This is a genomic window from Bacillus sp. 37MA, assembly GCF_000372765.1.
Lineage (GTDB): Bacteria > Bacillota > Bacilli > Bacillales > Domibacillaceae > Domibacillus > Domibacillus aminovorans.
The window spans coordinates 1,294,954-1,352,624 of record NZ_KB889752.1 but is presented as its reverse complement, the minus strand read 5'-3'; the positions used below and the strand labels follow the sequence as shown (position 1 = coordinate 1,352,624).

Genomic DNA, 57,671 nt, shown 5'->3' with positions numbered 1-57,671 from the left:
TTGAAGGCTTTTCGCTAAGGAAATGTGCCGAGCAATTGGGTGATGAGGTGACCCATGTAACCTTATTTTACTGGCGGCATAAGATTCTTTCCGCTCTGAAGCAAATTCCAACCGAATCGTTCCAAGGTATCGTCGAAATGGACGAGACCTATTTCTTGTACTCTGAGAAAGGGAAAAGAAACATCTCTGAACGCAAGTCCCGTAAACGCGGTGGCAAAGCTAAATATCGTGGCATCAGCAACGACCAAATATGCGTATTGGTCGCTCGTGACCGCCAGAAGATGACTTACTCTGGCGTTCTTGGTCGTGGGCGTATTCGGACTACGAAATTGGATGAAGCGATTGGCGGTAATTTATCTGATTCAAACGTGCTTTGTATCGATTCATGGCGAGCATTCAGTTCCTACGCCAATTCGAAAGGGTTAGACCACTACCGCTTCAAGTCCGACGGGAAACAGCGTGTGAAAGGAGTTTACCACATTCAGAACGTGAACAGCTACCATAGCCGACTGAAACGATGGATTGACCGCTTTAATGGTGTTGCAACGAAGTATCTGCAACATTATTTAGCTTGGTTCCGTTATCTTGATAGCAAGGAATATGAGAACACAACGTCGAATAAAAAAAATATGTTGGTCGCCTCGTGCCTGTTTACTGTAAACGAGACAAACAATAAGCTTCGACGAACGGCTTCTTCTTTCTGAACTAACGGACAGTTTAACGCAATGACGAGTTATTGTACGATTATACATATATCAAGGGTGGTCATTTTTGATGAGATTTATCCGCAAAAAGAAGGATGTTGGCATTTATGGCTTTACTGCCAAATGGTACGATAAAAACACTCGCAAGAGCAGACTTTCCGAAATGCATGGCTATGCGGATATTGTCTCAAATCATGTAGAAAATGGCGGTTCTGTTCTAGAAGTTGCACCTGGTCCAGGATACCTTTCTATTGAGTTATCAAAAAGAGGATATTCGGTAACAGGGGTCGAGATTAGTCAGGATTTTGTTGATATTGAAAAGAAAAATGCGATTGAATTTGGTGTAGATATTGATTTCAAACAGGGAAACGCATCCAAGCTTCCTTGCTTTGATGAAATGTTTGATTTCGTCATTTGCTCGGCTGCATTTAAGAACTTTAAGGAACCTGTAAAAGCGCTTTGCGAGATGCAGCGTGTTTTAAAACCTGGCGGCAAGGCACTAATTATAGATATGAATCGAGCATTGACCTCTGCTGATATAGAAAGGGAAATAATCAAATTGGGTATGAAAGGTTTTGACCGTTGGTTTGTAAAACTGGCATTCAAAACATTTCTTCGGCAAAGTGCATATACAATTGATGCCTTTGAAGGATTGATTGCACAGACAACGTTTAATCGTCATGAAATAAAAAAAGATGGCATCAGTTTATTTGTTTGGCTATACAAATAGAGGTCTAATATTGGTATATTCTCAGATATACGATTACGCTAACGGGACACGATAAGTTAAAACCGCCTTTTCTGAAGGGCGGTTTTCTTTTGGGGTAAAAACAACATTAAGATTTAACATAGCCAATAAAAAAGAAAAAATACAATACAACAAAAAGTTATTTGCTGTATTTATTGTTGGGTATACTGTGCGGATGGTTCATGGTCTTCGGCACTGAGAGCGAGGTCTTCTCACGTGTGTTCTTTTTAAACGTGTTAGGATCATTAACGTTTCTCGCGAGCCAAAAAATTAAGAGCAGAGTTGCTGTCTATACTCTTTCAGCTTTGCCAGTCTTATTAATTGGACTTTGTACTATATATATCAATGTTCAATACTATTGAACAAATGCAACATAAAGTGAATTATGTTGCATTGAAAAGGGGCTGTCTCGAAACCCAGTTTTTAAGGAGATTTGAGACAGCCCCTTTTGTGTTGAATTTAGGGTTTGTTATGTGCTTTTCTTAATATAGAGTTATTCTTATTAACTTAAGAGTTGCTGAACAGATTCTTCTTCAACTAACGGAGCAGGTTAGTTGAAGAAGTTATTTATGGACTTAATACACATTGAAATAACTGTATTGAGTCTAAAAAAGTATATAATGTTACAATATTGTATAGAAAGTGAGTGAATTAATATGATAGTCAGCTCTTTACCTAAATCTAACAAATTTGAGGTGCGGATGGTTTAATAATTCAATTAAAGTTCTTCCGCATATAATATCGGAGGAAATGAAATGTTTAGTTATTATGGTGCATTAAGTACGGAACTATATGATTTTACCAAGCCAGTGGGGTATTCAATTAACGGTGATATTGAATATTATCTGGAAAGATTAAAAGGGACTAGAGGGAAGATACTTGAAGCTGGTGTCGGGTCAGGACGATTCTTAATTCCTTTGCTTGAAAAGGGATTTATTGTTGATGGCATTGACTATTCACCTGAAATGTTAGATTCTTGTCGGAAAAGATGCAGAGAAAGAGGCTTAAATCCGAAGCTATATGAAGGTAACTTAAGTAGTTTTTCTTTGGAATCAAAATATGAAGCTATTGTTATACCTACAGGCTCCTTTTGTTTGATAGAGAATACAAAAGATGCTAAAGATGCTCTGAAATGCTTTTATAATCATCTTATACCAGGAGGACGCGTAATAGTTGATCTGGAGTTCCCAAATAATTGGCGTACAGGAGAAATTACTACATCAACCTTTCCTCTTTCTAACGAAGAAGGCATTTCATTAGAAAACAAATCAATTGAAATCAACTGGGTCGACCAATATACCTTATCTTATTTAAAATACGAGAAATGGAGAAAAGGTAAGCTAGTAGACACAGAATTACAGAAGTTTGCAATGAGATGGTACGGAATCGAAGAATTCAAACTTATATTAGAAAGCGTTGGTTTTTCTGATATTACTTGTTCTGCCGATTATACTTACAAAAAGCAACAATCAAAAGATAGCCAACTTATTACATTTGAAGCTGTACGAAAATAATATAATCGCACATTTATGAAACTGGATGTCTGCAAAAGAACTGAGCGTTATTTCTCGCTCAGTTCTTTTATTTATATAAAAAAGACTTTTAACTAAACCTGCTAATAGTTTGTGAAGAATTACACTTAAACTAACGAGGTGCTTTAGTTCAATAGCTAGAAAGATGTATCCATCTCATACGAGGTGGTCTTTTTTTATTCGCAAGGTGTCAAAACTTAAAAGAATTAAAACCGTTTTGCCGATTCAGTAATATCAATATATAAAATGGTTTCATATAAACGTAAATGATATTACGTCTAATTCAATTATCGAATGCAACATAAAACAAAATATGTTACATTAAAAACGCCCTGAATTTTAAAAATCCAGGGCGTTTTTACTTGCTGATAATCGCTATATCATCTTTGATAATTTTCATTTAATCTCATGGCGACTTAAGAGTCAGATCCTTCTGTATCTTCTGCTTTGATCACTTTATAACCATCATTAAGTGAATGTGCATCAATATGTACTTTCCATTCACCATCCAATAATACAAGGTCGACAGGCACTTGCTCAATTGTTCCATCCGCATACGTTAGTATGGTTTTAAAGCTATGTCTTCCCGCGGAATCAATCGTAGAGGTAGGGTCAATTTCATAGGTTATTAACTCCTCTTTATTTAAAAGCAGACTGTATTCTTTCTTTTGTCGTTCCACATCCTCATAGCGTTCGTCGATGACTAGATCTAATACGCCATCAACATTCTTTTCTTTTACTGCTTGAAGATAATTAGCGAGTGTACTGTTTACTTTTTCAGAAACTTGATGGCGAGCCTCTGCTTGCTTGGCTGCCTCTTTCATTTCTTCTTGAGTGTAAGTATAAACAAGCTCATTTTTCTCATTGTAAACCTGAGCAGAGGGACCCGTACTTGGTGTTTTTTCCTCAGTGAGAATAGGATTATTGAAAAAATGCGAGATGTATTCTTGTTCTTCAGCTTCGCTTTTCTTCGTTATCTTGTCGCCAGTGTAAACACCATTATTATAAAGACCCAAAAGGAACTCAACTTCTTTTGTTATATTGTCAAAGTTTCCTTCCAGCCACTTATTCAAGATACTTTCGTAGTCATATCCATCAGTCCTGGTGTTTCTAGAGATGTCAATAGAACCAAGACTTTGCTTTAAAAATGTTACATTCTCCTTGGTCATTTGAATACGGTTTATACTGTTCGGATCAATACCTTTAGGAGTAAATTGTTCATCGCCAATGTTAACCTTTTGCAAAGACATATGTTCCATTATCGAGCTTAAAGTATCCTCATCTTTTATATCCCCAATTTCTTTCGCAGATTTAGCAAGATCATCAGCACTAACTGTGTATTCAACTGCTTCTAGACTTGATTCTTTCGTTTCTTTTATTTCTGTCGCTGCTACTTTATCGTCATTATTTTTAAGAGCAAAGTAAGTTGCTAATGTTCCAGATGCTGCTATTGATAATCCAAGCACACCGTAAGCAATTTTCTTTTTCATAACAAGCTCCTTTAATTTATTATTATCAGTGTAATAAGGCTAATTTTGAAAACTATTCCTATTTTGTTAAATTAAGAATAACATATGTTTTACATTCATTCTATCCCACCTAATGTTTTGAGTAACTTAAGAACAACTTAAAATTACATACATGGATGTCTACTTGGCATTATCAATACTGAAAAATGAATGCAACATAATAACAATTATGTTGTATTGGGAAAACTCAGACCTTTAAAAACTGGGGCTTTTTTGTTTCGGTGTCATAACTCGTTATTTATGAAATGGTTTCTTATTCTATTAACGGAGCATTTAGCTCTTGGTTCCTGTTACACAAGCAAACCCCCTTCAGATACAGTTGAAGGGGGTTTTTAAATACTATTTTTTCTCGATGATAACGAATAAAACACCTGTGAGAATTAGGATAGAACCTATCCAAAACATTGTCCCTATGGTCTCTCCTAGAATAAGCCATCCAAGTAATGTTCCAACCACGGGCTGAAAGAAGAAAAATATCCCCCCACTTGAGGCGTTAAGCATTTGTAATCCACGATTCCAAAGTAGAAATCCACCTGCTGTTGAGACAATGCCCAAATACAAGAGCCCTCCCCAAATAGTCGGGTGAGTCAGCTCAGAGATATTAATTTCGTGTAACCGTGGCAAAACAAAAGGGGTCAACACGATTAGGGCTACCAAGATGGAATAGGTTGTCACAACAATTTGTGAATAATCGCTCGGCAAAAGCTTTACAAGTACAGACATGAGTGCCCATGTTAAAGCAGCAATAAGCAGTGCAATACCACCAAGCTTGCCGGACAAATCTACATCACCGATTCCAACAATGAGAAAAACCCCAATTGTCGCTAAACAAACAGAGAGTCCCTTTTTTAACGTCAACCGTTCTTTAAGGAGTAAGCGAGCAAAAATCACCATAAATGCTGGTGTTGAAGAAGTTATAATGGCTCCCATTTGTGCTGAAGATAGCATTGTACCAGCTTCCTGAGCAACAATTGAAATGGTGTTGCCAATGACCCCGATGGCTATAATTATTAGGAAATAACGTTTGTCGATTCGCCATTTTTGCCGTGTTATGAAGCCGATAATGAGAAGTGCGACAATAGCCACTATATATCGCATCCACACAAGTTCCAGTGGAGGTATGACCGATACTACAACTTTAACAACAACGTACATACCACCCCAAATACTGGATGCTAAAATTAAATATAAAGAACCTAATAAGGTGTTTTTCATTTTTTTGTACCCTCCGTCTTTTATTTAGGTCGAGAATGCCCCTAACGGAGAGATGTAGTCACCTTCACTCCATTAAGAGCAGAAGAGTGCTACTGGTACATCGTTTTCAAATAATGGAGTCCAATACATTTTGGTTCACCTCTAGTCTAGTATAAGTGCAATTATATATGTTCTATTGTAGCTTTTGAACAAGATTTCACATATACCTAAATGATATTACGTCTAATTCACTTATCAAATGCAACATAAATGTAATTATGTTGTATTGTATTCAAAAACCTTCGACATTTTAAAAAATCGAGGGTTTTTTTGATTAACTTAGATAGCTATTAAGACAAGGATTAATTATTAATTAACAAATTATGTTAGAGTTATAGAAAATAGGGGGTGCTAAAATGAGCGAAGATAAAGAAACTCCTGAAAGAACAAGAGAAAGACTAAGACAAGCAGAATTAAAAAGAAATCCAACTGGAAATATGAATGATGCATTTAATAAGGCTGGGACTGGAAACCTTGCTGATTTAGCAGGTAGTTTAGGTTGGAAAGGCATTGGCATTTTAATCCTTGTAATTTTAATAGGTTTTGTCTTAGCATCAATATTCTTTAAGTAAGAAGACCCCCTTAGTTGTTCCAGTTATTTCAAGACACCTTTTATATTTGAATGCAACATAAATGCAATTATGTTGCATTCGATAACCATAGAAAAAACAAGCGCCATCCCTTTCGTTTCAAGGGATGGCGCTTGATTTGGTTGGCGAGAAGGGAATCAAATACAATGTTTTGAATCATTCTGTTATATTGAATACAACATAATGTATCCATTTTACGGCTTAATGATTTCGAAAGGGGCAGCAAAACTTCCAAGAGTAGCTCGGTATTCACCAGGTGTCAGCTCATATTTTAATTCATTCGTTAAGAGACTCAGTGAAGTGGTTCCCCCAGAGCGAAGAACCAGCCCTTCTGCTGTAAACATCGTCGCCTTGTAAGGAAACTCATACCATGTGTCGTTCACCTTTTTTTGTAGAAAGATATGAACACCACTCGAAAAGTCCTTATTGCTGTCATTTTGAATCGTTAAGGTGATTTCATCCGTGGAGGTTGTATAGTGTTCCTTTTCTATTGTGACCATGATGCCTTCTGTTGCAATTGGAAGCGCTTGAACAGCTGCTTTTTCAGTGAGTTTTTTGTCTGCATCTTCCGTTGCTCGTTGCTCGTTTGACTGGCAGGCAACTAACAAAAGGGACAGTATCGTTAAGAAAGAAATGAGTATCGTGTGCTTTTTCATCAAAACCTCTCCTTTCCACGAGTATAAAGGAACGGTTTATACAATAAAATCATTTTTATATAAAATTAGGAAAACAGTAAAGGAGGGTTTTCATGGCAGCAAAACAAGGACAAAACAGTGTGGAACCGATCCGGGCCATGAAAGAATATCTGCTGCATCAGTCGTACCGGGATTACTTTCTTTTTACGTTCGGCATCAATTCGGGGCTGCGGATCAGTGATATCGTATCACTCCGGGTCATGGACGTCCGGAATACCGAACATCTGTGAATCAAAGAAAGAAAAACGGGGAAAATCCGGAAAATTCGCATGACGGGTGCATTGAAACAGGAAATTGAGAAATACACGCGCCAGATGGCTGATTCTGACCTTCTTTTTCCTTCTCGTAAAGGGAAAAGGTGCAATTGGCCGTGAAACGGCGTGGCGGATCATTAACGGGGCTGCACGGGCGTGTAGGATTGAAGGTGCGATCGGCACGCATACGATGCGGAAAACGTTTGGTTATCACTTTTATCAGCAGACAAAGGACGTGGCCATGTTGCAGCAGATCTTCGGACATTCAGCGCCATCTGTTACCCTTCGGTATATTGGCATTAATGATGACATGGTGGACCAGGTACTAGAAACTTTTTCTTTGTAAGAAGTGCCCCTACCCTCGATTGGTAAAAGGATGGTATTACGAAGGAGACAAACGGGTTTTAGAGCTAAGTATTTACGATTTTGTAGCGCCTGGCAGGAGGAAAGCTATCCTTATGAATCAAATTGCTAGTAATAACAAAAGTAAAAAAATAGCTATCTACTAGCAAGCAAATAGCGAGTATACAGGGGCTTTTATTGGGACGCAGACATCATTGATTCTTTGGATAACGTAAAACATGGATAATTAAATATTGATTCAAGGAAAATGAAAATAAGGAGTTGAGAATGAAATGAGTGACCGTAATTTTTTTAGTGAAAAAGAAATTGATGATTTATTGATAAGGGAATCCAGTGTTATAAGAAAAGCAACGAAAAAGGATAGGATTTTATTAAAAAATGAGTTGAATAAGAAACTAAAAGAATGTAAAAAAACAAGCAAATTTGACATGGTAGAAACATTTGAAAATCTGTTAGAAGGAATAGAAACAATAGACTTTTTCGTACAATCTGAAAATAAAGAATGCATTATTTACTCCTATGAGTTAGTGAAAAGTGAAGATGGTTATACATTTAATGATAGTGGATTTCTTACTGTAAAGTATTAATACGATCTTCATCAAAAAAGATATATTTTATAATAAATATAAAATATGTCTTTTGAGTTTGTTTTTTTAAAAATAGAGATTTATTATGGTCCATCCCAAGTTACAGACGCTGGTGTCGGTGTAGCTATAGCTGAACCATCCCGTACTATATATTCAGCAACGAATTTAGCTTTCTTTTTGTAATGAGCAATATTACAATCTCTTATGTTTGTGACCCCAATATTCACTGAAGTTTCGTTGAAAGGAGAATTAAGGGTTATTGTATAGCTTGTCTTATTTGGCAAAATTGCATAGCCATATAATCTTCCACCGATTTGATCAATCTTATCAATACCAACATTTACAGCTTGTAAAGTAGCTCTAAAATTTGTACTTGTATGACTTACGTTACGAAATCTTACAGAACCGGCATTAGGAAGAGAAGCTTTTGCAGCGAAGGGTTCTTTTAACTGGTTTTCCAATTCTTCTTCAGATATTACTTCTATATTTTCTAAATTTAACTCATCAAGAACTGTTTCTATATTTTCATATACTGCTTCTGGATTTTCTTCATAGTAAGTTTCTAGAGGAAGGGGATTACACCTAAATGACTAAAGTTATTACAACTGTTACTGACGCTATGAAATTGTACGGAAATGAAATAACAAAAGCGTGGGAAAATGGATCAATCGCTGACGCTGACAAAAAGAAAAAGTAAAAGCTTATCTTTAGGAAATAACAAAACAGGTCAACAAATCGAAAGGAGATTATCCAAATGACTAAAGTTATGACAACGATCACAGAAGCTATGAAAATATACGGTAAAGAATTGACGAAAGCATGGGAAAACGGCACAATCGTTGACAAAAAATAAAAAGGGCTTTAGAAAACACGAATCTTACAAAAAATAAAAGGGTAGGACGGATATAAATGATTTTAACTAACCAACATTATCAAAGTGACCCACCCACCGATTCTCAATCATAAAAAAAGAGAATCGGTTTATTTATGTCAACGTGCTCCTTTTATGAGGGTGTCCATTATAAAGAGAGCCCTAATAAGCGTTTTTTCTTCGACATACATCTTAAAAACTCTACAAAAGATACTTGCTCTTAACACCTCATTATTTTTAGTAATCCCCTTAATTTACAAAAACTCTGTATTGTTGGTTATATATCTTATAGATTAAGAAAAAATCAATCACTGGGCTGCAAAAGAGCGCAAATTGCTTCCTTATCGCCGTTATTGGAGATGTGAGAATGTCATCAAACTTAAATATTTGCCAAGTATAAAAGACTATGAAATATGTTGTGGTCTTTTATTTCTATACTCTTTAAACGATCCATTTTTTTTGTACTTTAGCACAGTATTCTCACTCATAACATACAAAGAACGGACGTAAAAAACGCCACTTTTGCTTTCACGGACGGCTACGTTAACACGTTCTTCCTTTCCTTCACCGTAAAACAGCTTAATATACTCAATAGATCCTTGGCGTGGATGTAGGGAAATATAATCGGGTGAAAAGATTATCTCTCTTAAATGATCTCCGTATTTCTCAAAATCTTCTGGGTGGACTTCCTTCATATTTGTAAGGTTGGTTTCCCCTGAAAAAATGGGCGTGTTCGGTTGTATAGGCAAATTTAATGTATCGATTACAATTTCATTAATTGAACCGATTTTTTCTTGTCGTCTCATTCTGCGGTTCCTCCTTATATCATCTTTGCCAGACGTTTACTTAAATAATTGGGTCTCCTAAAAAGGATATAAACGCTCGATCAATACGTCTTATAACAATTGGCCAATATTGTGCAGTATCATCTCGGTTACGGGCCATTCGATTAGGGTTTTACCATTACAACTCCACACGAAAGCAGTGGAATTTAAAAAAGATGACTTCGGTATTGCGCCGGAGTCATCTGATTGCAGCGTAAGCTGCAGGTCTTCTTTTATTAAACTGTCCATTAAAGGGGGTTCAGTTCAAGATGGGAAAGCTCATGGTTTCTTTAACAAAGCTTTGAAAAAGAGAATGCATGTAAGTATTCTCTTTCAGGCCTTGAATGAGTACTTAACACCGGCTTTTTTCTCCACCTTTACGTCCAGCTTCTTCACGACTCATATTATTACATTTGTGTAAGTTCAGAGGCAAACTCTGCAGATTAATGCTAATTTGAACGACCCGATCGCTGTGTAATTACAGGTGGAAAGTCGGCAGAGTAATGCTGATTTGAACGACCCGACCGCTGTGTAATTACAGGTGGAAAGTCGGCAGAGTAATGCTGATTTGAACGATGCGATTGCTGTGTAATTACATATCCATTGTTAGTAGCCATTAAAAAGTTCCTCCTCAGTAAATTTGGATTTTGCTTACGGTATTTGGTTACCTGGTTGTCTTGTTATCAAACAAATTTAGGTAATTCTCTTCCTCTTTGGTATGTCTTTATTATCGTCCCTATAGGCTCTTTTTACAAAGTCAGTGAAAACGGAAACATTCCCCATGTAAACGTAAACATGGGGAATGGAAACGAAATCATCTCTGTCTTTCATCGTTTTTCATGATTTTTCTCTTGTTTTCTTGGTTTTTCATTTTTTACAAATATTCACCTAATCCATTTCAAGCTGCTCGGATTGATTTTTATCGGGGAAGGAGAAGGAACAGAAGATTTCATTTCGCTTGAACAGATTCGTATACCTGAAGAATTTTTACATTCACGACCGAATGCTGAAAAAACGCAGCAAGTTATAGACTATGTCAAAAGGACAGGCCACTTAGATGAGCCAATCATGATTAATCGGGAGACAAAGATCCTCACAGACGGTTACAGACGCTATGTCGTGGCTAAAAAAGTGAAAATGGATGTTGTCCCTGTGGCGTATGAGAAAATAAGCGTAGAAAGCATATAGAAAAGCATGTAAAATCTCGATGCGACCGATCATCAGAAAAAGGGGGCGAGTTAACTGAAAATTAATAATTCTATAAAAAAATAGAATTGACAATTATTTTTCATTTTAATATTATTGTAATTGATAATTTCCATCAATTATAAAAAAAGGGGGTGAATATACCTGCAATAAAAAATGGGATTGTTTCATAGCATTTTAAGTTAAATTTTTTGATTATTTGAAATTGGAGGAATTATTTTTATTATGAATACCGGAATAACTCAGAAAAAATTAATCGCGGAATTTATTGGTACTTACTTTTTAGTATTCGCCGGTACTGGAGCTATTATCAGTAACACATTGACAGAAAGTTTAACACATATAGGCATTGCCCTAACATTCGGCTTAGTCGTTATAGCGTTAATTTATACGTTTGGTCACATTTCTGGCGCTCATTTTAATCCTGCTGTAACGATTGGATTTCTAGTTAGTCGAGATATTTCTATAAAAGAAGCTATTCAATATATTATTGTTCAGATCATTGCAGCTATTGCAGCAAGTTCAACTTTATTGGCGATGTTCGGTAATGTAGCTAATTTAGGAGCGAATATGCCTAGATATTCATGGCAGCAATCATTTGTATTGGAATTTATTCTTACCTTTTTATTAATGATGGTCATATTTGGATCAGCTGTTCATGGAAAAGCAGTGAAATCTTTTGCAGGTATTGCTATAGGTTCAACAATAGGTTTAGAATTAATGTTTGCTGGACCTATAAGTGGGGCATCAATGAATCCTGCTCGTGATATAGGTCCAGCGCTTATGTCTGGACAATTAGAATATTTATGGATTTATATTGTAGCAACAACATTAGGAGCTATTGTAGCTGCCATCATTTATAAATTGCTCCATGAATAGATTACTAAAGATATAAGTGAAAAAGCAGCGTTTGCTGCTTTTTTTATTGCACAAAAAAGGCTGCTCAACTTTCAGCACCCTCACATCAAATCATTTTCAACCAGATAAGCATACATGATTTTATTAACCAATTCGCTTTTGTTGCCGTTGTTTTATGATAATAAAGTTGTTTAATTACAATAAAGTCGATTAAAAAATAATAAAGTCGTTTAAAAATGCAAGTCATGCTATTCAACAATCGGGCCATATTGTTGAATAAAAACCGATATCTATCAGAGAGGTGTAACATGAAATTATTTATAGGCTTACTTTTTATTTTAACACTAACAGGATGTATTGGAGAAGATTACGATGTGGGTGTTCCAACTGCCCATTTATACATTGAGACTGTAGATATACAATTAACAGAAGCGAATATCAGTTGGGATACAGAAAGTGAGGATGTACACGAGACAATAAAGGATGTTCAAGAATTTGGATTATCTCAGGATGAAATAAAAGTTTCTGCAAACCAAGAAGTCACTTTAGATTTCAAAGAAAATGAAAAAAATGGTGGAGATATTTGGACAGATCCTGAGATAACAGCTGTTCTATTAAATGATGAGGACCAAATTGAAATTAAAATGAATGATCTTAGAGAGTTTAGATTTCCATCTGACAAAGGAAATTATGTGTTAAAAGTTGAATTTAAAAGTCTTGCAGGTAGTGCGCAATACGTAGGAAATATTTTGATTCAGTAATCTTAAACAAACGGTCGCGATTGTGGAACAACCCATCAATTTAAACGACTTTATTGTTACATCTATGAGGTGTTATTCGGCAATTGCACCAAAAATTAAACTACTTTATTTTTACACCGTCCAAATTTGCGGACGGTGTAAAAATATTTTCGGATTCAAAATTAAACAACTTTATTGTCATTACACAGTTTTTCTCTAATAAAAAGTCGGTGCCATAAAGGAATGTAACCTTCCCATCATTTTGCAAAGTAACCGCGACTTCATTATCCTTTGTGGTATATTGATCTTTTTTTAGCTTGATTGTAATTCCCTCTTTGGAAGACGGAAGGTCCCCCTGAATCTTAGCTTCGGAACGTTTTGGTTCTAGTTGACAGGCGACTAGCAAAAGGGACACTATCATTAAGAAAGAAATGAGTATCGTATGCTTTTTCATCAAAATCTCTCCTTACCATGATTAACACAATAATCATCACCGAAATGATTAAACTTTTTTATAAAAATTAATGAATTAAGCAAACGAAAATACCCCATTTTGATCAATCTTTTTTCAAAATGGAGTATTTTTATTGGTTGTTATAAACAGATTTTTTGGAGTGTTTTTAATCAAACTTTATTTTAAAGCTACACTAGGACAGTGTGGCTTTAATTTTTTCTTCACGTATTTCAATTTCTTCATCGCTCAAATTGAATTCTCTGTATAAGGCATATCTTTCTTCTTCAAAATCATCCTTCGGCAAGTCTATTGTTTCTACTTCTGGCTAATTGAACCAGGAGGGAAGGGCTTCTCGACCACTTTTAATTTCTATTATAAGGATATTTTCACCTTTTTCATATTGGTCAAAGGCTTTGTTTACAAATTAAAAAAGGGTATGAGATTAAACTGAAAAAAGAAGATCCTGTGGGGTTTCCTTTTTTAATACAAGTAGTACAATATGCAAAATTCAAAAATAATAATATATTAAACTGATAAAAAGATACCAAAATGAGCGAAGAAATGATTAATTTTTGTCCTAAATATGGAGCGAGTGTAGAAGAGGATGAACTTGAAGAATATGAGTATTTTGATTGCTATGAATGTAATGAGAGGGTAAAAAAATGAATTACATAAGGGCATCACTAGTCCCATTATGGGCTTTATACATCCAACATCGAAAAAAGGGAGGGCTTCAATTATGAATGCCGCTATTAAAAATGAAAACTTTGTCCGTAAATTTTCGGAGGAAGATGAACATAATTAATGTAGAAGTAGTAAACACAGGGGACGGTTGTCTCATAACAACAATAGAAGTATCGTCAACTGCAACAAACATCCAAGGATTAAAGATAATCGGTATTAATGAAGAGGGCATTGGAGGATACAGTAGTGCAGAAGTTACTGGAAACCTTGACGATGTCCTATTCGTAGCTGAAACCTATCCAAACATAAGAGCTTCTGGGTTAATATCATAATTTGATTTTAAGGCATTCTCGATCTTCAATTCTACACGGCCAAAACCAGTGGCTTTAACTCGAATGCCTTTATCAACCAGCTTTAATAAATGTGGTAGTCCTTCTTCAGATAACCCTAAATGGTCGATTGATATGGCTGGTAATTTTTCAATAGTTGATGCAATTTCGGGCAATTCTTTTGCATCAATATAAAGCTCGCTGTGCCATCCTGCTAAATCATAAACTCGTCTAGCAAAGTAATCGAGCTTTGATAAATCTTCTGAACCCCCACGTTTTATATTAAAACATAGTGCTTTTACCCCTTTTTCATTTAGATGTAAAATTTCTTCGTCCGTCACAGTAAAGGGTAATTGGGTTACTCCACAAAATGTTGAACTCATTTGTTTAAGTGCCTTTAATAAATATCCTTGATCAAATCCTTGAAATGACCCAGATACAATAGCCCCACCTAATACATTTAAATCAGTGATTTCAATTTGATAATCTCTTACAACATAACTGGGAGGCATATATCCCTTGTCTAGCAAAATACCAGCAACAAGATTGACAAACTTATCATAAAAAAAATTCTTGTTGTTTTTCGTCGAATTATGATTTACAATACAATAGTAATTGATAATGATAATTATTATCAATTAATTTAATTATTGTAAAAGAGGTGAAATCTTGAATAAGCAGGATATCAACGGAATAGGGATGGGTAACATTTATTATGCGATTATTTTTCTTTTAATAGGCTTAATACTATTATCGGCTGTTTATTCTGTATCAATTGGACAAGTGAATATTCCTTTCAAGCAATCTATGGACGTATTATTGCATGCATTAACAAATGGAAGATTTGGATCACTAGATAATGTCCAAAGTGAATCATACTTGAATATTATTTTGCAGGTGAGGATGCCTCGAGTTATTTTTGCATTGTTGATTGGCATAGGACTTTCGCTATGTGGGACTGTTATGCAAGCAGTTGTGCAAAATCCACTAGCTGATCCTTATATTCTTGGTATTTCATCAGGGGCTTCATTAGGTGCAACATTCGCCATTTTAGTTGGATTTGGAAGCAGTGCACTTTTGTCTCAGTTTGGTGTGGCATTTGGGGCCTTTTTGGGTGCAATGATAACATCAATGGCAGTACTTATTTTATCGAGTATCGGCGGTAAGGCAACATCTGTGAAACTCGTTTTATCAGGGGTTGTGATTGGTGCGTTGTGTAGCTCCTTCTCTAGCTTAATTATTTATTTTGCTAATAATGCAGAAGGAATTAAAACCGTTACTTTTTGGTCAATGGGAAGCCTAGCCTCATCAAGTTGGGATAAAACACCTATTATGACCATTGTTGTTCTGCTTGGAGCAACTCTGTTTCTTTTCCAACATCGCGTGTTAAACACAATGCTGCTAGGTGACGAATCTGCTATTACACTAGGCATTAATTTAAGTGCATACCGAAAATTTTATATGATCATCACTGCTCTTATTACAGGAACAATGGTGGCATATGCAGGAATGATCGGCTTTGTTGGTTTAATTATCCCACATATCACAAGAGGGATTTTTGGAGCCGATCATAAGCGATTAATGCTCGGAACACTGCTTTTAGGAGGTCTTTTCATGATATGGGCAGACATTTTGTCAAGAACATTAATACATAATGTTGAATTGCCTATTGGAATCATTACCTCTGTTATTGGATCGCCATTATTTATCTACATGATTGTGAAAAAAGGCTACAACTTCGGAGGGTAGAAAATGGAATTGATTGCGAAGGAAATGGAAATAAGGATTGGGAAAAAAGAGATTGTTAAAAATATTTCAATCCTCGTAAAAAAACAACAATTTGTAGGTCTTATCGGACCAAATGGATGTGGAAAATCAACGCTATTAAAGAGTATTTATAAAAGCTTAGTTCCTCAAAAGGGGCTGGTTTTTTTAGATGATTTGGATGTACTAAAAACTTCAGAGAAAAAGATTTCACAGCGATTAGGTGTAGTGGGGCAGTTTAATGAAATGAATTTTGATTTGACCGTACAGCAAATGGTTATGTTAGGCAGAACACCACATAAAAAAATGCTAGAGTCAGATAAACAAGAAGATTTTGTGATTGTGGAGGAAGCTTTGACACGAACAAATTTACTCGATTACAAAAATCGAGGTTTCTTATCATTGTCTGGTGGAGAAAAGCAAAGGGTTATTTTGGCGAGAACCATTGCGCAACAACCGAAATTTATGATTTTAGATGAACCAACGAACCACTTAGATATTCGCTATCAGATTGAAATTTTATCATGTGTAAAAAGTTTAAACATTGGTGTACTAGCAGCTCTCCATGATTTAGAGATGGCAGCACATTACTGCGACTATCTTTATGCAATAAAAGATGGAGAAGTCTATGCACATGGGACACCAGAAGAGGTTCTAACACCAGCTACAATTGAAGCATTATACCAAATAAAATGTCAAACATATATTAATCCTGTTACGAATGGATTAGGTTTTGCATATGGCATATAGGAGGATTACAATGAAAAAGAAATTATTACTTAGTATCGGTTTAGCGGCACTGCTAACATTAACGGCTTGTGGAGGTTCAAGTAAAAATACCTCAGAAGAGTCCGACACGAAAGAGCATTACCCGCTAACGATTCAAAATTATACGAAAGCTGAAGGCGGAACAACTTGGGAAAAGAAAGATCAAGTTTTTGATAAAGCACCTGAAAGAATAATGGCTAATACTCGTCCAGCAGCAGAATTATTATTGCATTTAGGCTTAGGCGATAAAATCGTTGGAGTAGGGGCAAACTTTGGAGCACCTGATCAATCAGTGGAGGAAGAGTATTCTAAATTAAATATATTAAGTGACGAGTATGTTGGAAAAGAAGTAACTTTAGGAACTAACCCGGATTTAGTCTTTGGACGAGGCGGTTTATTCGATAATGCAGACTGGGGTGTAGGTACAGTAGATACACTTAATGATATGGACATTAAAACGTACGTATTAGAGTCATCTGTTACAGGGGGAACGTACGATTCTATTTATAAAGATATTGAAAACATCGGTGAAATTTTTAGTGTCCAAGATAAAGCAGATAGCTTTATAAAAGAGCTAAAAGACAGAAAAGCAGCGGTTACTTCAAAATTAGAGAGCATTAAAGAGCACAAAACCTTTGCTTATTTGCATACAAACGATCCAAAAGAGCTTTATGTATATCCAGCACACGATGAAACGTTCTTCAATGATGCCTTTAATATGGTAAAGCTAGATAATTTATTTAAGGATGAGACGGGTGAAGTAAGTATTGAAACGCTTATTGAGACTGATCCAGATGTATTAATATTGCCAGACTGGGATGACACAGATTTTGAAAAATTGAAAGAAGAGATCTATGCGAATCCAAAATTATCAAGCATGAAGGCAATCAAAAATAAACAGATTTATATAGTGGATTACAATTATATGTTTGGTTATGGTTATAATACAATAGATGGGATGGAACTTTTAGCTAAAGAAATGTATCCAGATTTGTTTAAATAGGGTTCTGGTGCAAATAATTGGGGAAGGTATAAAGAGGCGAAAAGTTTCCTAGTGGAATCTGGTCTTAAACAGCAATTTCAACAAGTTCAAACTTCTTGCGGATATAGTATCCCCTTCATGACCTACTCCAGTGAACGTGAAACATTGATTCGGTCCAACATGAAAAAGGATGAAGCTGAACTAAAAAATTATTTGCGTGAAAAAAATTTCTCCACCATTGATGGCATTCTAACACCAATAGGAAAAAAATTATTAAATGACTCTAAAACCACCTAATAGAGTATCTTACATATTCCATTAAAGGGCGCTTTAATGGAGTAACAAAAAAAAGCCCAATTTCTTAAGATTAATGCTAAGAAATTGGGCTTTTTAATATTGGAATTTCCTTAACGTTGTAAATATGCGGTTCCTGACGCTACCACTAAATGATCGTATATTTAGATATCATTTTTTGTGAGTTATTTGTTTTATAAAATAGGGTTTTTCTTCCTTTAAATTTGAAACAATTATGATCCATCATAGCGATGGTCGTGTAAATACATTGATAAAAATGAGAAACTGTGGTAAATTTATATAGATACACCGCAAATTTATTTTTTTGTATAAATTATCCCTATTTTAATTATACATCATAAAAACCTTTTCAGTCAACCCCTATTTTTATTTTTTTAAAGGAGTGTTTGATATGAACATGGAACTTCGCCAGGAGCAAGAACGAGTGAACAGCGTAATGGAGACAATTACAGAGGAAATCAATAGATTGGAGGGCGAAACTTCCAGGCGTCGGATGGAAGTTGTGAATATCCGCAAACACTTTTGGGATGAAGTAAAAGTTAATATTGGTACCTTCGACGATTATCTTGAGACGATCATCGGCTTGAGACAAGAGGCTCAAGCTCTGTCCGTAAGCCAAAGCACCCATAGACATGCATCTAAGAGATTATCTGCGCTGCGGCGTATGCAAGAGGTGCCCTATTTTGGTCGAATCGATTTCATTGAAGAAGGAACTTCAACTGCGGAACGAATCTATATCGGCATCTCTACGCTCACAGATACAAGCGGAGAAAATTTCCTTATTTACGACTGGAGGGCTCCGGTCTCGAGTGTCTACTACGACTACCAGCCTGGTCCCGCCAAGTATGCTACACCTGGAGGTATCATCCATGGCATACTGGAGAAAAAGTGGCAATATCTCATCCGCGGCGGCATTATCCAATCTATGTTCGATACCAGTCTCACTATTGGTGACGAGATTTTACAGCAGGTGCTTGGTAAAGGTACAAACAAACATATGCACAATATAGTGGCCACCATTCAACAGGAGCAAAACCGGATCATCCGTCATGATCGAGGGAAGCTTCTCATTGTTCAGGGCGCAGCCGGCAGCGGCAAGACATCGGCCGCCTTACAGCGGATTGCTTATTTGCTCTACAAATATCGAGATATGCTGAATGCCGATCAAATCATTCTTTTTTCGCCTAATTCGATGTTTAATAGTTACGTTTCCAATGTGTTGCCAGAACTCGGCGAAGAGAATATGCAGCAGGTCACATTTCAGGAATACTTAGACCATCGGCTAAGTAAAGAGTTTCAAGTTGAAAATCCCTACGAGCAATTGGAATATGTTTTAACTGCTACGAATACCCCTTCCTACAGGTCAAGGGTTGCGAGCATTCGATTCAAAGCATCACCCCTTTTTTTCGAAGCGATCGAATCATATAGGAAGTCGTTAGAGTTATCTGGAATGTTATTCAAGGACATGATCTTCAGAGGAAAGCCGATTGTTACCGCTCAACAAATAGCAGAAAGGTTTTATAGTAACGACACTTCACTCCGCTTCCATAATAGACTTGAAAAGTTAAAGGATTGGCTAATTAAGAAAATAAATGAAACCCAAAAGGCTGAACTGACTAAGCCGTGGGTACAGGAGAAAATCGAGCTGCTTAGCAACGAGGAGTACCATAAGGCCCATACCTACTTAGCGAAAAAACGCGGCTTTAAAAGAGAATCGATTGCCGATTATGAGATCGAGCCTGAAGCACTTGCCCGATTGATTATTCAACAGAAATTGAAGCCGTTACGTAAACGAGTCCGAACATTTGGTTTCATCGACATTAAGGGGATATATAAGCAGCTTTTTGCTGATCCCCTGCAGATCAAACAGTGGATAGAGGGGGAAACACCCGCGGAGTGGGCGGAGATTTGTCAAGCGACGCTGGAAATGCTATATGAAGGCAAACTATCTTACGAAGATGCTACTCCGTTCTTACTTATGAAAGAGCTGATTCAAGGCTTTCAGACGAACAGCTCGATCAAACATGTACTTGTAGACGAGGCGCAAGATTATTCTCCGTTTCAATTCGAGTTTTTGAAACATTTGTTTCCTTCGGCAAGAATGACCGTGCTCGGTGACTTTAACCAGGCAATATTCGCCCATGCCAGCGAAATGGTCGATTTCCACACGCTTACCGGCTTATACGGACCGGATGAAACAGTTGCGATCAACTTGAGCCGCAGCTACAGATCCACAAAACCGATTGTCGAATTTACACGCGGACTCGTACCCGACGGCGAACGGATTACCGCTTTTGAACGCGATGGCGAGAGGCCTGTGCTGACACAATTGTCCAATCGCGCCGAACTGCACCGCTGCATTGCTTCCAAAGTCGCAGACTTGCGGAAGCGACGGTATAATACGATCGCGATTATATGCAAATCCGCTGTGGAGAGCACCGCCGCATACGAGGGCCTGAGCAGCGTCGAGGAAATTAAGCTCGTGAAGAGCGGCTCGATTGAATACGAGCAAGGCGTTGTCGTCATACCGGCATATTTGGCCAAAGGCATCGAATTCGATGCTGTCATTATTTATGACGCATCGGCGGAAGTATACGGCGATGAGAGCCTGCGCAGATTGTTCTACACCGCCTGCACAAGAGCTATGCATTACTTGCAGCTTTACAGCATAGGCGAACCGAGCTCCTTTTTGCGCAACGTTGCGCAAAAGAGTTTACTTCTATGAAGTAATTTATACAACCGGTCGATATGAAGAAGATTTGTTGACTTCACTCAAGGTAGAGCTGGCAACGGAATAAAAGAGCAGAACTCCCAGATTAAATGGAGAGTTCTGCAGATTGTTGAAATATCCCTAAATAGTTGAATCTATTTGGGGATGTTTTAATTCGCTTTCGCCAAGGAAGTATTCTTCACTTTTGTTCTTGTAATACTGGTTTTACCATCCACACTAACAGGAACTTTTCCATCAATTGTAATTCTTTGCACAATACGCTGCGCATTGCCGTAATCGTTAATTGCATAATGCTGTGTTGCCCGATTGTCCCAAATCGCTACGTCTCCTGCTCTCCACTTCCAGCGAACTGTGTTTTCAAGCTGGGTTACATATCCCTGAAGTATGGAAAATAAATGTGAAGAGTCAAAGGACGATAAACCGACAAATTGTTTAACAAAATGACCTAACAACAGATTTTTTTCGCCCGTTTCAGGATGAATATGGACAACGGGATGTTCTGTTTCATACAAAGTTGATGTGAAAACGTCACGATATTTCGCCTCGTCTTCAGGTGAAACATTCTCTCTTTTTCTTGCATAATCGAATTCATTTGTGTGCAATGCCCAAAGCTGATCCGCAAGATCTTTCAATTCCTTCGGCAAACTCTCGTAGGCGGCCGCTGTATTTGCCCATACTGTGTCACCACCTGCTTCTGGTACAACAACAGCTCGTAAGATAGAGGCTTCAGGATACGCGTCGACGAATGTTACATCTGTATGCCATGAATTAGCTCGGCCGCCATGATCAGAATTTAATTCAAGCAAATACTGAGTGTCTTCTTTAACAGGAACAGTTGGATGAGGCACTGGAGTGCCAAGCAGGCGGGCAAACAATTCGTGACCTTCATCATCCAGGTGATTTTGATTACGGAAGAATACAACTTTGTGTTTTACAATAGCCTCACGGATTGCTTTGATCGTAAATGAATCCAAATCCCCGGAAAGGCGAGCCCCGAAAATTTCTGCACCAATCCGTCCGCCGACTGGTTTAACAACAATTCCTGTTTGCTTTGATTCACTCATGTTTAATGCCTCCTCAATAATTTTATACCGTATAGGAAATAAACCAATAAAAAAGAGGCTAAAGCAGTTGCGCTTTAGCCTCCAGTCGACTGGTCAGCTCTTTTTGTAAAGTAAAGATTACAAAAATAAATTAATCCCTATTGGTTTAATCAATATTAGGAGCTAATGTCCAAAAAGTCAACCCAAAATTTTTTAAAAAAATAGGGTTGCATATTCTTTTTTTTGATGATAAGCTAAAAAGCACATTAGATTAATCGGAATAGTGAATGTAAAAACAGCCCACTAGTCATCTGGAGGCTCACGTTGCTTTTCAACAGCATCGTGAGCCTCTTTCTGTTTTTATAGTAACCTTTTTCCGCCTACAAGGAGTTGGTTTAAATTGATGATGTAATAATGTATTCAATTCCTATCGGGACTAAAAGAAAATAGAATTCAAAATGTGGAAAGTCCGACTAGGCGACTAGAGGCTTCACAGTAAATATTCTTTTACTGTGAAGCCTTTTTATTTCAAAAAAAAAGAGAAGTCTTTATTTTAAAAATATAAACATACTTTTTAGGCCAAGATGTTACCACCTTTTGAAAGGAAGAGTTCTTATGAATAAAAGCTCGGGAAACGTCGCTTTGAAACACTTTCAAAACACAAATGAATATACAGATGTTTTAGTAATCGGCGGTGGACCAGCAGGAACGTGGGCTGCTGTTCATGCAGCGGCTACAGGAGCCAAAGTCATTTTAGTGGATAAAGGCTATTGTGGCACAAGCGGGGCAACGGCACCTTCTGGTACCGGGGTTTGGTATGTAGAACCCGATAAGGAGCAACAAAAGGAGGCTATGAAAAGCAGAGAAGCACTTGGCGGTTATCTGGCTGAGCAAAAGTGGATGATTTCTGTACTCAATAAAACATATTCAAATATGCACCAATTAGATTTTTGGAAATATCCTTTTCCGATTGAGAAAGAAGAGAGGAAATATTACCGCAGCTTGCAAGGGCCTGAATATATGAGGTTAATGCGAAAGCAAGTGAAAAAAGCGGGAGTGAAAATATGGGATCATTGCCCGGTCCTTGAGCTATTAAAAGATGACTCTGGGATTAGCGGTGCCTTAGGTATCTCCAGTCAGACTGGAGAAAGATGGATGATAAAGGCGGGGGCAGTAATAATAGCAACCGGGGGATGTGCGTTTCTTAGCAAAGCGCTTGGCTGCAATGTTTTAACGGGAGACGGCTACTTAATGGCATCTGAAGCAGGGGCTAATTTATCGGGCATGGAATTTTCAAATGCTTATGCGATATCACCTGTTTTTTCTTCAGTTACAAAAACAGCTTTTTATACGTGGGCAACATTTTACGATGGAAACGGCATTACCATTGAAGGAGCTGGTTCTCAAAAAGGGCGTTCCATCATTGCCAAAACACTTCAAACACAACCGGTTTATGCCATACTTGACAAAGCAGATGAGCAGATACAGAAATGGATGCGCCAGGCACAGCCTAACTTTTTTTTGCCCTTTGATCGATTAGGCATTAACCCATTTACCGATCGTTTTCCTATAACTATGAGATTGGAAGGGACTGTGCGTGGAACTGGCGGTATTAATGTGATCAACGAGAAATGCGAGACAAAAATCCCTGGATTATATGCGGCCGGTGATGCAGCCACACGTGAATTTATTTGTGGTGGATTTACAGGTGGTGGAAGCCATAACGCTGCATGGGCAATGTCTTCCGGTTCATGGGCAGGTGATGCAGCTGGGCATTTTGCTTTGAGCCTTGGCCAGAAGGCCGCTAAGAGAAATGTGACAAGCACTTCTCAAGTCCCTCACGGAGCCAATTCAATTTTTTCTAAAAAGAGTGAACCAGTTATATCTGAAACGATAAAACGTGTTCAAGATGAAGTCGTACCATATGAAATTAATTTGTTTCGAACAGAACTGAGATTGGATGCTTCGTTACAGAGACTCAATCAACTGTGGAAAGAAATACGTCATGAAAAATTTAAAAGCAGTGCTAACATTATAAAAGCTAGAGAAGCAGCCGCTATGACGGCTACTGCCAGATGGATGTATAGTGCAGCACTGGCCCGGAAAGAAACAAGAGGAATGCACAAGCGACTTGACTATAGCGAACAAGATCCATTGCAGCATTCCAGAATTTTAGTTGAAGGTCTAGATCATATATCAACACAACCTGCAGCAGTCGTAAAGGCGAGAGAGGTAAACACGATATGATAGAATTAGTGAGCCAAAAACGTTGTATTAGCTGTAATTTGTGTGTGTCAGTTTGTCCAACCGAAGTCTTTGATAAAGGGGAGGATGGCATTCCCTTAATATCCAGAAAAGAGGACTGTCAAACCTGCTTTATGTGTGAAGCTTATTGTCCGGTTGACGCTCTTTATGTATCTCCACATCCTGAAGAGGAAGTAATAGTAGAAGAGACGGTTATCATTGAAAACGGCTTGTTAGGAAGTTATCGAAAAGAATTAGGGTGGGGGAAAGGGCGTAAAGCAAGTGCAGAAAAAGATGCTTCAGGTCACGTATTTAATGCTATGAAAAACATAACGAAACACTAATTTAATATGGATATCTTTAATTATTAAGCTGCCCTAGCATATTTCATTGCTTGAGCAGCTTTTATTTCTTCTATCATTTTTTATACTAATTTAAAGAAATGGCATTCAAATCGTCATTAGGTTCGAAATTTTTTTATTCTTCAAGCAGAAGATTATGGAGAGGAACCAGCATGTCGTTCACCAGTGGGAAGGTAATGGAAGATATACATAAAGGTGAGCATTGTATCAACTTTGCTCACCTTCTTTAATACACTACTTGTCTCTTTGATTAAGCCGTAAAATTCCCATCATAGCTTAACGTGATGGCAGACTTGACTCCGGTCATATCTGAAATGTTGGTAATAAAGTTCATATCTGTTTCTTTTATACGCACTTCATAGGTAATTTCATAATCACAGCCATTAATGACAGACTTGAATTTGACGAAATGTTTTTTCACACTGGCAGAAATAATATGATCTAGTGACTTTTCAATCGAGTTGTCTTGATACTTTACAATTAACAAATAAGGATTCTCTACTTTGATACGGTTAACAAAAATATTCAATACCAATCCGATCAAAATCGAACCGAAAACGGCAAGAAGAATAAAGCCCGCACCGCATAATATTCCTGCAACGATCGTCCAAAAATATCCGTCTAAAACCAACTTGACAAGTGGGTATAATATGAATTAAAATGTTTATACAATTTAGAAAAACCGACTGGATACCCAGAGGCTCTTGTTAATAACAAGAGCCTTTTTATTTTGGGTCATACAAATAAATGCATATGGAGGAATTGAGATGAATCTTCGAGAAGCTGTAGAAAATAGACGTACGGAATTAATTAACAAGCTAATCACCTTCGGTGTTTTTAAGATCAATGAAAAGCATCTTTTTGAAAGCTCTCTGGGTGAATTAGAAGGTGAATACAATAAATTTGAGGAAGTTCAGCATCCACATAGTCAACTTGGGTCAATACGTTGGTCCAAAAAAGTTAACAGATATGAATTATTTTAGTTAACTGAATGGCTGAGCTTTAAGGGTTATTTTATAGGTCGTGGTCCTCACAATTGAGTCTCCTAGTTTATGTAATCAAAATAAACTTGTTTCAACGGAAGCTGGTTACTATTTACGGTTCTAGTGCAAAAAATTAGGTACAGTTGCAAATCATCTTTAAATCTTGGAGATACTGACTACGGTAATTCCTTCTAAAACGACTTTCGTTTCATTAATCGTTAACGTATTGCCTTCAATGGCATTTGAGTTATATGTTCACTCAACCAATAATTTCTCACGCAAACTTTTTAACGTGTATTTAGGTAAAGGTCGTTTTTTATCTAGCAGTGCCTTCTTTTGATTAATTTGTTCAAACATTTCTCTCACCTCTCTAAAATGCTACCGTCATTTTTAGTCAATCCATATAAATTTTATTCAGGGTTTCTTCCATTATAGCTGTATTTATAATTTTAAGTCGGGATATACTGCTCTTTGCGCAAAGAAACATCCGGTTCTGGTGCGAAAATAATTTGATAAAAAGATAGAACCTATATTACCCGCTAACTTGCGAGTTATGATGCTATCCCGAACAACTTATGTATGAATTCAACTTCATTTTGGGCAGACTTCACTCCTTGGTGAACTTGCCCTTTTTTTATCATATGCATCGCTTCAATGCCACTCAATATATAAGTGGCTGTTTTATACGACTTGAATCCCAACATAGAGCGCACACGTTTCTTAATGAAACGGTGATCTTGTTCTACTATATTATTGAGATATCTAACTTGTCTTATTTGTATGCCTTCAGGCATACGTTTCTCTTCTTTTAACTCTTTAATTGCTACAGGATAGGTTGGATTCTTGTCTACTGTTATGACACGAGGTTTAGAAACAGGAAAAGACCGCAAAGCTTTCTTAAAGAAGCACTTTGCAGCCTGTTTGTCTCTTGTTTTACTAAGATAAAAATCAATCGTGTTTCCTTTGAAGTCCATTGCATGATATAAGTACATCCATTGACCTTTTACTTTGATAGACGTTTCGTCGACTCTCCAAGAGTCATTTGTTGGTCTAATATGACGCCGTACTCTTTCATCATAATTCCTCCAGTATCATTTATTTTCAATTTCAACTGTCTCATCATAGCGGGCAACGCATAATGCCCCTTCGCCAATCGACTGGGCTCCCGTCACTTCGACGATTGAATCTGTGCCGCCCGCTGCAGCATTTGGCACACGGAATGTTTCATTGTTAAGCGGCTCAATAGCGACTTCTGCTGGCTTTTCAAGCTGCGGTACCCAATCATAAGGAACGCGGTAAGCGCGGTAAACCATATTGGAATTACGGGAATTTTTGTAAGGGGAAATGTACTCCCAGACAATCTCATGTTCAGCCGTCACTTCAAAAATACGGCCATTTGCGCCCTCTGTAACGAGTGTATTCCCATTCTCCAACCGCTGAGCAGAGCTGATATACGGACTGTAAAAACGGAAAGAATCTGTCGGTGCCTGGAATTTAGCCTCAAGTCCTGTATACTGCCAAATAATTTTAAACGTAGCCGGATCGATTTCCAGCACCCGTGAATGATCCCGCAAAGCGTTTTTATTGCCATCCGGTGATGAAGGGTTTGGCGCACCGTAACCGCCCCATCCGCCGTTATCAAATACTAATAAGTTGCCTTCACCCGGCAATCCTTGCGGGATGATATGTGCGTGATGCTGTCCGATGATCCAGCCTATATGCTTTAGTTCAGGTATGGAGTAATCAGGTCCAATCTGCCATACAATTTTGCCTGTGCGCTTATCTGTAATGCCGATAATATTCGCTTCACGTGCATCCCAAATAAGATTGTCTGGATGGAACCGCTCATCCCCTGCGTCATAATGGCGGTTTGGCCCGACTGCTGAGATTGAATTAATATGGAGCCAGTCACCGGATTCATTTCCGAAGAAACGACGGTTTGGCTCTTCATAAATCACTTTTTTTGCCGCATCATCAAATTGAAGTTCATCAAAGTGATCACTGAATGACCATTCCCATACAATATTTCCGTTCCAATCGACTTCCAAAATCACATCGTCTAAAAGCTCGTGTTTTGAAATTTCAGGCTTATGAACGTTGCGATGAGCCAAAATAAGTGTATTTCCGGCATCTGTTTTCGGACTTTGCCCCGGTGCATAATACCCAACCGGATTTCCTTCACGCTGGTAATCATGATGCGCCCGGGCGAGCCACCGGCCTTCGTATCCGGGATCTTCAATAAATTCATGCTGATCAAATTTCCAGACGATATTCCCTTCAAAATCTACTTGTACAAGATCTCCTTCATCCTGAAAACCATGCTCAGGGTCACGGTTGAATGTATGCCCCAGTACATATCCGCCTGGAAAAATTTTATTCGGAAAGCCCCGAAGCCCTTTCCATAAGTGAACTTCTTTTCCATTCATATCAATCAATAAAGCTCCATGATCCGCAGCCTGATAAATCGTATAACCGCTCCATGCCTTTTCTGGTGAATAAATTGTAGCACCTGTAGGGTGAATTGTTGGAAGTCCCATCTGTTCCGCTCCTTTTATCGTAATTAGTAAGTTAAAAACCGGCTGTTATGACTGGGTGGGTCGTTTTGATCTTCTTTCTCTTTTGCCAAAGATAAAATTTCATCCGATAATCCATCCAGGTTGTTGATTAAGCGCCGGTAAAGATCAATTTGCAGTTCAATTTCTTTGAGTGTAAAATTATTGAACAGAACAGAAACCATATTTGTGCCAACCTGGCTGTTCCGTCCTATAAACTCTCGCCCTTTATCCGTAATGTCCAGCAGTACAGTTCTCCTGTCTTGACTATGGCGTTTTCGAACCGCAAAACTTCTGTCTTCCAGCTTGTCACAAATGAATGTAATAGCGCCTGAAGTCAGGTCGAGTTCCTCGGCTAAATCCGTTAACCGTTGTTCTCCGTCTTGAATAATCTTTCTTAAAATCAAAAATCCCGGCAGCATGACTCCTTCAATTATGATTTTGTCTCGTTCTTTGACGAATTTGCGCACCATTTTACGAAACAACCAGTCTGTTTCTTCCAGCAGATCAAGCTTGTTTTTTTCCATGCTCACCTCTCCCAGGCTTAATGGGTACAAAAAAAGACACCCGACACGTTTCAATTCATTCATCGAACATGAATGTTGAAATGTATAAGGTGCCTTTGGATGACCAATCAGCGCTTAAATTTAGTTTAGTATTAAAATAATGAGTGCTAAAATATTGAATAATTGTATCTTAATCCGCAAATTCATATGTGTCAAGTGGGATTTAAAAAATATAAAAGAGGTATTTTTTCTTACGCTATGTGTCAAGAGGTTCTGGTGCAAAAACTTAGGGACAGTTGCAAATCATCTTTAAATCTTGGACATACGGATACTATTACGTTAAAAAAGGTGCGTAATCAGTATGAAAAAGCAACATTTATTCAAGTGGAAACATGATCAGCCTGACAGTATTTTGTTAACAGTGAGGTGGTACCTGCGGTACAACTTGAGCTTTCGTAATGTGGTGGAGATGATAGAAGAACGGGGCTTATCGATGGCTCACACAACGATTATGCGTTGGGCTCATCAATATGGACCGGAATTAGATGAAAGAGTACGACGTCATCTTCGACCAACAAATGACTCTTGGAGAGTCGACGAAACGTATATCAATGTAAAAAGTCAATGGATGTACCTGTATCGTGCAATGGACTGCAAAGGAAACACGATTGATTTTTATCTTAGTAAAACAAGAGACAAACAGACTGCAAAGTGCTTCTTCAAGAAAGCTTTGCGGTCTTTTCATGTTTCAAAGCCTCGTGTCATAACAGTGGATAAAAATTCTGCTTATCCTATAGCAGTTGAAGAATTAAGAAAAGAAAAAACATACCATCAGGCATGCAACTCAGACAAAAGAAGTATTTAAATAATATCGTAGAACAGGACCATCCTTTTATCAAGAAGCGTGTTAGTTCTATGTTAGGGTTGAAATCTTTTCGTACAGTCACTTACATACTGAGTGCATATGATTAAAAAGAAGCAGGTTCATCAAGGGGTGAAGTTTGTCCAATAGGAGGGGAATTTGTGAGCATAGTAGCACCTGCCTATGGATACGGCCGAGGCTTTGCGATAGTGGTCGTATTATTTATCCTTTTAATTATATTATTGGAGCCTTTTTTGTTCATGGTGGTTATTAATCAAGCCAATCGTTTTTAAGATGATAATTCTACCTCTCATTACTCCTTCACTTTTCGAAGCATAGACACGCTTCTTGCTACAGAGATAGGTCTATGCTTTATTTTTTTTGAAACTTTTTAGTTACTTTTTCGTATATAGTTATATAATGTAGGTTTCATTATTGATGATCACCTAATTAGGAGAAAGTTTATTACAAACTAGGAGGGTCTTGATTGTTAAAACGTATTTCCTTATTTATATTCGTTAACATTCTAGTATTAATCACCATTACAATGATCACCACGTTGCTTGGTGTAGAAAGTTATATTGGTGGCGGTGGTTATGGTTCCCTGCTTGCCTTCAGTGTCATCGCTGGTTTTGCTGGTTCCATCATTTCATTGTTAATGTCTCGTATAATGGCGAAATGGGTTATGCGTGTTCAATTAATTGATGAACATTCCCCGCGTGGCGATCACGAACGCTTTGCACTGGAAGAAACATATCGTTTAGCACGTGTGGCTGGTTTGAAAGTTATGCCCCAAGTGGGTATTTATCATTCACAAGAAGTCAACGCTTTTGCTACTGGACCAAGCAAAAAACGTTCATTAGTAGCCATTTCAAGCGGTATGTTAGATAGGATGGATCGTAATGCGATCAGTGGGGTTATTGCACACGAAATAGCACACATTAAGAATGGTGATATGGTTACAACGACTCTATTGCAAGGTATCATCAACACATTCGTTATTTTCTTCTCCCGTATTGCTTCAAAAATTGTTTCAAGTTTTGTGAGAGAAGAAGTGGCTGGAATTGTTTATTTCGTATCTTCTATCGTTTTCGAGATTCTATTCAGCATTTTAAGCAGTCCCATTATCTTTTGGCATTCAAGAAAACGTGAATTTAAAGCGGACAAATTAGCTGCAGAATTAGGGGGAAAGGCGAATATGATTCACGCATTAGAATCATTAAGACACACGACTAGCTTGGTTGATGACAGCCAAAAGTCTATTGCTGCTTTTAAAATTAGTGGCAAGGGAAAATTCTCTAGACTATTCTCTACTCACCCACCATTAGAAAAACGCATTGAACATTTGAAATCACTTTAATATCTAAGACTTTCTACATTATTCAGATGTAGAAAGTCTTTTTTTATTTATGCAAATATTGATTCACATCTGAATACGCTTGAATAAAGGAACTTACGTTTGTATACTGTATAAAAAGAACCTTTGTTCCATAGGAGGGACACAAAATGCTCTATAATGACCGAAAGATGTTGAAATGGAAGGGCATGTTACTATCTGAACATGTGGAAATGATTAAAATGGACGAAACAGAAAAACCGCCACTTTTTTTGGATGAACAAGCGGCAGAAGAATTTAATCGTATGGTGAGTGAATCGTATCATCTATCGAAGCCCATTTTTATCGAAGTAAATACGTTTGGACTTCCTTATATTGAAGCTACTGGCATTGTACAGTCATTGAATAGCCATAACGGGCGTCTGATACTAATTGGAAAGGGAATGTTCTGTTTGAAGGACATTGTTTCTATTCGCTTTGTAGAAGAGGGCGACGAGTATGGAAATTGATTATAGTACACTGCCAAAACGCGATCTGCTTTTTATTGATGTTAAGTCTTACTTTGCGTCATAGGAGGACATAAGGGTTGAGCTAAACGCTCATCCTTTTTAGTGTTTTGTTGAACTAAAGCTACCCGTTAGTTAAAAAATTTCTTTACTGTAGCGTTAAAATAAAGTTTGATAAAAGCAGCTTACTGATAAAGAAAGCTCACAAGCAATTTTACTTTATAATTTAATGGTACAATAATTGTAAGATTATATACTCCTTTAACCAACCCAATATCGTTTTATTGGATTCGGATGGATGTTGCGAAGTAATGACCTCTTCAAGCTTTTCTTTTTGCTCATTTGTAAGAGATTGACTAATTTTATTAAATAGCTTCTTTTCAGCCATTGCCCTTGTCTCCCACACCATTTTTTCAAGTGTAGTGATAGCAGGCAGGATGAATAGCATCACCATTTTCCAAAGCTAGTTGATGAAGCCGTGGAGAAAATTAGTACAAATATGGAACATGACGTAGATCTCTTACATGTGAAAGTTGTTGTTATAGATAGAAGTTAAGCTGAGGAGAGTATAAAGGACCTAATTTCTGGTATCATGAGATCAAGAGATATCTCTGCAAAGGCGCTAGTTGCAATATGCGATGACGATATAGAGCAATTTTTTGCAAGTATGAAAAAAAATACTCCTCCCAATGGAACCAGTCTCTTGGACTTTTTTGAGAAAAATGCTGGATGGAATCCTGAAATTTCATTGACAAGGGTTTGGCAAATATATAGGAGTATTCATTCCTATACAAGAGATGTTGCAGTTCCTCTTCTCCGTCCTGGGGACACTACATTGGTTGAGCATACAGGTTCAGGTGTGTTAAAAAACGGAAGAATGGTTGGAGAAATTAGTCTAGATGAAACTTTGTTATATAATGCATTTAATGGGGAAAGCACTGAAGGAAAAGTAGAATTTTTCAATTTAGGAATTGTATTAATTCTTGGGGATTCAATGTCTCTTTTCTCCTATAAAAAAGTATATTTCCTATACCTTTAACTACATTCTAATGAAGAGGAGAATTAACATGGCTTTAGAATTGGATGTTACACATGAATTACTCCGTATAAGTCGTTATAATCCATCAAACTTATACGGAGTAAAGTAGACGAGATGGATATACCGACTTTGTATTAAAAGAAAGCGTGATATACAAAGGAGGAATAAAAATGTCAATGATACAAGTACAAAATTTAACTTTCTCTTATCCGAGTAGTTTTGATAATATTTTTGAAGATATAAGCTTTCAAATTGATACAGATTGGAAGCTTGGATTTATTGGTCGAAATGGACGAGGGAAAACAACGTTCTTTAATTTATTACTAGGTAAATTTGAATATAAGGGGAAAATCATTTCTTCGGTCGATTTTAACTACTTCCCATATCCAGTAGAAGATAAAAGTAAGTATACGCATGAAATTTTAGAAGAAATATGCCCTCAAGCTGAGGACTGGGAATTTCTTCGAGAAATAGCTTATTTAAATGTGGATGCCGAAGCCATGTACCGCCCATTTGAAACTTTATCAAACGGTGAACAAACAAAGGTATTGCTTGCTGCTCTATTTTTAAACGAAGGGCAATTTTTATTAATTGATGAACCAACAAATCATTTAGATACTGAAGCTCGTAAGATGGTTTCTAATTACTTGAGGAAGAAAAAAGGGTTTATTTTAATTTCTCATGACCGTAACTTTTTAGATGGTTGTGTTGATCATATCTTGTCTATAAATAGAGCAGATATTGAGGTTCAAAGTGGAAATTATTCTTCATGGAAGTTGAACTTTGACCGACAGCAGGAACATGAACAAGCAACAAATGAACGCTTGCAGAAGGATATTGGACGGTTAAATCAATCTTCAAAACGTTCGGCTGGTTGGTCTAACCAAGTCGAAGCTTCAAAAAATGCAACAACGAATTCTGGTTCTAAATTGGACAAAGGTTTTGTAGGGCATAAAGCAGCAAAATTGATGAAACGCTCTAAGAACCTTGAGGCTCGACAACAAAAAGCGATTGAAGAAAAGTCGAAGCTTCTAAAAAACATTGAAAAAACGGAGTCCTTACAGTTAGAATCGATGGAATATAAATCGAAGGAACTCATTCAATTAACAGATGTGTCTGTAATGTATGATGGTCAAGTTGTCAACAAACCAATAAGTTTTAATGTTGAACAAGGAGATAGAATTGTACTGGACGGAAAGAACGGCAGTGGAAAAAGTAGTATTTTAAAATTAATTTTAGGCGATCCAATACAGCATACAGGCACGTCAAATAAGGGTTCTAATCTGATAATTTCTTATGTTCAGCAAGACACCTCTCATTTAAAGGGGATGCTATCTGACTTTATTGAAGAAAATGAGATTGATGAAACGTTGTTTAAGTCCATTTTGAGAAAGATGGATTTTGACCGAATACAGTTTGAAAAAGATATATCTCATTATTCAGGTGGTCAGAAGAAAAAATTGCTTATCGCTAAAAGTTTATGTGAAAAAGCTCACCTGTATATTTGGGATGAACCATTAAACTTTATTGATATTTACTCTCGCATGCAAATTGAAGAGCTTATTCAAACCTTTAATCCGACTATAGTTTTTGTTGAACATGACCAGACCTTCCAAGAGACAATATCAACAAAAACAATAAAAATGTAAAAAAAACTAGGGTATAGAAATAAATCTCTATACCCTTCTTTACTCTCTTCAACTAACAGAGGCTTGTTAGCGAAACAAGCTAATTAAAAAAATCGGTTCCTAAAGGAATCGATTTTTTTGCTGCAATTTTCTTAACGTTGTAAATCCGCATTTTCCTGACGCTAACCCTTAAAAAACTAGACCTTCCGGAAGATTGGGTGCCAAAGAAAGTTTACAATGTAATACTTACGACAGCAATGTTAGGTGATACCATGTTTTCAAACGACTGTTATATCGCAGACAAAAATAAGCTGAAAGATCGGTTCGGTATTATGGGATCACAGATTTACTATCATGCATGGGGCGTACACCATTTTGTCTGAACGGGACAGCCTTCCAAACGGAGAAAAGTCATTCTCAAAAGGACAAGTACTCATGAGGGACTACTATAAAGACAATGAAATTACCATCATTATAAAAGAAATGGTGGATGAGGTTAGTGCTCGGCTCCGTAAACATGGTGTAGCTGCTGCAAAAATTGCACTGACTATATCCTATTCACGTGATATTGAAGAACGAGGATTCACTAAACAGATGCAGCTTCCGAAGAATACAAACCACACGATGGAGTTAACCAGTCATTTCATCCGGATCTTTCGACAACATTGGCAAGGACAGCCTGTACGTCAAATATATGTTTCCTGCGGTAAACTGCGCAAATTTGAATATGAACAACTTGATTTATTTACAGCGACAGAAGAGATGGAGAAAAGCCCTGCGATTGATACGGTGATGGATGAATTGAGGAAGCGTTTTGAGAAGGATGCGATTTTCAAGGCATACAATCTCATGAAAGGTGGAACGTATTTGAGCAGAGCAAACCATATACGAGGTCACAAAGGATAGAGCTAAACGCTCGTCCTTTTTCGTTTGTTTAAGTTTGGTACAATCTCAAGCGTTTGGTCACTTATATTTTTCTTTTGTCATGACTGGAATTTACAAAATGAAGAGAGTTACTTTAAAATATCTTACAAAATATTTATTAGAAAGGATAATAAAAGGGCAGGATAGTTCAATAAGAACCCAACGCAACTTCAGGATTTCCTTAGGCTGCATAGAACCGCTAGGTGACTATGCAGTGATGGAGTCGGCTTGAACCAGGTTTTTTGATGTGACTAATAGTAGCGGGAAATCAAGAAAGAACCTGGACAGTTTTACCAGGTTCTTTTATATTGCACAAAAACAGACACGACGATATAATTAGATTACTACCGCGCCCGTTTACATAGACATAAATATCACATCTTACAATTTAATATTACCACGCCGGTAAGCTCTTGTCAAATGCTTTTTCTCAATTTAATGGTTAGGAGAGATATAGAATGAGTTCTTTGGTTCTCGGTTTTCAGGAAATGGAAAAAACGCAGCTTTTGCTCGTTGGCGGAAAAGGGTTAAATTTAGGGGAATTATCAAAAATTGAAGGAATACAAGTACCAGAAGGATTTTGTGTTACAACAGTGGGATATCAAAAAGCCATCGAACAAAACGAAACGTATCATGCTTTGTTGGATCGACTAACAATGCTAAATGTAGAAGATCGAGATCAAATTGGTGAAATCAGCAGGAAGATTCGACAAATCATTATGGAAGTAGAAATTCCTTCCGATGTTGTGAAAGCAGTTACTCACTATCTCTCCCAGTTTGGTAATGAACATGCTTATGCAGTGCGTTCTAGTGCGACTGCTGAAGATTTACCACATGCCTCTTTTGCTGGTCAACAAGACACCTATTTAAATATCATCGGCAAAGAAGCAATCTTGCAGCATATCAGCAAATGTTGGGCTTCCCTATTTACGGATCGCGCGGTAATCTACCGTATGCAAAATGGATTTGACCACAGTCAAGTTTATTTATCCGTTATCGTTCAAAGGATGGTTTTCCCACAGGCTTCAGGGATTTTATTTACCGCTGATCCGATTACTTCTAACCGAATGCTGCTATCAATCGATGCCAGTTTTGGACTTGGAGAAGCACTGGTCTCTGGTTTGGTATCTGCCGATTGTTATAAAGTACAGGAAGAGGAAATCGTCGATAAGAGGATAGCAACCAAAAAATTAGCTATCTATGGACGAAAAGAAGGCGGAACAAAGACCCAGCAGATCGATCCCGATCAGCAAAAGACTCAAACACTTACTGAACAACAAATTTTACAACTAGCACGCACAGGAAGACAGATCGAAGCTTATTTTGGTTGCCCACAAGATATCGAATGGTGTTTGGTTGATGATACATTTTATATTGTCCAGAGTCGGCCAATCACGACTTTATACCCGATCCCTGAAGCGAATGATCAAGAAAATCACGTTTACGTATCTGTCGGTCATCAACAAATGATGACCGATCCCATGAAACCACTGGGATTGTCTTTTTTCCTGTTAACGACTCGTGCACCCATGCGTAAAGCTGGTGGAAGGTTGTTTGTTGATGTTACACATATGCTGGCTTCACCTGACAGCAGAAAAATGTTATTAGATGCCATGGGACAACACGATCCGCTCATGAAAGACGCACTCATTACCATAATAGAGCGAGGAGATTTCATAAAATATTTATCAAATGATAAGCAAGAACAGAGTTCCGGTAAAAGCAATAAAAGTGTGTCGTCTGCGGATTCTCAAGCACAAATCGAAAACGACCCGACAATCGTTTCTGATTTGATTAAGAGTAGTCAAACATCCATAGAAAAGTTAAAACAAAACATCCAAACGAAATCAGGATCAGATTTATTTGATTTTATTCTAGAAGATATCCAGCAATTAAAGAAGATTTTATTTGACCCACAAAGTTCAGCTGTATTTATGGCTGCTATAAATGCTTCATCATGGATCAATGAAAAAATGAACAAGTGGTTAGGTGAAAAAAACGTAGCAGATACGCTTTCTCAATCTGTACCAAACAATATTACTTCGGAAATGGGTCTGGCGCTATTGGAGGTCGCAGATGTGATTCGTCCTTATCCAGAAGTAATTGATTATTTACAACATGTAAAAGATGATAACTTTTTGGATGAACTAGTTAAGTTTGATGGTGGACAGGAAACCCAAGACGCTATCTATGATTATCTCAGCAAATACGGAATGCGATGTACCGGAGAAATCGATATTACTAAAACTCGTTGGAGCGAAAAACCAACTACACTTGTCCCCGTGATTCTTAGTAATATCAAAAACTTTGAGCCTAATGCTAGCAATCGGAAATTTGAGCAAGGGCGACAGGAAGCTTTGAAAAAAGAACAAGAGTTATTAGATCGATTGAAGCAATTACCGGATGGTGAACAAAAAGCCAAAGAAACAAAACGAATGATCGACCTAATCCGGAATTTCATCGGTTATCGGGAATATCCAAAATACGGCATGGTTAATCGCTACTTCGTTTATAAGCAGGCTTTACTGAAAGAAGCCGAACAACTCGTACAAGCCAACGTTATTCATGAAAAAGAAGATATATACTATCTCACTTTTGAAGAACTTCACGAAGTCGTACGCACAAATAAACAAGATTACCAGATCATCAGCAAACGAAAAGACGAGTACAAATTATATGAAAAACTAACTCCACCACGTGTTATCACGTCTGATGGTGAAATCATTGTAGGTGAGTACAAACGAGAAAATCTCCCAGCCGAAGCTATTGTAGGTCTACCTGTTTCTTCCGGAGTTATAGAGGGACGAGCACGTGTCATCTTAAACATGGAAGATGCTGATCTAGAAGATGGAGATATATTAGTCACCTCCTTTACTGACCCTAGCTGGACACCATTGTTTGTATCCATTAAAGGACTAGTCACCGAAGTTGGTGGACTGATGACCCATGGAGCAGTTATCGCACGTGAATATGGCTTACCAGCAGTTGTTGGGGTGGAAAATGCTACCAAACTGATAAAAGACGGGCAACGAATTCGCGTGCATGGAACAGAAGGGTATATCGAAATATTGTAATGGCTGAATACGTCAAGTAAGAGCCTCTGTCATAATGGACGGCATTAAATGCAACCTGTCATGGATAAAAGGACGGTTACCCTGTTCGTCCTTTTATCTACCCATCTTAGTTAGGTAATTGGTAGTAAATCTATTGCAGTAATGGGATTCTATAGTTCAATAACCAAAAGCCGGTTCTTCCTTCCTTAGCGTAAGGATAATTGGCTTTTCGCTTCCCAAATATGTATTAGCGTACGTTTTTCGCGTTTTGACGTCGCTACCCCTTTAATCAATTTTGCTAAAATGAGTAATAAATAGGGGGATACCATTTAAAGTGACAGAAAGAATTGGAGAAATTGAGAATGTTCATTCTTGACTGTCAGCTGATCGAAAAATTGAAGAGGGGTGTTTCTTGATGACAAATAGTAGAATGAATCCTAAAGTTGATGAATTTTTAAGTAAAGCTAAAAAGTGGAAGGAAGAATATGAGAAGTTGAGAAATATCGTTCTTGACTGTGAGCTGACCGAAGAATTTAAGTGGATGCATCCTTGTTACACGTTTGAGAAAAAAAACATAGTTTTAATACATGGATTTAAAGAATATTGTGCGCTTCTGTTTCACAAAGGTGCCTTGTTACAGGATGCCCATGGGATTCTAATCCAACAAACGGAGAATGTACAGGCGGCGCGCCAGATTCGGTTCACCAATGTTCAAGAAATAGTTGAAATGGAAACCATCTTGAAAGCCTATATTTATGAAGCCATTGAAGTTGAAAAAGCCGGTTTGGAAGTGAACTTTAAAAAGAATACAGACTTCATAATTCCTGAAGAACTTCAAAATAAATTCGATGAAATCCCTGCCTTGAAAACTGCTTTTGAAGCATTGACGCCGGGACGGCAAAGAGCATACATTCTTTATTTTTCTCAACCCAAACAATCCAAAACTCGAGAGTCAAGGATTGAAAAATGTATGCAGCAAATTCTCAATGGAAAGGGATTAAATGATTAGTATATTCGATGAGAAAATAAATTAATCAAACTTTAAGATATTACCTCACTTTGCGTTCATTCGAACGCCTTTTTGGATCGCAGGTAACACTCAATCAAATAATTTAAAATGGAAAAAACAAAAAAGTGATCCGTAGAGTATAAGCAAACTACTGTGTAACAGGTTTACGCATTACCAGCTAAGAAAAGAAAAATACTGCACACAAAAATGTACCCTTTGGCTTTTTGCTGAAAGGTACGCTTTTCTTGAACTAACGGGGGCGTTTGTGAAGTAACTAAAGCCAAATTTCTTAGGGTTGTAAGCAAGAAATTTGGCTTTTTCTTATTTGGATTTCCTTACCGTTGTAAATCTGCATTTTCCTGACGCTACCTCTATGTTAGCTTTATAACTTTTCAAACTCACCCCCGTACCATTTTCATTTCAACTTTTCACTTTTACTAATTATTGTTACTTCTTACTTTTACTTAAAACTTAAACATTTAATTATTCATATTAAATAAGACACCAATCATTCACTAAGCAATGACCAATGCCTTATTGATTACATCCTCTTTATTCATTCCAGTATGCTATTCCTCACAAGTGTCACAATCAATATCTTCATCAGTCGGATCGCCTTGTTCAGCTTCAAACTCAGCCGCATCAAGCTTACCAAGTAGTTCATGAAATTCATTGCCAGCACACTCTAAGACATTCACAATTGACTCTCTCAGCTGTTCATCTTCTGTTGCACCCAATAAATCTTGAAGATACTCTGCAACAATTACAAGGCGGTCTAAACGCTCACACACTTCGTTATACTCATCAAAGGTCATCGTTCATTCTCCTTTGCTCATTGTAGTTCTCTGTAAACCTGTCTATCTTTTGTACCTTTAATGTTGTGACATGACTGACATAATGACTGAAGGTTATCCAGTGACAGCCGCAGTGACCAATCAATCTTAATCGGTATAATATGATCGACTACATCAATCGGTGTCACTTTGCCCTCTCTGCTCACACAATGGATTAATGCCTCTCTTGTAGGCTCGTAGCTTTCTCCACTCAACACTCACATAAAAGGATTGTTCCTTCACATCTGTTCTGTCTTGCTTATACTGTCTGTGTCTATTCTTACTGTGACTCTCACAATATGAATCATGAGTTAAGTTAGGACAGCCAATCGTGTTGCATTTGCGTGGTGACTTTTTTGGCATCACACATCACCCTGTTGCATCTCATCAATCTTCTCACTCACTAAACGCATGACCGTCTTTGCTGACTGTGACTGCACTAATGAATCGTTATCCACTATTTCAACTGAAGCCAGTTGCTCAAGTATATCTGCTATCTCATTCATTCTGATGGCTGTCTCAAGCACACCAGAACCATCTGTAACGTCTTTCATGCGGTGATAGCACTCTAAGTATTCACGACCTAATGCTACAATCTCTTGCATGGTCATACGCCCCCACCATCCTGTTCTTCTTTATACTGCTGAACCAATGCTCTATGCTTATTCACTAACAACTGAATCTGTTCTTCTGTCTCTCTCACTTGCCGCCTTTAATTACATGGTTGTGGTGCAAAGTTATATTTTTAAGTGCGGCGAAGTTTTTAACATCAAAATGAAAAAAAGGTGCTTCATCCACAATTAAAAAGGAGGTTGTCAAAATGACAACAACAAAAAAAATTACATTCACGTCAGATCAAAAATCTTTAATTTGGACTACTAAGTTAGATACTGAAAATGCAAACCAGGCTGATGCGAAAGTGTTTGTAGAGCTTTGTGAAAGCTATGGATTAAATCCATTTGAAGGGGACATTCTTTTTCAAAAATGCGAAACGCAATATGGCCCGCGTGTTCAGTACACTGTTACTCGGGATGGTCATTTGAAATTCGCCATGAAAGATCCAAACTTCATCAATATCCTATCTTGCGTTGTCAGAAAAAATGATGTGTTTAAGGTGGATGTTTTAGAAGGTGTTCCGGTTCATGAATTTAGTGCTGAATGTGGTGAAATTGTTGGCGCTTGGTGTGTCGTTAAGCATAAAGTGCGTGGCAATATGTTCGTCAATGTTGATTTTGATGAATATTTCAAGGCGTTTAGCCCAAAAAGTCCAGTATGGAAAGCAATGCCTTCAGCGATGATTGAAAAAATCGCGATGGTTCAAGGATTACGTCGTTCATTCCCACTAGGAGTTCAATTCTGTTCAGAAGATGAAGTAATTGATCTTTATGAAGATGTGAATACGCCTGAGGAGAATGCTGACCAGACAAAAGAAGAAAATCTTCTCTTAATGAGCGTAGAAGAATTTGCTAAAACACCTCAAGCCGCTGTGCTAAAGGATTCCCCGAAAGTGGAAGATAAAGCGGAACAAAAGCCGACTGAGAAACCAAAACGTAAAACTAAAACTGCCGCAGAGAAAAAAGCGGAAAAAGAAGCTAAAGAAGCTAACGAATTAAAAGCTGATACTGCAGCAAAAATTGAAGAAGGACTAAAAGCGGTACCGACTGTACAACCAGCGCATAACATTATTTCATTCTCTCGTCTTTCTTTATTTGATGCGTGCAGATTTAAATGGTACCTGCGCTACGGTCTTGAAAATAAAAGAAGGAGAATCGCTTTCCCTTGCTTTAGAGAAAGCGGTGCATAAAGCCATAGATTTGAAGCTATGCGGTTTAGATGACAAAGAAGCACTGATTGGCGGCTGGCAAGAAGTTAATTTCTTTCCGTTTGATGTGAAAGAATACCAGCATTTATACGCTCGTGCCAATGTCACTAAAGACGAAAAAGATCATCCTGGTGTTGAAGTGGAGAAACATTTTGTTCTTCCATTAAACGGTGAGGGAAGCCCTCACATACACAGAAGCATTGAATATTTTGACAACCGTATTAGCCGGTATAGTATGAGAAAAGGTAAATGCGAAATCACTGACTGGTTTACTCCAGCGGAACTAGTGCATTGCCATCACTATATACCCCAAAGCTTAGGAGGAACAGATGAATATAAAAATCTGAGAATCTTGAACGAGCCGGTTCATAAACTCATTCATGCAACGGAAAAACAAACGATTAAAAAATATCTTTCTATGCTTAATCTAAAAGATAAAGCTATTAAGAAAGTTAATAACTATCGTAGTAAATGGAACCTGGAACCTATCATATAGGAACTAAGTGAAAAGAGGGAACGCCGTATGCGGGGAAACTCGCACGTACGGTGTGGAGTGGGGGAAAAGGTGGAGATAATATCAAAACTTTACCTATCACTATATTGCTAATGACTGCTCAACAAAAGTTTTTAAAGCGAAAAATGAGTGATTCGTCCACAACTCCCGAAACTTATTTTGCTTGCAGAATGCTTCTAAATGCTACAAATGAAGCAAGTCGTGACGCATTAAAAGACCTCAAGACAGGAAGATTGCTTGATGTTTTTGCGGAACGCCGTATGCAAACACAGGAGTATAAACGGATTAGCTAAACAGAAAGAACAATCGAAAATCAAATAAGGATATGATATCAAACTGAAAAAAGGAGGTCCTTTGGGGTTTCCTTTTTTAATACAAATGAACATTGTGCAAAATTCAAATTTATATTTTATATAAAATGTCTTTAATTCCATTGTAGGCATCCAACATCGAAAAAAAGGGAGGACTTCAATTATGAAAGTCGCTATTAAAAATGAAATCTTTGTCCGTAAATTTTCGGAAGAAGAGGTTAAAAAGAAAATGATCAAAGAAGGTTACTCACTTGAATCTGATTTATGTTGGGCAGACGTTGCGCAGTATTTCCGCGAATGTATTGTGTGCGGTGATTATGTTGACGTTAATGACCAGTAAGAAAATGGATTTGAGTCAATAAATTGGACACAAAACTATACTAACTCTAGTATTGTTTTACACCTGAGTAAACAATTTTTGTTAAAATAGAAAAATAATATATGTTTTAGGGGGCGTTTTCATTAATGGGTAAGTGGATTTTTCAAGGTAATCCAAAGCATTTTGATGTTGATACATATATATGAGAAAACGATGTTGTGGATTGGTCCGTACGTCAGAAGCAATTTATAGATGAAATAAAGAAAGGCGATAATATTTTTATCTGGCGGTCAGATGGTGGTAATAAAAATACTGGTGGGATTATTGCATTAACCGAAGCTGTAACAGATCCGTTCGAAAGTGAAGAGGATTTCAAGGTTCGCTTAAAAATACAAGAACGCCGTCTAACTGCTGAGGAGGGTATGCTATTCCGACATGAATTAAAGGAAATTCCGGATACAATGAAGCTGCAAATATTTAAAATCAGTCAGTTAACGAATTATCGTTTGTCGGATGATGAATACAAACGCCTGTTAAACCTATGGAGTACCCCAGTGGAAGTAAAAGAGAAACTTAATCTTTCTGTGGTTGAAAGATATCTGCATTTGTTTAAAGAAGAGGCCAGACATTGGTTTAAAGAAAATGAAGAATATCTCCATAAAGGTTATCAATTTTTTGAGCAATTTAAACAGAGGGATAACCTAAAGACGCTGGAGTGGGAGGAAATTCAAGAGCTTGGTGAGCATATTAATGCGTTTAGAATGGCTCTTGCGAAGAAGAGAGCATTAGGGAATATGATTGCTTCGATTGAACACTATCGAAATAGCTTCGAATACTTAATATACGGAAACGATCCTATTAATGAGCGAATTGATGGTTTTATATCTGTTGAAAAGTATAAGCTTTTTGGATTTGGTGGTAGTGTGGTAAGTGAACTAATTGGTAACCTGTTCCCTGAAGAATATTGCTTTTATAATCAACGGGATAAGGTAGCGGTTGAAAATATTCTTGGACTGATTCCAAAGTATTCACGTGGTGATAGCTATGCCACAAGATTTTTGAAATTTCAGGAGTGCTTAAAACAAAATGAAATCGTTAAGAAGTATTTAGAAATTGTCAGGAAGCAAACAGATCTTCCAATTTACTAAAAAATTGATCAATTTTTTATTTAAAAGATGGTGTTTTTTATTCCTTTTGTGATAAAGCAATCCATGATCAGGAAAATAATTACTACATGATTATTGACGAAATCAATAGAGGGAACTTATCAAAAATTTTTGGGGAACTCATGATGCTTATTGAAGCGGACAAACGTAGCAAAAAATTTGCTGTTAAGCTTGCTTATAGCGAAGGAGAGGAAACGTTCTATATTCCTAAAAACCTTTATCTAATTGGAACGATGAATACAGCCGATCGTTCATTGGCTATGGTGGATTATGCCTTAAGAAGAAGATTCAGTTTCATTAATGTCGAGCCAGCATTTCATACGACACAATTCAATGACTATTTAATTAGTAAAGGGATCAGTCAAGGATTCATTGATAGAATTGTAACAGGGATTAGTGAAATCAATCAGGAAATTATTAGCGATACGGTCAACCTTGGAGAAGGGTTTGAAATCGGGCACAGTTATTTCTGTCCAACGATTGAAAAGGTTGAAGATGAACAAAAATGGTTTGAACGAATCATTTAAACGTGCAAAGATGCACTGTGAATATGAGGAAATGAGCCATAATATTCTCCACAACCAAATCATTAAATCGACCTTACACTTTCTATTACAAAGTCCAAAGCTGGAGAATACGCTGAAAGATGAAGTTTTACAGGTGTACCATCATTTTGGTGATATTAAATCGATAAAACTGCATAACAGTTTGTTTAGAAAAGTGAAGCTTCATCGAAGCAACCAACACTATCGTTTTGTATTAGATATTTGCCGTTTTCTATATGAGTCTCTACTAATCAATGAGGAAAGTACTGACGAAAAATTTGCGGATTTTGAAAGAGACCCAAAAGCAATGGCAAGATTGTTTGAGGAATTTGTACGGAACTTTTATAAAAAAGAAACCCCACAGTACAAGGTCTACCGTGAAAATATAATTTGGGAGGCAGAGGGTGAGGATTTATTCTACCTTCCAATGATGCAAACGGATATTTCGTTGGAGAATAAAGAGAGAAAAATCATTATCGATACAAAGTACTACCAACACTCTCTAACTCAATATAAAGGGGCACCAAAACTTATTAGCGGAAACTTGTATCAGCTTTTTGCTTATTTAAGTAATGTCAAAAAGGATCGAGAGAAAGAAACACTTGGAATACTGTTATATCCTAAAACAGGCCAGGAATTAAATCTTTCTTATACAGTTAAAGAGTATCCAATTCAGATATATACCGTTGACTTAAATCGGGAATGGCAGTCTATTCATGAGAGGTTGATTAAGATCGTATGTTGACTGTAAATTACCACTAGATATGGATACGGTGCAGATGGAAAACGAAAACAAAAGAAAAAACGAGGGTTTAAAACAAAGAAAGAGGTTCAGTAAGCCTTTACTGAACCGCTCAATGCTGTTAATACAAGTACGTATATTGAGCCATCTACTACCCTATATAAAGAGTACTTGGGCGATTGGTTTATAACAAAGAAAAATAGTAGTGGCATTCAGACAGCAAAAGTGTATCAGAACTATCTTCAAAGTCGAATCATGCCTAGATTGGGCAACTACACCTTATCAAAGTTATCAACAATTCAAATTTCAATCGTTTATTAATAATTTGAATAAAGAGGGCCTAAGCAGCTCGATCATAAAAAAAGTTTGCGAAATTGTAAAGAAGCATAGTAGATAAAAATAAAATCAGAAAGGATAACAAAATGTCAGAAATAAAAGATGAAATCATTTTAAGAGGGCTTAAAGAACATAATTTAAAAAATGTAGATTTAAACATACCAAAAGAAAAAATCATCGTATTTACAGGTCTTTCAGGCTCAGGAAAGAGCTCAGTTGTATTCGATACATTAGCAACAGAAAGTAGAAGACAAATGACTTTGAACTATCCTCTCTATGTCAGAAATCAAATGCCAAGGTACGAAAGACCCCACGCCGATCTTATGCAAAACTTAAGCCCGGTTATAGTAGTAGAGCAAAGACTTATAGGAGGCAATTCCCGCTCAACAGTAGGCACCTATATGGATATAAATCCATTAATTAGACTTTTGTTCTCGAGAATAGGAAATCCATCAATAGGTTTTGCCAACGATTTTTCGAGCCAAAGTTCCTTTGGTAGATGTCCAGAATGTGGTGGATATGGGGAGGTAATTGCGCCAGACCTAAATAAGATTATCGATTACGATAAGTCACTTCGAGATTATGCAGTGAAATTTAAGCCATTATCGCCTTCAGGTTGGCAAGGTAATTGGATGATGACCTGCGGATTATTCGATCCAGGTAAACCCATAAAGGACTACTCAGAAGAAGAACTCCACCTACTATTATATGGTCCCCGAGAAGGTGAAAGAGCCTATGCACCGTTTCACACAAAACATGGAGCTCAAAACGCGGAGTGGGATGGGTTGTTGCCTCGATTTATGCGTCTTTATATAAATAGGGACATCTCAAAACTAAAACAGGTATCCCAAGATGACGTCTTAGCAGTGTCAACACATTCATTATGCCCAACCTGCCAAGGTTTAGGCCTAAACCCAAAGGTATTAGAATGTAGAATAAATGGCCTAAATATCGCAGAATACGATCAATTAGAGCTTCCAGAAATACTAGAAGAACTAAAGAACATAAAAGATCCTATGGGAGAATCTATAGCACAACAAGCAATCCCACATGTAAAACAACTAGTCGACATGGGACTAGGATATTTGAGTCTATCAAGAAAAATGGGCACCCTGTCCGGTGGCGAAGCTCAAAGGGTAAAAATCGCTCGTCATTTAGGGAGCAGTCTAAACAATATTACATACATTTTCGACGAACCAAGTGCAGGACTTCATCCAGAAGAAGTGGATATGTTAATACAAATGCTAAAAAGGCTAAAAGACCAACATAATACTGTAATCGTAATCGAACACAATCTATCAGTAATAAAAGTAGCGGATGAAATAATAGAAATGGGACCAGGAGCAGGTGTAAATGGAGGAGAAGTTGTCTATCAAGGAAAATTAGAAGGACTAAAAAACTCTCCCACCGCAACAGCCCTAAACCACAAGCTAAAAATAAATAAAAATCCAAGGGATATAAAAAGTTATTTTACAATAAACAGAGCAAGTAACAATAACTTAAAAAATATAAGCGTAAATATTCCTAAAAATGTCTTAGTCTCTATATGTGGAGTATCAGGTTCAGGTAAAAGCTCCTTAATGTTGGAAGCGTTCACAGAAAGATATCCAGAAACCATAATGGTAGGACAAGGCGGCATAGGAATCTCCAATCGTTCGACCCTAGCTACATATATGGGAATAATGGATGATATTCGCACAACATTTTCAAAAGAAACAGGACAACCAGCAGGTTTGTTCAGCTTTAACTCCTCAGGAGCATGTCCTATCTGCAAAGGAAAAGGAGTCCTAACGCCAGACGTAGCATTTGCAGATCCGGTGACAATCGCTTGTGAAGCATGTGACGGTACGAGATATTCAGACGAAGCACTGTCATATCGATATCAAGATAAAAATATAGTAGAGATTTTAGATTTAACAATAGACGAGGCTATTAATTATTTTAAAATACCTAAGATCATAAAAAGAGTGCATACGCTAAAAGACGTAGGATTAGGGTATCTGACCTTAGGACAGACGACAAGTTCTCTAAGCGGAGGAGAGATCCAACGTCTAAAACTCGCAAGCCACTTACAAAAAGAAGGACAAATCTACCTAATAGATGAGCCATCCTTAGGACTACACACAGAAGATAATGAAAAACTCTTAGACGTATTTCAAAATCTCGTAAACAGAGGTAATTCTGTCATAATAATCGAACACAGTCTAAACTTTATAGCGGCGAGCGACTGGGTAATAGAATTGGGTCCAGGAGGAGGAAAACAAGGTGGACAAATTATATTAGAAGGTACACCAGAAGAAATGTTAAATGCAGAGACATTGACAGCGAAATGGTTAAAGGATGGAGTAAGAAAACATTTCACTTAATATGAAGAATTAACAAGATCGAAATCACGAAATAAGTTTAAGGAGTTTAAATATATGGACAGCATAATTTTTGATCTAGATGGGACATTATGGGATTCAACAGACACGGTCCTGCTGGCGTGGAATAGTTTGATGAAGGATTACAAGCAAATCAACAGGGACATAACGAAGGAAGATCTTCAGAGTGTCATGGGACTTCAAGTTCCCGAGATAGGAAAAAAACTGTTTCCGGACTTAAATGATCAAGAACGGAATCGATTTTTAGAAGAAAGCTGCCTAGTAGAAAATACATTTTTAGGAGAACAGGGCGGGGTTCTTTTTGACCAAGTAGAAGATGTATTGAGGATTCTTTCACAGAAATATAAGCTTTTCATTGTAAGCAATTGTCAGGATGGATACATTGAAGCATTTTACAAGTTTCATCAATTAGAAAAATACTTCACAGATTATGAAAATCCAGGGAGAACAGGTCTTTCAAAAGGAGAAAATATTAAATTAATCATGGAACGAAATCACTTAACCAAACCTGTCTATGTAGGTGACACGGAAGGGGATCGAAAGGCAGCCCAATTCGCCGGTATTCCATTTGTCTACGCCAAGTACGGATTTGGACAAGTAAATGAATATGATTATGCAATTGAAACCTTTGATGAACTTGTTAAACTATTTTAAACGAGGAGGCCGTTTCTCCAGCTTTGGCAGAAGAAACGCCCCTTGATTACTTATTCCCTCGAACCAACAAAGAATAGCACAAACATCGCTAACGGCAATGATAATCCCCAGGGGAACAAAACCTCAAAGAAGTTTGGATATTAGTTTAATTTATGATGAGTGTTTATTAGTTGATATAGACGTTTCTGTTTATTTCGCTGTTTTACCGATAAAAGACTTTTTTGTTAAGTACAATGAATTAGTTCTCAAATTACAGGAATGTATTAATTAAACAATCGGGCGCGATTGTTGAGCAAGAAGTAAAAGGGTGACTGTTAAATACAAATAAAGTCGTTTAATTCTGCAGCATCGAACACGCATGATACTGTCCTAATTTTCGATGAGAATCCAAAATTAGTGGTTTAATTTTGAGCTAAAAACGAAAATAGACAAAGAAAAAATGATAATAAAGTTGTTTAGTATTATTTGAATCTTCCACTCAACCAATTTTTGGCAATTTGTTGGTATTGGCGATGCTAACTTTGATGTTCTCCGAAAGTTGGATACGATGGAAGGCAGAGTTGTAAATAACGCTAATTTCTTTCACATTGATCATATTGATCAGGTATCAGACGAAGAACTCTATGAGAATTTATTGAATGAGTTCCCTATGTGGTTAAAAGAAGCGAAAGAGAAGCGGATTTTACGATAAGAAAGAGTTATTTACCAATTGTTCTTATCCATTCTTGAAGGTTGGTTGGATGGAAGATAATGCGCTTAATGGCGGAGTTGCTTCGGCTGCTCCGCGTTTTTTTATATACTCTGATAAGAGGTGGAACATATTTGAGTAAAGCAAACCATATTGGAGACATAAAGGATAATTCTTAAAACTAGCACATATAGCAGCACCCATTATCGTTTTAGGACAAGCAATCGGCCATTGGGGGAAAGAAGCTTGTAGGTGGAAAGATCATCAATTCAGTATTTTTACAAAATCGCATTTCTTGGATTTTGTTGAAAAGGAACAATTGCATCAGTGACTATCCGGGACCCTTTATTCATTATTAAATCGACTCTTGGGATCTTATTATATATGTTGTGTCGATGGATGAACCGGCAATTAAAGAATTGATGAAAAAAACAGAAAGTGTAGAAGAAAAAGCAAAACAACTGAAGGAGCAGCAGCTCAATCCCGATCAATAATTAGTAAAACAAAACTGTACCTGAGCTCAGTCTGGTACGGTTTGTTCATCTGTCGCTCAAGTAATGAGCACAATTTTTCTGTCTAGATAATTGTAGACGCTCCAGTCGGTCATCATGCAGTACATCCTGATGTTTTTGTCGAATCACCTCAAAACTATTCGGGAATAATTGATACCAAAGCGTATAGAAGTTATTCAATAAGTAATGACCATAGAAATCGTATGGTTAATAATTACATAACGACTTATCGAAATAGCCACAACAACCTGGAATTTTTCATGTATGTAGCTGATGGTTTCGGCAGCAATATTTCTAATCAAATCCAAAATATTTACAGTAGAACAGGAAGATAACGAAGAAACACTGAAAAGGAGCCCAGAAACATGGCCATTACCCAGCAGGAGATTGACGCGCGGCACGAGAAAGCGGTCATGCGCACGAAGCAGCATATTGAAAGCAACCTAAAACAGTACTTGGAAACAGAAGAAAACCCTCGTTTTCAAGAGTACTTGAGCAAGCAAAAAACTTTTCTGGAGGGGGTTTGGCAAAAAAAATGGCGAGAAATGCTCGTCAGTTCTTTCAGCGGGGACGAAAAAGCCGCTTATTTAAATGAAACGGGGCGATCGCCGGGCCAAATCAACCGGCTGTTTTACCGAGCGCTCGAGGATTTCCGTCCTTTTAACGGCTATGAGTGGGCAAAAAGCGAATACAAAGATAAGTGGAGCCAGCTGGCGAAGAGTACTCCGTACAAAGAAAAGGAAAGCCGGAAATCAAAAGGAAAAGAACGAGAGCGGCTTGTCCTTTCCCCGCGTAAAACAAGGGCACAAGCTGAACAAGCAGAACGGCAAAAGCGCCTTTCTTATATTTTTGGAGAAGAATACACACCGGCGCCCTTGCCGCATGTCCAGTATGTCGTTCACGTGGGAGATACAAACACAGGGAAAACATATACCGCGCTGGAAGAATTGAAAAAGCGAAAAAGCGGTTTGTATTTGGCGCCGCTTCGACTGCTGGCGCTGGAAGTATACGAAAAGCTGAACCGGGAAGGCGTATTATGCGACATGAAGACCGGGGAGGAAGAAAAACGAACAGAAGGCGCAAGCCACGCTTCCTGTACGGTAGAAATGTTCGAAGAAAAAACACCCTATGATATTATTGTGATTGATGAAGCGCAAATGATTCAAGACCGAGAACGCGGATTTCATTGGTTTCGCAGCATTACAAGAGCGCGCGCAAAAGAAGTGCATATTATCGGCAGCCCGAATATGAAAAACTTGGTGCTCGGCTTGCTGGGCGAAGAAGCCAATGTGGAAGTGCGGCATTACAAACGGGAAACCCCGCTCATTGTCCGCAACAAGGTGTTCCGGCTCAACCGTATTCAAAAAGGAGATGCGCTCGTCGCTTTTTCAAGAAAACGGGTGCTGCAGCTTGCCGCTAAGCTCGAAGATGACGGACACGGAGTCAGCGTCATTTACGGCAACATGCCGCCTGAATCACGTCAGCGTCAAATGGAAGATTTTGTGTCCGGAAAAACGCAGGTGGTCGTCGCGACTGATGCGATTGGCATGGGACTGAACTTGCCGATTCGGCGGATCATTTTAATGGACAGCCACAAGTTTGATGGCGTACGCCGGCGTATATTGACAACGCAGGAAGTTAAACAGATTGCCGGACGCGCTGGGCGCCGGGGTCTTTACGATCAGGGAGAAGTGATTTTCATGGAAGACCGGAAACGAATGAAGCAGCTGCTCGAAGGAGGCGATGCGCCGATTCAAATGTTTACCATCGCGCCTACCCGAAGTGTGCTCAAGCGTTTCCTGCGCTATTATCAAGACCTCGACACGTTTTTTTCACTTTGGGCGGAATTTACACCGCCGAGAGGAACTCAAAAAGCATCGCTTGCTCAAGAAAAGCTGCTTTACGGACTTGTGAAAGGAACACCAATTGAAGATCGCCTGTCGATGGAAGAACTGTACAGCTACTTGCAGATGCCGTTTTCTGCTTACGAAAAAATGCTCTCAGACCAATGGAAACTGGCGCTTGCATCATTGATCGGCGGCACTGCCATGCCGGAGCCGGCTATTCAAAAAGGGAGTCTCGAGAAGCTGGAGCTGTCTTACAAAGCGGTAGAACTTCATTTAATGTTTTTATACCGGCAGGATCAAATCACCGAAGCGTATTATTGGGAGCGGGTAAAAAAAGAGCTGGCGGATGATATTCACCAGTGGCTCGATCAAAACATGAAAACATTGAATAAAGCATGCAGCCGGTGCGGCAGACAACTGGACTGGGATTACCCGCACGGTATTTGCCAACAGTGCTATGGGCGTATGCAGGAGAATTGGTACGAGATGTAAGTGGTACGGTAAAGAAGGCCCTATGTAAAAGACAAATAAAAATCGGTGTTTTCTGCTTTTGTTTGGGTAAATACAAGTAAGAATGCAGGAGAAGTCAGGGAAAACCAGCAGCTGCTAATCAAAGCGATAGTCAATCAATGACTTGGAAAAGGAACTTGTCCAAGTATAGGTTCCAGATCTGTTGGAACAATTGAGAAATGGATGAATTGATGAAAGGCTTTTACTCACAAAAAAAAGTAGTTCAACCGCTCTTAACCAAGAGCGGTTGTTTATGGTTTTTTTAAATTTTGTTCTTCTTCAATAGCAATTTATACAAAAGAGACAGGGATTTCTCCCAGATAGATTTTTAAGACCTGCTGTGCAATTGAAATTGGATAATTAACTGGTTCTGGTGCAAATAATTGGGGAAGATATAAAGAGGCGAAAAGTTTCCTAGTGGAATCTGGTCTTAAGCAGCAATTCCAAATAGTTGATGGATGAATTTCACTTGATTTTGGACAGACTTATCCCGTAAAACAAATTGCCCTTTTTTTACCATATGCATAGCTTCTATTCCAGAAATAATGGACGTTGCTGTGCGAAAAGATTTCAATCCTAACATCGACCGAACTCGCTTTTTAATAAACCGATGATCTTGTTCCACTATGTTATTGAGATATTTCACTTGCCTTATTTGGATGCCTAATGGCATCTTTTTTTCTTTTCTCAATTCTTCAAGGGCTATAGGGTAAGCCGGATTCTTATCGACTGTCACGACACGAGGCTCAGAATTATGAAAAGACTGCAAAGCTTTCTTGAAGAACCGCTTTGCAGCCTTGTGATTTCTTGTTTTGCTTAGGTGAAAATCGATGGTATTTCCTTTCGAATCAATAGCACGATACAGGTACATCCATTGACTTTTTACTTTGATATAGGTTTCATCGACTCTCCAAGAGTCATTGGTTTGCTTGAGATGACGACGGATTCGTTTGTCTAGTTCAGGACCATACTGATGAACCCAACGTATGATCGTTGTATGAGCAATGGATAAGCCCCGTTCCTCCATCAATTCCACCAAATCCCGAAAGCTCAAGTTGTACCGTAGGTACCATCTTACTGTTTGTAAAATAATATCATGATGATAATGTTTCCACTTGAATAAATGTTGCTTTTCCATACTGATCACGCACCTTTTTTAGAGTAATAGTATCAGTATTTCCAAGATTTAAAGATGATTTGCAACTGTCTTGAAGTTTTTGCACCAGAACCAAAAAGGAGAAGTCAGATGGGGAAAGTTTATGGATATGCTCGTGTGTCAGCTGCACACCAAGATTTAGAAATACAAATCGATGAATTGCAACGATACGGGGTGGATGAATTGTTTTGCGAAAAGATGTCAGGCAAAAATGTGAGTGATCGTACAGAATTTAAGTGACTTCTTGATGTGGTGCAACTAGGTGATACGGTTGTGGGTTATAAGCTGGATCGAATGGGACGGTCCATCTCTGACGTGTTGAAAACTTACGAATCATTTACTGAGAGGAGCATTCATCTAGTGTGCATTAACACCCATAGGGGCAACGACATGATGACAAAAGCCATGGTCACGCTTTTGGGATTGTTTGCGGAAATGGAACGAAATTTCATTCATGAAAGAACAATGGCAGGCAAGATTAGAGCGAGAGAAAACGGGGTAAAGTTTGGACGGAAAGGGAAAAGCAAGGATCTAGTAGATCATGCGATTGAGCTTTGGCAAACGGGTGAGTATACAATTAAGCAGATCGAGAAAAAGACGACTGTAACAAAATCAACGTTATATCGTGAGATTGAAAAGCGTGGGTTAATTAGAGAAGCTTGAGGTCTTTTGTTTTTATTAGCTGATTAGCGACAATAAAGTTGTTTCAATGCTATAAACTCGCATAACACCGTCCGCAAATGTGGGCGGTGTTAAATAAAGTCGTTTAAAAAACGTCAGTCATGCCTATTCAACAATCGGGCCATATTCTTGAATAGGAGAAAGAATTATTAGAAGGTGAATCGAATCTCTAAGTTATTCAACTTGGCAGTTTTTTCGTTAATGAAGCAGTCATTTTGACAACAATGACAAAAAACTTAAAATAATACACAGAATAAATTGATGATTCTAAATAGTTGAGCTATATTTGCACTGTACATATTTTTAAGGGAGGAATTAAAAATGGTTAATTTTACGTGGAAAGGAAATCCAGTAACACAAATAGGAAACGACGTAAAGGTTGGAGATAAAGCTCCTGAGTTTACAGTACTAGCGAATGACTTATCACCTGCTACACTCGCTGAGTCAAAAGGGAAAGTTCGTTTAATTTCTGTTATACCATCTATTGATACTCCTGTTTGTGATGCACAAACACGTCGTTTTAACGAAGAAGCTTCTAAATTAGGTAATGTACAGGTTCTTACTATTAGCGCTGATTTACCGTTTGCACAGAAAAGTTGGTGTGCAGCAAATGGTATTGAGAATGTACAAACATTATCAGATCATCGTGATCTTTCATTCGGTGAAGCATATGGTGTTGCTATCCAAGAACTTCGCTTATTAGCACGTGCTATTTTTGTTGTTGATACAAACGACAAAGTAACATATGTTGAGTATGTAAATGAATCAACAGACCACCCAAATTATGAAGCAGCATTAGAAGCAGCTAGAGCAGTATTATAAACAAGTAGAGTTATTTTTGCAGCTCATAAGCATTTTTCAATATATCGCAATCGGGCGCGATTGTTGTATAACCTATAGATTTAAACGACTTTATTATTTTTTAATCGACTATATTTTTTAAACAACTTTATTATCATGAAACATTAGCACCCGACATTAAGTGAATGCCAGGGTGCTATTCCCCTTTTTCGGGGGATGTGCAAAAACACCCAAGTTTTTTATAATAATACTATAGATTAGTTATGAAAGAAGATATAACATGTTAATTTTAGAATAACAAAGTTATAGAAATACTTTAACTAGCCATATTTCCTTGACGTAAATTTCTAAAAACTATATATTGAATATAACTTAAATATATGCACTAGGGGTGTTATTTAACTGAGATGAGTATTACCTCAAACCCTTTGAACCTGAACTAGCTGAAACTAGCGTAGGAAAGTGTAAACTCTAATACATACTTAAAGAGCGATTATGCCTTATTCTTAATATGTAGTTATTTGTTTTTACGCAACTTTCCTATGGGAAGGTTGCGTATTTTTTATTTTATCTATCATTTTATTATTTAAGTTTCATCAAAATTAAAAATATAGGAGTTGTTATGATGACTAGAACAGTATTAGTAACAGGTAGTAGTAGAGGTTTAGGAGCAACTATTGTAAAGACATTGGCACAACAAGGATTTCAAGTGGTTATCAATTACTATAAAAGCAAAGATGCTGCTGAGAAGCTCGTTTCTGAGATTGGTGAAGAGAATGCTATTGCAATTCAGGCTGATGTAACAAATCGTAAAGAAGTAGATAAATTGATAAAAAAAGCAACGGAATATTTTGGTCAAATAGATGTTGTAGTCAACAATGCATTAGTAGACTTCAAATTTGATCCAAACAAACAGAAAACCTTCACAGAACTCACTTGGGATGATTATCAAAAACAACTAGATGGTACTTTAAAAGCAGCATTTAATGTAGTTCAAAGCGTCATACCTCAATTTATTGAACGACAAAATGGAAGTATTATAAGTATAGGTACTAATTTATATCAAAATCCTGTTGTACCCTACCACGAATATACAACAGCTAAAGCTGGATTAATAGGTTTTACACGTAATATCGCTTCTGAATTAGGACTATATGGTATAAAAGCGAATGTAGTTTCAGGTGGATTATTAAAAACGACTGACGCCAGTGCTGTTACAACACCAGAAGTATTCGATTTAATTGCTCAATCAACGCCATTGAAGAAGGTGACCACACCTCAAGATGTAGCCAATATGGTCGCTTATTTATCTTCGGAAAATGCGAACGGTATTACAGGTCAAAATTTCACAGTAGATGGCGGTTTGACAATGAACTAATAGCTTAAATTACCATAGATAATCCTTCAAAAAAAGGAGTATACAAGACAATTAATAATGATGTATTTTGAGGTGTAAACAAATGAAAAAAACTAAAGAAAAAAAACTACACTTAGGTGTTTTGCTGTATGGTTGTGGACACCATCAAGCTGCTTGGTTAATGCCTGACTCAAGCGTTGAACGTATTGGAGACATTTCTTATTACCAATATTTAGCACAGTTATCAGAAAAAGGTTACTTTGACGCAGTATTCTTTGCTGATAATCAATCATTTCAAGGTAAAGATTCTAGTGATATGCCAGCATTTTGGTTTGATCCAGTAGTCAATTTAACTGCTATTTCTCAAGTGACAAATCATGTGGGATTAGTTTCAACAATTTCAAGTACTTTTTCTAATCCTTTCACAGCTTCACGACAACTATTAAGTTTAGACCATATTACAAAAGGACGTGTTGGTTGGAATCTCGTTACGTCAATGACTGATTTAGAGGCGTTAAATCATAGTATGGAAGAACTACCTTCTCATGACAAACGCTATGAGAAGGCAGATGAATTCGCTGCTTTAATGAATAAGTTATTTCTTTCATGGGACAGTAATGAGTTTCTACATCATCGAGAAGAAAGAAAATTGATAAATCCTTCAAACATTCAGCCTTTTAATCACGATGGTACCTATTTTAAAGTGTATGGCCCATCCACTACGCCAAAAAGTCCGCAAGGCAAACCAGTATCAATGCAAGCAGGGGCATCTAAACAAGGCATTGCATTAGCCGCAAAATATGCCGATGCAGTCTATTCAGTGTCGTGGAACTTAAAGCAAGCAAAAAAATTTCGTGAAAAATTAGATGAACAAGTTAAACAAAGCGAAGACAGCAATAGACATATTAAAGTATTTCCAGGCTTAGTAACCTATGTAGGTCATACTCATGAAGAAGCTTTAGCCAAAAAAGCAGCATTAGATGAGCAATTACCTCTTGAAACAGCTTTAAAACAGTTGAGTTTCTTTATTCAACAAGACTGTTCTAATTGGGAAATTGATAAAGAAGTACCTCAATTACTCCCAGTAGAAGAATTTACTGGTCCAGTTGGACGTTACGAAACGATACTAGAAATTATTAATGATACACAACCTACAGTAAGAGAATTATTAGGATATCTTAATGCAGGCGGTGGACATCACACGCTGATAGGTACACCCGACGAAATTGTGGATCAGATGGAAGTCTGGTTTGAAGCTGGTGTGGCTGACGGATTTAATCTTATGCCTCCTACATTACCCGGTAGTTTAGAAGACTTTGTTGAACTAATTGTTCCTGAAATGCAAAAAAGAGGTATTTTCAGAAAGAAATATGAAGGTCATACCTTCCGTGAACATTTAGGATTAACATAATAAATCTGGTTCTGGTGCAAATAATTGGGGAAGATATAAAGAGGCGAAAAGTTTCCTAGTGGAATCTGGTCTTAAGCAGCAATTCCAAACATATTATTAAGAAAAAATTAGATATTCAAAACCTCATTGAAAAGTTTGAATTGATAGCTTCATATGATGATGGTGGACAAAAGCATTACCTTGTGATTGAAGATAGAGAACGAGAGGGCGATTGGACACTGATGAAATATTCAGACAGCCAATGGTCCCTTCA

General features: G+C 37.5%; 57 protein-coding genes, 8 pseudogenes and 1 riboswitch (1 of these 66 running past the window's edge). Of the genes and pseudogenes, 45 read left to right on the top strand and 20 right to left on the bottom strand.

Annotated elements, in window-relative coordinates; genetic code table 11:
- The 3 genes from A3M5_RS0107655 to A3M5_RS0107645 all read left to right on the top strand — a co-directional run.
- Positions 1 to 704, top strand: partial view of an IS1595 family transposase gene (locus A3M5_RS0107655; protein WP_018393178.1) — the 3' portion only. Its footprint begins 343 nt before the window's first position; only the last 704 of its 1,047 coding nucleotides appear in the window; its start codon lies beyond the left edge, outside the window; it ends in the stop codon at positions 702 to 704.
- Positions 705 to 774: 70 nt separating this feature from the next.
- Entirely contained in the window at positions 775 to 1,434 is a 660-nt protein-coding gene (locus tag A3M5_RS0107650; RefSeq protein ID WP_018393177.1) for a class I SAM-dependent methyltransferase, read from the top strand.
- 773 nt (positions 1,435 to 2,207) lie between these two features.
- Positions 2,208 to 2,966 carry a class I SAM-dependent methyltransferase gene (locus tag A3M5_RS0107645; RefSeq protein WP_018393176.1) on the top strand — a complete coding sequence of 253 codons (759 nt, stop codon included), beginning with the start codon at positions 2,208 to 2,210 and terminating at the stop codon, positions 2,964 to 2,966.
- 434 nt (positions 2,967 to 3,400) lie between these two features.
- Here the strand turns inward: A3M5_RS0107645 and A3M5_RS0107640 are convergent, their stop codons facing one another.
- Both A3M5_RS0107640 and A3M5_RS0107635 read right to left on the bottom strand, forming a co-directional pair.
- Positions 3,401 to 4,474, bottom strand: coding sequence for a DUF6241 domain-containing protein (locus tag A3M5_RS0107640; protein ID WP_018393175.1), 1,074 nt, complete (start codon positions 4,472 to 4,474; stop codon positions 3,401 to 3,403).
- Positions 4,475 to 4,852: 378 nt separating this feature from the next.
- Complete coding sequence (locus A3M5_RS0107635) at positions 4,853 to 5,728, bottom strand: DMT family transporter (protein ID WP_018393174.1); 876 nt, start codon at positions 5,726 to 5,728, stop codon at positions 4,853 to 4,855.
- A gap of 395 nt (positions 5,729 to 6,123) precedes the next feature.
- On the opposite strand from A3M5_RS0107635, the gene A3M5_RS0107630 reads away from it, so the two are divergent.
- The gene (locus tag A3M5_RS0107630; RefSeq protein WP_018393173.1) at positions 6,124 to 6,339 is read left to right on the top strand and encodes a DUF6366 family protein; all 216 of its coding nucleotides are present in this window, start codon (positions 6,124 to 6,126) and stop codon (positions 6,337 to 6,339) included.
- Between the two features lie 212 nt (positions 6,340 to 6,551).
- Here the strand turns inward: A3M5_RS0107630 and A3M5_RS0107625 are convergent, their stop codons facing one another.
- Positions 6,552 to 7,013, bottom strand: coding sequence for an immunoglobulin-like domain-containing protein (locus A3M5_RS0107625; RefSeq protein ID WP_018393172.1), 462 nt, complete (start codon positions 7,011 to 7,013; stop codon positions 6,552 to 6,554).
- A 92-nt stretch (positions 7,014 to 7,105) separates the two neighbouring features.
- Here A3M5_RS0107625 and A3M5_RS22520 point away from each other — a divergent pair.
- A pseudogene (locus tag A3M5_RS22520) lies at positions 7,106 to 7,652 on the top strand (site-specific integrase).
- Positions 7,653 to 7,941: 289 nt separating this feature from the next.
- On the top strand, positions 7,942 to 8,256 hold the full coding sequence (locus A3M5_RS0107615) for a hypothetical protein (protein WP_018393171.1): 315 nt from the start codon (positions 7,942 to 7,944) through the stop codon (positions 8,254 to 8,256).
- A gap of 83 nt (positions 8,257 to 8,339) precedes the next feature.
- Here A3M5_RS0107615 and A3M5_RS0107610 read toward each other — a convergent pair whose 3' ends face one another.
- The 3 genes from A3M5_RS0107610 to A3M5_RS25755 all read right to left on the bottom strand — a co-directional run bounded on the left by A3M5_RS0107610 (position 8,340) and on the right by A3M5_RS25755 (position 10,568).
- Positions 8,340 to 8,717, bottom strand: a complete 378-nt coding sequence (locus tag A3M5_RS0107610; RefSeq protein ID WP_018393170.1) for a hypothetical protein — start codon at positions 8,715 to 8,717, stop codon at positions 8,340 to 8,342.
- An 814-nt stretch (positions 8,718 to 9,531) separates the two neighbouring features.
- Entirely contained in the window at positions 9,532 to 9,933 is a 402-nt protein-coding gene (locus A3M5_RS0107595; RefSeq protein WP_018393167.1) for a PBECR3 domain-containing polyvalent protein, read from the bottom strand.
- A 467-nt stretch (positions 9,934 to 10,400) separates the two neighbouring features.
- Positions 10,401 to 10,568, bottom strand: a complete 168-nt coding sequence (locus tag A3M5_RS25755) for a hypothetical protein (protein WP_018393166.1) — start codon at positions 10,566 to 10,568, stop codon at positions 10,401 to 10,403.
- Between the two features lie 295 nt (positions 10,569 to 10,863).
- On the opposite strand from A3M5_RS25755, the gene A3M5_RS22515 reads away from it, so the two are divergent.
- From A3M5_RS22515 to A3M5_RS0107575, 3 genes are all read left to right on the top strand, one after another.
- On the top strand, positions 10,864 to 11,139 hold the full coding sequence (locus tag A3M5_RS22515) for a ParB N-terminal domain-containing protein (RefSeq protein ID WP_018393165.1): 276 nt from the start codon (positions 10,864 to 10,866) through the stop codon (positions 11,137 to 11,139).
- A gap of 243 nt (positions 11,140 to 11,382) precedes the next feature.
- Entirely contained in the window at positions 11,383 to 12,036 is a 654-nt protein-coding gene (locus tag A3M5_RS0107580; RefSeq protein WP_018393164.1) for an MIP/aquaporin family protein, read from the top strand.
- Positions 12,037 to 12,323: 287 nt separating this feature from the next.
- Positions 12,324 to 12,776: a hypothetical protein gene (locus A3M5_RS0107575; protein WP_018393163.1), complete on the top strand. Its 453-nt coding sequence runs from the start codon at positions 12,324 to 12,326 to the stop codon at positions 12,774 to 12,776.
- A gap of 100 nt (positions 12,777 to 12,876) precedes the next feature.
- Here A3M5_RS0107575 and A3M5_RS0107570 read toward each other — a convergent pair whose 3' ends face one another.
- On the bottom strand, positions 12,877 to 13,209 hold the full coding sequence (locus tag A3M5_RS0107570; RefSeq protein ID WP_018393162.1) for an immunoglobulin-like domain-containing protein: 333 nt from the start codon (positions 13,207 to 13,209) through the stop codon (positions 12,877 to 12,879).
- 743 nt (positions 13,210 to 13,952) lie between these two features.
- On the opposite strand from A3M5_RS0107570, the gene A3M5_RS0107560 reads away from it, so the two are divergent.
- Positions 13,953 to 14,225, top strand: a complete 273-nt coding sequence (locus A3M5_RS0107560; protein WP_018393160.1) for a hypothetical protein — start codon at positions 13,953 to 13,955, stop codon at positions 14,223 to 14,225.
- Here the strand turns inward: A3M5_RS0107560 and A3M5_RS22510 are convergent.
- Positions 14,192 to 14,755, bottom strand: a pseudogene (locus A3M5_RS22510) (amidohydrolase family protein); the annotation flags it as partial. The gene A3M5_RS0107560 and the pseudogene A3M5_RS22510 sit on opposite strands and share 34 nt — an antisense overlap.
- Positions 14,756 to 14,921: 166 nt before the next feature.
- Between A3M5_RS22510 and A3M5_RS0107550 the strand changes: the two are divergent.
- The 5 genes from A3M5_RS0107550 to helD all read left to right on the top strand — a co-directional run bounded on the left by A3M5_RS0107550 (position 14,922) and on the right by helD (position 20,776).
- Positions 14,922 to 15,971 (top strand): FecCD family ABC transporter permease, encoded by a 1,050-nt coding sequence (locus tag A3M5_RS0107550; protein WP_193568226.1) that lies wholly within the window; start codon positions 14,922 to 14,924, stop codon positions 15,969 to 15,971.
- Between the two features lie 3 nt (positions 15,972 to 15,974).
- The gene (locus tag A3M5_RS0107545; RefSeq protein ID WP_018393157.1) at positions 15,975 to 16,736 is read left to right on the top strand and encodes an ABC transporter ATP-binding protein; all 762 of its coding nucleotides are present in this window, start codon (positions 15,975 to 15,977) and stop codon (positions 16,734 to 16,736) included.
- Between the two features lie 10 nt (positions 16,737 to 16,746).
- Complete coding sequence (locus A3M5_RS0107540) at positions 16,747 to 17,757, top strand: ABC transporter substrate-binding protein (RefSeq protein WP_018393156.1); 1,011 nt, start codon at positions 16,747 to 16,749, stop codon at positions 17,755 to 17,757.
- Positions 17,758 to 17,808: 51 nt separating this feature from the next.
- The gene (locus tag A3M5_RS0107535) at positions 17,809 to 18,033 is read left to right on the top strand and encodes a hypothetical protein (protein WP_018393155.1); all 225 of its coding nucleotides are present in this window, start codon (positions 17,809 to 17,811) and stop codon (positions 18,031 to 18,033) included.
- Between the two features lie 409 nt (positions 18,034 to 18,442).
- Entirely contained in the window at positions 18,443 to 20,776 is a 2,334-nt protein-coding gene (helD, locus tag A3M5_RS0107530; RefSeq protein WP_018393154.1) for an RNA polymerase recycling motor HelD, read from the top strand.
- Positions 20,777 to 20,931: 155 nt separating this feature from the next.
- Here the strand turns inward: helD and A3M5_RS0107525 are convergent, their stop codons facing one another.
- Positions 20,932 to 21,846 carry a TauD/TfdA dioxygenase family protein gene (locus A3M5_RS0107525; RefSeq protein ID WP_018393153.1) on the bottom strand — a complete coding sequence of 305 codons (915 nt, stop codon included), beginning with the start codon at positions 21,844 to 21,846 and terminating at the stop codon, positions 20,932 to 20,934.
- Positions 21,847 to 22,440: 594 nt separating this feature from the next.
- Here A3M5_RS0107525 and A3M5_RS0107520 point away from each other — a divergent pair.
- Positions 22,441 to 24,072 carry an FAD-dependent oxidoreductase gene (locus A3M5_RS0107520; protein ID WP_018393152.1) on the top strand — a complete coding sequence of 544 codons (1,632 nt, stop codon included), beginning with the start codon at positions 22,441 to 22,443 and terminating at the stop codon, positions 24,070 to 24,072.
- Positions 24,069 to 24,413, top strand: a complete 345-nt coding sequence (locus A3M5_RS0107515) for a 4Fe-4S dicluster domain-containing protein (RefSeq protein WP_026221622.1) — start codon at positions 24,069 to 24,071, stop codon at positions 24,411 to 24,413. The genes A3M5_RS0107520 and A3M5_RS0107515 overlap by 4 nt, the downstream gene beginning before the upstream one ends.
- A gap of 268 nt (positions 24,414 to 24,681) precedes the next feature.
- On the opposite strand, the gene A3M5_RS22505 is transcribed toward A3M5_RS0107515, so the two are convergent.
- Positions 24,682 to 25,062 (bottom strand): hypothetical protein, encoded by a 381-nt coding sequence (locus A3M5_RS22505; RefSeq protein ID WP_018393150.1) that lies wholly within the window; start codon positions 25,060 to 25,062, stop codon positions 24,682 to 24,684.
- A gap of 136 nt (positions 25,063 to 25,198) precedes the next feature.
- On the opposite strand from A3M5_RS22505, the gene A3M5_RS0107505 reads away from it, so the two are divergent.
- Positions 25,199 to 25,414, top strand: coding sequence for a Fur-regulated basic protein FbpA (locus A3M5_RS0107505; protein ID WP_018393149.1), 216 nt, complete (start codon positions 25,199 to 25,201; stop codon positions 25,412 to 25,414).
- A 177-nt stretch (positions 25,415 to 25,591) separates the two neighbouring features.
- Here the strand turns inward: A3M5_RS0107505 and A3M5_RS26080 are convergent.
- The 4 genes and pseudogenes from A3M5_RS26080 to A3M5_RS0107485 all read right to left on the bottom strand — a co-directional run.
- Positions 25,592 to 25,771: pseudogene (locus tag A3M5_RS26080) on the bottom strand (Fic family protein); the annotation flags it as partial.
- A 194-nt stretch (positions 25,772 to 25,965) separates the two neighbouring features.
- A pseudogene (locus A3M5_RS0107495) lies at positions 25,966 to 26,490 on the bottom strand (IS6 family transposase); the annotation flags it as partial.
- A 15-nt stretch (positions 26,491 to 26,505) separates the two neighbouring features.
- Positions 26,506 to 27,951, bottom strand: a complete 1,446-nt coding sequence (locus A3M5_RS0107490) for an aryl-sulfate sulfotransferase (protein ID WP_018393146.1) — start codon at positions 27,949 to 27,951, stop codon at positions 26,506 to 26,508.
- A gap of 23 nt (positions 27,952 to 27,974) precedes the next feature.
- Positions 27,975 to 28,493: a MarR family winged helix-turn-helix transcriptional regulator gene (locus A3M5_RS0107485; protein WP_018393145.1), complete on the bottom strand. Its 519-nt coding sequence runs from the start codon at positions 28,491 to 28,493 to the stop codon at positions 27,975 to 27,977.
- Between the two features lie 340 nt (positions 28,494 to 28,833).
- Between A3M5_RS0107485 and A3M5_RS22500 the strand changes: the two are divergent.
- The 4 genes and pseudogenes from A3M5_RS22500 (at position 28,834) to A3M5_RS0107465 (ending at position 31,179) form a co-directional block, all read left to right on the top strand.
- Positions 28,834 to 29,444: pseudogene (locus A3M5_RS22500) on the top strand (IS6 family transposase).
- A 51-nt stretch (positions 29,445 to 29,495) separates the two neighbouring features.
- Entirely contained in the window at positions 29,496 to 29,627 is a 132-nt protein-coding gene (locus A3M5_RS24590; protein WP_018393144.1) for a YjcZ family sporulation protein, read from the top strand.
- A gap of 194 nt (positions 29,628 to 29,821) precedes the next feature.
- Positions 29,822 to 30,694: a protease HtpX gene (htpX, locus tag A3M5_RS0107470; protein ID WP_018393143.1), complete on the top strand. Its 873-nt coding sequence runs from the start codon at positions 29,822 to 29,824 to the stop codon at positions 30,692 to 30,694.
- A gap of 146 nt (positions 30,695 to 30,840) precedes the next feature.
- Positions 30,841 to 31,179, top strand: a complete 339-nt coding sequence (locus A3M5_RS0107465) for a YolD-like family protein (protein ID WP_018393142.1) — start codon at positions 30,841 to 30,843, stop codon at positions 31,177 to 31,179.
- Between the two features lie 253 nt (positions 31,180 to 31,432).
- Here the strand turns inward: A3M5_RS0107465 and A3M5_RS0107460 are convergent.
- Positions 31,433 to 31,652: pseudogene (locus tag A3M5_RS0107460) on the bottom strand (hypothetical protein); the annotation flags it as partial.
- Between the two features lie 92 nt (positions 31,653 to 31,744).
- Here A3M5_RS0107460 and A3M5_RS22495 point away from each other — a divergent pair.
- The 5 genes from A3M5_RS22495 (at position 31,745) to A3M5_RS0107435 (ending at position 38,829) form a co-directional block, all read left to right on the top strand.
- Positions 31,745 to 32,215, top strand: coding sequence for a Ger(x)C family spore germination protein (locus tag A3M5_RS22495; RefSeq protein WP_502685416.1), 471 nt, complete (start codon positions 31,745 to 31,747; stop codon positions 32,213 to 32,215).
- Positions 32,216 to 32,385: 170 nt separating this feature from the next.
- Positions 32,386 to 33,864 (top strand): Lsa family ABC-F type ribosomal protection protein, encoded by a 1,479-nt coding sequence (locus A3M5_RS0107450; protein ID WP_018393139.1) that lies wholly within the window; start codon positions 32,386 to 32,388, stop codon positions 33,862 to 33,864.
- Between the two features lie 354 nt (positions 33,865 to 34,218).
- Positions 34,219 to 34,749, top strand: coding sequence for a DinB/UmuC family translesion DNA polymerase (locus A3M5_RS22490; protein WP_018393137.1), 531 nt, complete (start codon positions 34,219 to 34,221; stop codon positions 34,747 to 34,749).
- A 476-nt stretch (positions 34,750 to 35,225) separates the two neighbouring features.
- Positions 35,226 to 37,841 carry a phosphoenolpyruvate synthase gene (ppsA, locus tag A3M5_RS0107440; RefSeq protein WP_018393136.1) on the top strand — a complete coding sequence of 872 codons (2,616 nt, stop codon included), beginning with the start codon at positions 35,226 to 35,228 and terminating at the stop codon, positions 37,839 to 37,841.
- A gap of 394 nt (positions 37,842 to 38,235) precedes the next feature.
- Positions 38,236 to 38,829, top strand: a complete 594-nt coding sequence (locus A3M5_RS0107435) for a YdeI/OmpD-associated family protein (protein WP_018393135.1) — start codon at positions 38,236 to 38,238, stop codon at positions 38,827 to 38,829.
- Positions 38,830 to 39,398: 569 nt separating this feature from the next.
- Here A3M5_RS0107435 and A3M5_RS0107430 read toward each other — a convergent pair.
- From A3M5_RS0107430 to A3M5_RS0107420, 4 genes are read right to left on the bottom strand one after another with little or no spacing between them, the layout of a single operon-like run.
- On the bottom strand, positions 39,399 to 39,644 hold the full coding sequence (locus A3M5_RS0107430; protein WP_018393134.1) for a hypothetical protein: 246 nt from the start codon (positions 39,642 to 39,644) through the stop codon (positions 39,399 to 39,401).
- Positions 39,645 to 39,661: 17 nt separating this feature from the next.
- Positions 39,662 to 39,811 carry an HNH endonuclease gene (locus A3M5_RS25750; protein WP_231373271.1) on the bottom strand — a complete coding sequence of 50 codons (150 nt, stop codon included), beginning with the start codon at positions 39,809 to 39,811 and terminating at the stop codon, positions 39,662 to 39,664.
- Positions 39,798 to 40,025 (bottom strand): DUF8602 domain-containing protein, encoded by a 228-nt coding sequence (locus A3M5_RS26810; RefSeq protein WP_502685409.1) that lies wholly within the window; start codon positions 40,023 to 40,025, stop codon positions 39,798 to 39,800. The genes A3M5_RS25750 and A3M5_RS26810 overlap by 14 nt, the downstream gene beginning before the upstream one ends.
- Positions 40,025 to 40,273, bottom strand: coding sequence for a hypothetical protein (locus tag A3M5_RS0107420; protein ID WP_155894682.1), 249 nt, complete (start codon positions 40,271 to 40,273; stop codon positions 40,025 to 40,027). The genes A3M5_RS26810 and A3M5_RS0107420 overlap by 1 nt, the downstream gene beginning before the upstream one ends.
- 209 nt (positions 40,274 to 40,482) lie before the next feature.
- Between A3M5_RS0107420 and A3M5_RS23680 the strand changes: the two genes are divergently transcribed.
- The 13 genes and pseudogenes from A3M5_RS23680 to A3M5_RS22480 all read left to right on the top strand — a co-directional run bounded on the left by A3M5_RS23680 (position 40,483) and on the right by A3M5_RS22480 (position 51,994).
- The gene (locus A3M5_RS23680; protein ID WP_018393132.1) at positions 40,483 to 41,466 is read left to right on the top strand and encodes a recombinase RecT; all 984 of its coding nucleotides are present in this window, start codon (positions 40,483 to 40,485) and stop codon (positions 41,464 to 41,466) included.
- Positions 41,411 to 41,980 (top strand): HNH endonuclease, encoded by a 570-nt coding sequence (locus tag A3M5_RS0107410; protein WP_155894681.1) that lies wholly within the window; start codon positions 41,411 to 41,413, stop codon positions 41,978 to 41,980. Before A3M5_RS23680 ends, A3M5_RS0107410 begins: the two co-directional genes overlap by 56 nt.
- Before the next feature lie 492 nt (positions 41,981 to 42,472).
- Positions 42,473 to 42,649, top strand: a complete 177-nt coding sequence (locus A3M5_RS25290; RefSeq protein WP_018393129.1) for a hypothetical protein — start codon at positions 42,473 to 42,475, stop codon at positions 42,647 to 42,649.
- Positions 42,650 to 42,846: 197 nt separating this feature from the next.
- Positions 42,847 to 43,776, top strand: coding sequence for an EVE domain-containing protein (locus A3M5_RS26075; RefSeq protein ID WP_018393128.1), 930 nt, complete (start codon positions 42,847 to 42,849; stop codon positions 43,774 to 43,776).
- A gap of 86 nt (positions 43,777 to 43,862) precedes the next feature.
- Positions 43,863 to 44,321 (top strand): AAA family ATPase, encoded by a 459-nt coding sequence (locus tag A3M5_RS26070; protein ID WP_018393127.1) that lies wholly within the window; start codon positions 43,863 to 43,865, stop codon positions 44,319 to 44,321.
- Positions 44,290 to 45,084, top strand: coding sequence for a 5-methylcytosine restriction system specificity protein McrC (locus A3M5_RS0107385; RefSeq protein WP_018393126.1), 795 nt, complete (start codon positions 44,290 to 44,292; stop codon positions 45,082 to 45,084). Before A3M5_RS26070 ends, A3M5_RS0107385 begins: the two co-directional genes overlap by 32 nt.
- A gap of 6 nt (positions 45,085 to 45,090) precedes the next feature.
- Positions 45,091 to 45,177: an Arm DNA-binding domain-containing protein gene (locus tag A3M5_RS26600; RefSeq protein WP_082193959.1), complete on the top strand. Its 87-nt coding sequence runs from the start codon at positions 45,091 to 45,093 to the stop codon at positions 45,175 to 45,177.
- 75 nt (positions 45,178 to 45,252) lie between these two features.
- Entirely contained in the window at positions 45,253 to 45,402 is a 150-nt protein-coding gene (locus A3M5_RS26595) for a tyrosine-type recombinase/integrase (protein ID WP_157723835.1), read from the top strand.
- A 101-nt stretch (positions 45,403 to 45,503) separates the two neighbouring features.
- Complete coding sequence (locus A3M5_RS0107380) at positions 45,504 to 47,783, top strand: ATP-binding cassette domain-containing protein (RefSeq protein WP_018393125.1); 2,280 nt, start codon at positions 45,504 to 45,506, stop codon at positions 47,781 to 47,783.
- A gap of 54 nt (positions 47,784 to 47,837) precedes the next feature.
- The gene (locus A3M5_RS0107375) at positions 47,838 to 48,455 is read left to right on the top strand and encodes an HAD family hydrolase (protein ID WP_018393124.1); all 618 of its coding nucleotides are present in this window, start codon (positions 47,838 to 47,840) and stop codon (positions 48,453 to 48,455) included.
- A 487-nt stretch (positions 48,456 to 48,942) separates the two neighbouring features.
- Positions 48,943 to 49,146, top strand: a pseudogene (locus A3M5_RS24560) (VWA domain-containing protein); the annotation flags it as partial.
- Positions 49,147 to 49,723: 577 nt separating this feature from the next.
- Positions 49,724 to 49,990 (top strand): restriction endonuclease FokI C-terminal domain-containing protein, encoded by a 267-nt coding sequence (locus tag A3M5_RS26805; protein ID WP_502685415.1) that lies wholly within the window; start codon positions 49,724 to 49,726, stop codon positions 49,988 to 49,990.
- 30 nt (positions 49,991 to 50,020) lie between these two features.
- Entirely contained in the window at positions 50,021 to 51,994 is a 1,974-nt protein-coding gene (locus A3M5_RS22480; protein ID WP_018393121.1) for a helicase-related protein, read from the top strand.
- Between the two features lie 448 nt (positions 51,995 to 52,442).
- Here A3M5_RS22480 and A3M5_RS0107355 read toward each other — a convergent pair whose 3' ends face one another.
- The gene (locus A3M5_RS0107355; protein WP_018393120.1) at positions 52,443 to 53,150 is read right to left on the bottom strand and encodes an IS6 family transposase; all 708 of its coding nucleotides are present in this window, start codon (positions 53,148 to 53,150) and stop codon (positions 52,443 to 52,445) included.
- Between the two features lie 54 nt (positions 53,151 to 53,204).
- Here A3M5_RS0107355 and A3M5_RS26065 point away from each other — a divergent pair.
- The 5 genes and pseudogenes from A3M5_RS26065 to A3M5_RS0107330 all read left to right on the top strand — a co-directional run.
- Positions 53,205 to 53,657: pseudogene (locus A3M5_RS26065) on the top strand (recombinase family protein); the annotation flags it as partial.
- Positions 53,634 to 53,831: a helix-turn-helix domain-containing protein gene (locus A3M5_RS26060; protein WP_231373270.1), complete on the top strand. Its 198-nt coding sequence runs from the start codon at positions 53,634 to 53,636 to the stop codon at positions 53,829 to 53,831. The pseudogene A3M5_RS26065 and the gene A3M5_RS26060, both read left to right, overlap by 24 nt.
- Positions 53,832 to 54,170: 339 nt before the next feature.
- Positions 54,171 to 54,671, top strand: a complete 501-nt coding sequence (tpx, locus tag A3M5_RS0107340; RefSeq protein ID WP_018393117.1) for a thiol peroxidase — start codon at positions 54,171 to 54,173, stop codon at positions 54,669 to 54,671.
- 356 nt (positions 54,672 to 55,027) lie between these two features.
- Positions 55,028 to 55,128: riboswitch (TPP riboswitch) on the top strand.
- A 147-nt stretch (positions 55,129 to 55,275) separates the two neighbouring features.
- Positions 55,276 to 56,028, top strand: coding sequence for a 3-oxoacyl-ACP reductase (locus A3M5_RS0107335; RefSeq protein ID WP_018393116.1), 753 nt, complete (start codon positions 55,276 to 55,278; stop codon positions 56,026 to 56,028).
- Between the two features lie 82 nt (positions 56,029 to 56,110).
- Positions 56,111 to 57,418 carry an LLM class flavin-dependent oxidoreductase gene (locus A3M5_RS0107330; protein ID WP_018393115.1) on the top strand — a complete coding sequence of 436 codons (1,308 nt, stop codon included), beginning with the start codon at positions 56,111 to 56,113 and terminating at the stop codon, positions 57,416 to 57,418.
- Positions 57,419 to 57,671 lie beyond the last annotated feature (253 nt).

Coding starts and splice junctions, on each gene's coding strand:
- A3M5_RS0107575 (WP_018393163.1), top strand. CDS start 12,324: ATGAAATTATTTATAGGCTTACTTTTTATTTTAACACTAACAGGATGT.
- A3M5_RS25290 (WP_018393129.1), top strand. CDS start 42,473: ATGAAAGTCGCTATTAAAAATGAAATCTTTGTCCGTAAATTTTCGGAA.
- A3M5_RS25755 (WP_018393166.1), bottom strand. CDS start 10,568: ATGGCTACTAACAATGGATATGTAATTACACAGCAATCGCATCGTTCA.
- tpx (WP_018393117.1), top strand. CDS start 54,171: ATGGTTAATTTTACGTGGAAAGGAAATCCAGTAACACAAATAGGAAAC.
- ppsA (WP_018393136.1), top strand. CDS start 35,226: ATGAGTTCTTTGGTTCTCGGTTTTCAGGAAATGGAAAAAACGCAGCTT.
- A3M5_RS0107560 (WP_018393160.1), top strand. CDS start 13,953: ATGCCGCTATTAAAAATGAAAACTTTGTCCGTAAATTTTCGGAGGAAG.
- A3M5_RS0107490 (WP_018393146.1), bottom strand. CDS start 27,951: ATGGGACTTCCAACAATTCACCCTACAGGTGCTACAATTTATTCACCA.
- A3M5_RS0107385 (WP_018393126.1), top strand. CDS start 44,290: ATGAACAAAAATGGTTTGAACGAATCATTTAAACGTGCAAAGATGCAC.
- A3M5_RS0107640 (WP_018393175.1), bottom strand. CDS start 4,474: ATGAAAAAGAAAATTGCTTACGGTGTGCTTGGATTATCAATAGCAGCA.
- A3M5_RS0107635 (WP_018393174.1), bottom strand. CDS start 5,728: ATGAAAAACACCTTATTAGGTTCTTTATATTTAATTTTAGCATCCAGT.
- A3M5_RS0107540 (WP_018393156.1), top strand. CDS start 16,747: ATGAAAAAGAAATTATTACTTAGTATCGGTTTAGCGGCACTGCTAACA.
- A3M5_RS0107485 (WP_018393145.1), bottom strand. CDS start 28,493: ATGGAAAAAAACAAGCTTGATCTGCTGGAAGAAACAGACTGGTTGTTT.
- A3M5_RS0107450 (WP_018393139.1), top strand. CDS start 32,386: ATGTCAATGATACAAGTACAAAATTTAACTTTCTCTTATCCGAGTAGT.
- A3M5_RS0107550 (WP_193568226.1), top strand. CDS start 14,922: ATGGGTAACATTTATTATGCGATTATTTTTCTTTTAATAGGCTTAATA.
- A3M5_RS0107335 (WP_018393116.1), top strand. CDS start 55,276: ATGACTAGAACAGTATTAGTAACAGGTAGTAGTAGAGGTTTAGGAGCA.
- A3M5_RS0107645 (WP_018393176.1), top strand. CDS start 2,208: ATGTTTAGTTATTATGGTGCATTAAGTACGGAACTATATGATTTTACC.
- A3M5_RS26810 (WP_502685409.1), bottom strand. CDS start 40,025: ATGCCAAAAAAGTCACCACGCAAATGCAACACGATTGGCTGTCCTAAC.
- A3M5_RS22480 (WP_018393121.1), top strand. CDS start 50,021: ATGGCCATTACCCAGCAGGAGATTGACGCGCGGCACGAGAAAGCGGTC.
- A3M5_RS0107625 (WP_018393172.1), bottom strand. CDS start 7,013: ATGAAAAAGCACACGATACTCATTTCTTTCTTAACGATACTGTCCCTT.
- A3M5_RS0107525 (WP_018393153.1), bottom strand. CDS start 21,846: ATGAGTGAATCAAAGCAAACAGGAATTGTTGTTAAACCAGTCGGCGGA.
- A3M5_RS0107375 (WP_018393124.1), top strand. CDS start 47,838: ATGGACAGCATAATTTTTGATCTAGATGGGACATTATGGGATTCAACA.
- A3M5_RS0107595 (WP_018393167.1), bottom strand. CDS start 9,933: ATGAGACGACAAGAAAAAATCGGTTCAATTAATGAAATTGTAATCGAT.
- A3M5_RS0107580 (WP_018393164.1), top strand. CDS start 11,383: ATGAATACCGGAATAACTCAGAAAAAATTAATCGCGGAATTTATTGGT.
- A3M5_RS0107435 (WP_018393135.1), top strand. CDS start 38,236: ATGACAAATAGTAGAATGAATCCTAAAGTTGATGAATTTTTAAGTAAA.
- A3M5_RS0107515 (WP_026221622.1), top strand. CDS start 24,069: ATGATAGAATTAGTGAGCCAAAAACGTTGTATTAGCTGTAATTTGTGT.
- A3M5_RS0107430 (WP_018393134.1), bottom strand. CDS start 39,644: ATGACCTTTGATGAGTATAACGAAGTGTGTGAGCGTTTAGACCGCCTT.
- helD (WP_018393154.1), top strand. CDS start 18,443: ATGAACATGGAACTTCGCCAGGAGCAAGAACGAGTGAACAGCGTAATG.
- A3M5_RS0107420 (WP_155894682.1), bottom strand. CDS start 40,273: ATGACCATGCAAGAGATTGTAGCATTAGGTCGTGAATACTTAGAGTGC.
- A3M5_RS0107355 (WP_018393120.1), bottom strand. CDS start 53,150: ATGGAAAAGCAACATTTATTCAAGTGGAAACATTATCATCATGATATT.
- A3M5_RS0107545 (WP_018393157.1), top strand. CDS start 15,975: ATGGAATTGATTGCGAAGGAAATGGAAATAAGGATTGGGAAAAAAGAG.
- A3M5_RS0107465 (WP_018393142.1), top strand. CDS start 30,841: ATGCTCTATAATGACCGAAAGATGTTGAAATGGAAGGGCATGTTACTA.
- A3M5_RS0107650 (WP_018393177.1), top strand. CDS start 775: ATGAGATTTATCCGCAAAAAGAAGGATGTTGGCATTTATGGCTTTACT.
- A3M5_RS0107380 (WP_018393125.1), top strand. CDS start 45,504: ATGTCAGAAATAAAAGATGAAATCATTTTAAGAGGGCTTAAAGAACAT.
- A3M5_RS0107505 (WP_018393149.1), top strand. CDS start 25,199: ATGAATCTTCGAGAAGCTGTAGAAAATAGACGTACGGAATTAATTAAC.
- A3M5_RS26060 (WP_231373270.1), top strand. CDS start 53,634: ATGGCAGGCAAGATTAGAGCGAGAGAAAACGGGGTAAAGTTTGGACGG.
- A3M5_RS0107615 (WP_018393171.1), top strand. CDS start 7,942: ATGAGTGACCGTAATTTTTTTAGTGAAAAAGAAATTGATGATTTATTG.
- A3M5_RS0107520 (WP_018393152.1), top strand. CDS start 22,441: ATGAATAAAAGCTCGGGAAACGTCGCTTTGAAACACTTTCAAAACACA.
- A3M5_RS23680 (WP_018393132.1), top strand. CDS start 40,483: ATGACAACAACAAAAAAAATTACATTCACGTCAGATCAAAAATCTTTA.
- A3M5_RS0107630 (WP_018393173.1), top strand. CDS start 6,124: ATGAGCGAAGATAAAGAAACTCCTGAAAGAACAAGAGAAAGACTAAGA.
- A3M5_RS26070 (WP_018393127.1), top strand. CDS start 43,863: ATGATTATTGACGAAATCAATAGAGGGAACTTATCAAAAATTTTTGGG.
- A3M5_RS0107330 (WP_018393115.1), top strand. CDS start 56,111: ATGAAAAAAACTAAAGAAAAAAAACTACACTTAGGTGTTTTGCTGTAT.
- A3M5_RS0107570 (WP_018393162.1), bottom strand. CDS start 13,209: ATGAAAAAGCATACGATACTCATTTCTTTCTTAATGATAGTGTCCCTT.